This is a genomic window from Gordonia sp. NPDC003504 (assembly GCF_053587995.1).
Map to the genome: position 1 here is coordinate 54,464 of NZ_JBSFPC010000005.1, position 57,236 is coordinate 111,699.

54 protein-coding genes and 1 pseudogene (1 of these 55 cut by a window edge) are annotated in these 57,236 nt (G+C 67.5%); 18 read left to right on the plus strand and 37 right to left on the minus strand.

Going from position 1 to position 57,236, the window contains the following annotated elements; all coding sequences use genetic code 11:
* Positions 1 to 329: 329 nt before the first annotated feature.
* From ACWDPV_RS11340 to ctaD, 4 genes are all read right to left on the minus strand, one after another.
* Entirely contained in the window at positions 330 to 785 is a 456-nt protein-coding gene (locus tag ACWDPV_RS11340; protein WP_449743050.1) for a cupin domain-containing protein, read from the minus strand.
* Positions 782 to 1,531 (minus strand): aminoacyl-tRNA hydrolase, encoded by a 750-nt coding sequence (locus ACWDPV_RS11345; RefSeq protein WP_449743051.1) that lies wholly within the window; start codon positions 1,529 to 1,531, stop codon positions 782 to 784. Before ACWDPV_RS11345 ends, ACWDPV_RS11340 begins: the two co-directional genes overlap by 4 nt.
* Positions 1,528 to 2,745: a phosphoserine phosphatase SerB gene (gene serB, locus ACWDPV_RS11350; protein ID WP_449743052.1), complete on the minus strand. Its 1,218-nt coding sequence runs from the start codon at positions 2,743 to 2,745 to the stop codon at positions 1,528 to 1,530. Before serB ends, ACWDPV_RS11345 begins: the two co-directional genes overlap by 4 nt.
* A gap of 83 nt (positions 2,746 to 2,828) precedes the next feature.
* Entirely contained in the window at positions 2,829 to 4,592 is a 1,764-nt protein-coding gene (gene ctaD / locus ACWDPV_RS11355; RefSeq protein WP_449743053.1) for an aa3-type cytochrome oxidase subunit I, read from the minus strand.
* Positions 4,593 to 4,868: 276 nt separating this feature from the next.
* On the opposite strand from ctaD, the gene ACWDPV_RS11360 reads away from it, so the two are divergent.
* The 3 genes from ACWDPV_RS11360 to ACWDPV_RS11370 all read left to right on the plus strand — a co-directional run bounded on the left by ACWDPV_RS11360 (position 4,869) and on the right by ACWDPV_RS11370 (position 7,245).
* A complete protein-coding gene (locus ACWDPV_RS11360) occupies positions 4,869 to 5,897 on the plus strand; it encodes an ABC transporter substrate-binding protein (RefSeq protein ID WP_449743054.1) in 1,029 nt (342 codons plus the stop codon).
* The gene (locus tag ACWDPV_RS11365) at positions 5,884 to 6,642 is read left to right on the plus strand and encodes an isocitrate lyase/PEP mutase family protein (protein ID WP_449743055.1); all 759 of its coding nucleotides are present in this window, start codon (positions 5,884 to 5,886) and stop codon (positions 6,640 to 6,642) included. The genes ACWDPV_RS11360 and ACWDPV_RS11365 overlap by 14 nt, the downstream gene beginning before the upstream one ends.
* Before the next feature lie 111 nt (positions 6,643 to 6,753).
* On the plus strand, positions 6,754 to 7,245 hold the full coding sequence (locus ACWDPV_RS11370; RefSeq protein WP_348807541.1) for a beta-class carbonic anhydrase: 492 nt from the start codon (positions 6,754 to 6,756) through the stop codon (positions 7,243 to 7,245).
* 57 nt (positions 7,246 to 7,302) lie between these two features.
* Here ACWDPV_RS11370 and ACWDPV_RS11375 read toward each other — a convergent pair whose 3' ends face one another.
* Positions 7,303 to 8,703 carry a DUF2252 domain-containing protein gene (locus tag ACWDPV_RS11375; RefSeq protein WP_449743056.1) on the minus strand — a complete coding sequence of 467 codons (1,401 nt, stop codon included), beginning with the start codon at positions 8,701 to 8,703 and terminating at the stop codon, positions 7,303 to 7,305.
* 87 nt (positions 8,704 to 8,790) lie between these two features.
* Between ACWDPV_RS11375 and ACWDPV_RS11380 the strand changes: the two genes are divergently transcribed.
* From ACWDPV_RS11380 to ACWDPV_RS11390, 3 genes are read left to right on the plus strand one after another with little or no spacing between them, the layout of a single operon-like run.
* Positions 8,791 to 9,183 carry a PPOX class F420-dependent oxidoreductase gene (locus ACWDPV_RS11380; protein WP_348807543.1) on the plus strand — a complete coding sequence of 131 codons (393 nt, stop codon included), beginning with the start codon at positions 8,791 to 8,793 and terminating at the stop codon, positions 9,181 to 9,183.
* 37 nt (positions 9,184 to 9,220) lie between these two features.
* On the plus strand, positions 9,221 to 12,190 hold the full coding sequence (locus ACWDPV_RS11385) for a DEAD/DEAH box helicase (protein ID WP_348809092.1): 2,970 nt from the start codon (positions 9,221 to 9,223) through the stop codon (positions 12,188 to 12,190).
* Positions 12,187 to 12,984, plus strand: coding sequence for a hypothetical protein (locus ACWDPV_RS11390; protein ID WP_348807545.1), 798 nt, complete (start codon positions 12,187 to 12,189; stop codon positions 12,982 to 12,984). The genes ACWDPV_RS11385 and ACWDPV_RS11390 overlap by 4 nt, the downstream gene beginning before the upstream one ends.
* Before the next feature lie 28 nt (positions 12,985 to 13,012).
* On the opposite strand, the gene ACWDPV_RS11395 is transcribed toward ACWDPV_RS11390, so the two are convergent.
* The 9 genes and pseudogenes from ACWDPV_RS11395 to ACWDPV_RS11435 form a co-directional block, all read right to left on the minus strand.
* Positions 13,013 to 13,576, minus strand: coding sequence for a hypothetical protein (locus tag ACWDPV_RS11395; RefSeq protein ID WP_449743057.1), 564 nt, complete (start codon positions 13,574 to 13,576; stop codon positions 13,013 to 13,015).
* Positions 13,577 to 13,644: 68 nt separating this feature from the next.
* Positions 13,645 to 14,646 carry a class 1b ribonucleoside-diphosphate reductase subunit beta gene (nrdF, locus tag ACWDPV_RS11400; RefSeq protein ID WP_348807547.1) on the minus strand — a complete coding sequence of 334 codons (1,002 nt, stop codon included), beginning with the start codon at positions 14,644 to 14,646 and terminating at the stop codon, positions 13,645 to 13,647.
* A gap of 208 nt (positions 14,647 to 14,854) precedes the next feature.
* Positions 14,855 to 16,378 (minus strand): amidohydrolase, encoded by a 1,524-nt coding sequence (locus ACWDPV_RS11405; protein ID WP_449743058.1) that lies wholly within the window; start codon positions 16,376 to 16,378, stop codon positions 14,855 to 14,857.
* Positions 16,368 to 17,111 (minus strand): maleylpyruvate isomerase family mycothiol-dependent enzyme, encoded by a 744-nt coding sequence (locus ACWDPV_RS11410; protein WP_348807549.1) that lies wholly within the window; start codon positions 17,109 to 17,111, stop codon positions 16,368 to 16,370. The genes ACWDPV_RS11405 and ACWDPV_RS11410 overlap by 11 nt, the downstream gene beginning before the upstream one ends.
* A 16-nt stretch (positions 17,112 to 17,127) precedes the next feature.
* Positions 17,128 to 18,246, minus strand: coding sequence for a hypothetical protein (locus ACWDPV_RS11415; RefSeq protein WP_348809089.1), 1,119 nt, complete (start codon positions 18,244 to 18,246; stop codon positions 17,128 to 17,130).
* 38 nt (positions 18,247 to 18,284) lie between these two features.
* Positions 18,285 to 21,626: pseudogene (gene nrdE, locus ACWDPV_RS11420) on the minus strand (class 1b ribonucleoside-diphosphate reductase subunit alpha); the annotation flags it as partial.
* A 185-nt stretch (positions 21,627 to 21,811) separates the two neighbouring features.
* Positions 21,812 to 22,369 carry a class Ib ribonucleoside-diphosphate reductase assembly flavoprotein NrdI gene (nrdI, locus tag ACWDPV_RS11425; RefSeq protein WP_449743059.1) on the minus strand — a complete coding sequence of 186 codons (558 nt, stop codon included), beginning with the start codon at positions 22,367 to 22,369 and terminating at the stop codon, positions 21,812 to 21,814.
* 180 nt (positions 22,370 to 22,549) lie between these two features.
* Entirely contained in the window at positions 22,550 to 22,783 is a 234-nt protein-coding gene (gene nrdH, locus ACWDPV_RS11430) for a glutaredoxin-like protein NrdH (protein WP_348807553.1), read from the minus strand.
* Between the two features lie 410 nt (positions 22,784 to 23,193).
* Positions 23,194 to 23,745, minus strand: a complete 552-nt coding sequence (locus ACWDPV_RS11435; RefSeq protein ID WP_449743060.1) for an NADPH-dependent FMN reductase — start codon at positions 23,743 to 23,745, stop codon at positions 23,194 to 23,196.
* A gap of 91 nt (positions 23,746 to 23,836) precedes the next feature.
* On the opposite strand from ACWDPV_RS11435, the gene ACWDPV_RS11440 reads away from it, so the two are divergent.
* Positions 23,837 to 24,460: a TetR/AcrR family transcriptional regulator gene (locus ACWDPV_RS11440; RefSeq protein WP_449743061.1), complete on the plus strand. Its 624-nt coding sequence runs from the start codon at positions 23,837 to 23,839 to the stop codon at positions 24,458 to 24,460.
* 83 nt (positions 24,461 to 24,543) lie between these two features.
* The gene (hpxO, locus tag ACWDPV_RS11445; protein WP_449743062.1) at positions 24,544 to 25,707 is read left to right on the plus strand and encodes an FAD-dependent urate hydroxylase HpxO; all 1,164 of its coding nucleotides are present in this window, start codon (positions 24,544 to 24,546) and stop codon (positions 25,705 to 25,707) included.
* A gap of 49 nt (positions 25,708 to 25,756) precedes the next feature.
* Here the strand turns inward: hpxO and eccB are convergent, their stop codons facing one another.
* A complete protein-coding gene (gene eccB, locus ACWDPV_RS11450; protein ID WP_449743063.1) occupies positions 25,757 to 27,241 on the minus strand; it encodes a type VII secretion protein EccB in 1,485 nt (494 codons plus the stop codon).
* A 176-nt stretch (positions 27,242 to 27,417) separates the two neighbouring features.
* Between eccB and eccE the strand changes: the two genes are divergently transcribed.
* Positions 27,418 to 29,172, plus strand: a complete 1,755-nt coding sequence (gene eccE / locus ACWDPV_RS11455; protein ID WP_449743064.1) for a type VII secretion protein EccE — start codon at positions 27,418 to 27,420, stop codon at positions 29,170 to 29,172.
* On the opposite strand, the gene manA is transcribed toward eccE, so the two are convergent.
* The 3 genes from manA to ACWDPV_RS11470 are packed head-to-tail and all read right to left on the minus strand — an operon-like array spanning position 29,166 to position 32,061.
* The gene (manA, locus tag ACWDPV_RS11460) at positions 29,166 to 30,413 is read right to left on the minus strand and encodes a mannose-6-phosphate isomerase, class I (protein WP_449743065.1); all 1,248 of its coding nucleotides are present in this window, start codon (positions 30,411 to 30,413) and stop codon (positions 29,166 to 29,168) included. The two genes, eccE and manA, sit on opposite strands and share 7 nt — an antisense overlap.
* On the minus strand, positions 30,410 to 31,549 hold the full coding sequence (locus ACWDPV_RS11465; RefSeq protein ID WP_449743066.1) for a hypothetical protein: 1,140 nt from the start codon (positions 31,547 to 31,549) through the stop codon (positions 30,410 to 30,412). The genes manA and ACWDPV_RS11465 overlap by 4 nt, the downstream gene beginning before the upstream one ends.
* Before the next feature lie 44 nt (positions 31,550 to 31,593).
* A complete protein-coding gene (locus ACWDPV_RS11470; RefSeq protein ID WP_449743067.1) occupies positions 31,594 to 32,061 on the minus strand; it encodes a DUF3499 domain-containing protein in 468 nt (155 codons plus the stop codon).
* A gap of 104 nt (positions 32,062 to 32,165) precedes the next feature.
* Between ACWDPV_RS11470 and ACWDPV_RS11475 the strand changes: the two genes are divergently transcribed.
* The gene (locus ACWDPV_RS11475; RefSeq protein WP_449743068.1) at positions 32,166 to 32,681 is read left to right on the plus strand and encodes a metallopeptidase family protein; all 516 of its coding nucleotides are present in this window, start codon (positions 32,166 to 32,168) and stop codon (positions 32,679 to 32,681) included.
* Between the two features lie 225 nt (positions 32,682 to 32,906).
* On the opposite strand, the gene ACWDPV_RS11480 is transcribed toward ACWDPV_RS11475, so the two are convergent.
* Positions 32,907 to 33,164, minus strand: coding sequence for a WhiB family transcriptional regulator (locus tag ACWDPV_RS11480; protein ID WP_348807262.1), 258 nt, complete (start codon positions 33,162 to 33,164; stop codon positions 32,907 to 32,909).
* A gap of 678 nt (positions 33,165 to 33,842) precedes the next feature.
* On the opposite strand from ACWDPV_RS11480, the gene cofD reads away from it, so the two are divergent.
* The 3 genes from cofD to ACWDPV_RS11495 are packed head-to-tail and all read left to right on the plus strand — an operon-like array spanning position 33,843 to position 36,777.
* On the plus strand, positions 33,843 to 34,877 hold the full coding sequence (gene cofD / locus ACWDPV_RS11485) for a 2-phospho-L-lactate transferase (RefSeq protein ID WP_449743069.1): 1,035 nt from the start codon (positions 33,843 to 33,845) through the stop codon (positions 34,875 to 34,877).
* Complete coding sequence (locus ACWDPV_RS11490) at positions 34,874 to 36,217, plus strand: coenzyme F420-0:L-glutamate ligase (RefSeq protein WP_449743070.1); 1,344 nt, start codon at positions 34,874 to 34,876, stop codon at positions 36,215 to 36,217. The genes cofD and ACWDPV_RS11490 overlap by 4 nt, the downstream gene beginning before the upstream one ends.
* A complete protein-coding gene (locus ACWDPV_RS11495) occupies positions 36,214 to 36,777 on the plus strand; it encodes an NUDIX domain-containing protein (protein WP_449743071.1) in 564 nt (187 codons plus the stop codon). Before ACWDPV_RS11490 ends, ACWDPV_RS11495 begins: the two co-directional genes overlap by 4 nt.
* 68 nt (positions 36,778 to 36,845) lie before the next feature.
* Here the strand turns inward: ACWDPV_RS11495 and glgC are convergent, their stop codons facing one another.
* A complete protein-coding gene (gene glgC, locus ACWDPV_RS11500) occupies positions 36,846 to 38,060 on the minus strand; it encodes a glucose-1-phosphate adenylyltransferase (protein ID WP_348807245.1) in 1,215 nt (404 codons plus the stop codon).
* A 135-nt stretch (positions 38,061 to 38,195) separates the two neighbouring features.
* Here glgC and glgA point away from each other — a divergent pair, with 135 nt between their 5' ends.
* Entirely contained in the window at positions 38,196 to 39,362 is a 1,167-nt protein-coding gene (gene glgA / locus ACWDPV_RS11505) for a glycogen synthase (RefSeq protein ID WP_449743072.1), read from the plus strand.
* Positions 39,363 to 39,394: 32 nt separating this feature from the next.
* Here glgA and ACWDPV_RS11510 read toward each other — a convergent pair whose 3' ends face one another.
* The 10 genes from ACWDPV_RS11510 to ACWDPV_RS11555 form a co-directional block, all read right to left on the minus strand.
* A complete protein-coding gene (locus tag ACWDPV_RS11510) occupies positions 39,395 to 40,255 on the minus strand; it encodes a putative RNA methyltransferase (protein WP_449743073.1) in 861 nt (286 codons plus the stop codon).
* Between the two features lie 32 nt (positions 40,256 to 40,287).
* A complete protein-coding gene (locus ACWDPV_RS11515; RefSeq protein WP_004019232.1) occupies positions 40,288 to 40,455 on the minus strand; it encodes a DUF3117 domain-containing protein in 168 nt (55 codons plus the stop codon).
* 140 nt (positions 40,456 to 40,595) lie between these two features.
* Positions 40,596 to 41,057, minus strand: coding sequence for a DivIVA domain-containing protein (locus ACWDPV_RS11520; RefSeq protein ID WP_348807242.1), 462 nt, complete (start codon positions 41,055 to 41,057; stop codon positions 40,596 to 40,598).
* Positions 41,058 to 41,107: 50 nt separating this feature from the next.
* On the minus strand, positions 41,108 to 42,172 hold the full coding sequence (locus ACWDPV_RS11525) for a glucosyl-3-phosphoglycerate synthase (RefSeq protein WP_348807241.1): 1,065 nt from the start codon (positions 42,170 to 42,172) through the stop codon (positions 41,108 to 41,110).
* Positions 42,169 to 43,047, minus strand: coding sequence for a dihydropteroate synthase (gene folP / locus ACWDPV_RS11530; RefSeq protein WP_449743074.1), 879 nt, complete (start codon positions 43,045 to 43,047; stop codon positions 42,169 to 42,171). Before folP ends, ACWDPV_RS11525 begins: the two co-directional genes overlap by 4 nt.
* 61 nt (positions 43,048 to 43,108) lie before the next feature.
* Positions 43,109 to 44,887, minus strand: a complete 1,779-nt coding sequence (locus tag ACWDPV_RS11535) for a long-chain-acyl-CoA synthetase (RefSeq protein ID WP_449743075.1) — start codon at positions 44,885 to 44,887, stop codon at positions 43,109 to 43,111.
* Positions 44,888 to 44,944: 57 nt separating this feature from the next.
* Complete coding sequence (locus ACWDPV_RS11540; protein ID WP_348807238.1) at positions 44,945 to 45,484, minus strand: LOG family protein; 540 nt, start codon at positions 45,482 to 45,484, stop codon at positions 44,945 to 44,947.
* Positions 45,481 to 46,311 carry an LOG family protein gene (locus ACWDPV_RS11545; RefSeq protein ID WP_348807237.1) on the minus strand — a complete coding sequence of 277 codons (831 nt, stop codon included), beginning with the start codon at positions 46,309 to 46,311 and terminating at the stop codon, positions 45,481 to 45,483. The genes ACWDPV_RS11540 and ACWDPV_RS11545 overlap by 4 nt, the downstream gene beginning before the upstream one ends.
* A gap of 22 nt (positions 46,312 to 46,333) precedes the next feature.
* Positions 46,334 to 47,428 (minus strand): succinyl-diaminopimelate desuccinylase, encoded by a 1,095-nt coding sequence (gene dapE, locus ACWDPV_RS11550; protein ID WP_449743271.1) that lies wholly within the window; start codon positions 47,426 to 47,428, stop codon positions 46,334 to 46,336.
* 54 nt (positions 47,429 to 47,482) lie between these two features.
* Positions 47,483 to 47,989, minus strand: coding sequence for a DM13 domain-containing protein (locus ACWDPV_RS11555; protein WP_348809117.1), 507 nt, complete (start codon positions 47,987 to 47,989; stop codon positions 47,483 to 47,485).
* A 222-nt stretch (positions 47,990 to 48,211) separates the two neighbouring features.
* Here ACWDPV_RS11555 and ACWDPV_RS11560 point away from each other — a divergent pair, with 222 nt between their 5' ends.
* Together ACWDPV_RS11560 and dapD are read left to right on the plus strand one after the other, a co-directional pair.
* On the plus strand, positions 48,212 to 48,487 hold the full coding sequence (locus ACWDPV_RS11560; RefSeq protein ID WP_348807236.1) for a hypothetical protein: 276 nt from the start codon (positions 48,212 to 48,214) through the stop codon (positions 48,485 to 48,487).
* A gap of 73 nt (positions 48,488 to 48,560) precedes the next feature.
* A complete protein-coding gene (gene dapD, locus ACWDPV_RS11565; protein ID WP_449743076.1) occupies positions 48,561 to 49,526 on the plus strand; it encodes a 2,3,4,5-tetrahydropyridine-2,6-dicarboxylate N-succinyltransferase in 966 nt (321 codons plus the stop codon).
* Between the two features lie 19 nt (positions 49,527 to 49,545).
* Here the strand turns inward: dapD and dapC are convergent, their stop codons facing one another.
* Positions 49,546 to 50,649 carry a succinyldiaminopimelate transaminase gene (gene dapC / locus ACWDPV_RS11570; RefSeq protein ID WP_348807234.1) on the minus strand — a complete coding sequence of 368 codons (1,104 nt, stop codon included), beginning with the start codon at positions 50,647 to 50,649 and terminating at the stop codon, positions 49,546 to 49,548.
* 9 nt (positions 50,650 to 50,658) lie between these two features.
* Positions 50,659 to 50,991: a ferredoxin gene (fdxA, locus tag ACWDPV_RS11575; protein WP_348807259.1), complete on the minus strand. Its 333-nt coding sequence runs from the start codon at positions 50,989 to 50,991 to the stop codon at positions 50,659 to 50,661.
* Between the two features lie 359 nt (positions 50,992 to 51,350).
* On the opposite strand from fdxA, the gene ACWDPV_RS11580 reads away from it, so the two are divergent.
* Together ACWDPV_RS11580 and ACWDPV_RS11585 are read left to right on the plus strand one after the other, a co-directional pair.
* Positions 51,351 to 52,001, plus strand: coding sequence for a cupin domain-containing protein (locus ACWDPV_RS11580; protein ID WP_348807233.1), 651 nt, complete (start codon positions 51,351 to 51,353; stop codon positions 51,999 to 52,001).
* 11 nt (positions 52,002 to 52,012) lie between these two features.
* Entirely contained in the window at positions 52,013 to 52,381 is a 369-nt protein-coding gene (locus tag ACWDPV_RS11585) for a rhodanese-like domain-containing protein (protein WP_449743077.1), read from the plus strand.
* A gap of 27 nt (positions 52,382 to 52,408) precedes the next feature.
* Here ACWDPV_RS11585 and cofG read toward each other — a convergent pair whose 3' ends face one another.
* From cofG to mshB, 5 genes are all read right to left on the minus strand, one after another.
* Positions 52,409 to 53,653, minus strand: a complete 1,245-nt coding sequence (gene cofG / locus ACWDPV_RS11590; RefSeq protein WP_348807231.1) for a 7,8-didemethyl-8-hydroxy-5-deazariboflavin synthase CofG — start codon at positions 53,651 to 53,653, stop codon at positions 52,409 to 52,411.
* A 9-nt stretch (positions 53,654 to 53,662) separates the two neighbouring features.
* Positions 53,663 to 55,177, minus strand: a complete 1,515-nt coding sequence (locus ACWDPV_RS11595; protein WP_449743078.1) for a flavin-containing monooxygenase — start codon at positions 55,175 to 55,177, stop codon at positions 53,663 to 53,665.
* Entirely contained in the window at positions 55,174 to 56,298 is a 1,125-nt protein-coding gene (locus tag ACWDPV_RS11600; RefSeq protein ID WP_449743079.1) for an FO synthase, read from the minus strand. The genes ACWDPV_RS11595 and ACWDPV_RS11600 overlap by 4 nt, the downstream gene beginning before the upstream one ends.
* Positions 56,299 to 56,374: 76 nt before the next feature.
* A complete protein-coding gene (locus ACWDPV_RS11605) occupies positions 56,375 to 56,749 on the minus strand; it encodes a facilitated glucose transporter (RefSeq protein ID WP_449743080.1) in 375 nt (124 codons plus the stop codon).
* Positions 56,749 to 57,236, minus strand: the 3' portion of a protein-coding gene (gene mshB / locus ACWDPV_RS11610) for an N-acetyl-1-D-myo-inositol-2-amino-2-deoxy-alpha-D-glucopyranoside deacetylase (RefSeq protein ID WP_449743081.1). It continues 385 nt past the right edge of the window; only the last 488 of its 873 coding nucleotides appear in the window; its start codon lies beyond the right edge, outside the window; it ends in the stop codon at positions 56,749 to 56,751. Before mshB ends, ACWDPV_RS11605 begins: the two co-directional genes overlap by 1 nt.

Here is a 57,236-nt window from a genome sequence, read left to right on the forward strand (position 1 = left end):
GCAACCAGCAATTCCGCCGGTCGAACCGGGCGCGAGCGCCAGCGAGTGCCCGAGTCGAGACCACCGCACGACAAAGCCGGAACCCGAAACCAGCCCTGTCTCACCAGGTCTCGAGGCTCGTCGCTAGCGCTCCTCGCACCTCGACCAGCGGGACACGGACACCTCGACCAGCGGAACGACGGCAGGCGCAACCAGCAATTCCGCCGGTCGAACCGGGCGCGAGCGCCAGCGAGTGCCCGAGTCGAGACCACCGCACGACAAAGCCGGAACCCGAAACCAGCCATACCCCACCAGGTCTCGACGCTCGGCCGGCACGGTGACCCCGTGCCCTAGCCCTTGTCGACGAGCCGGAAATCGGCGAAGTCGAATCCGGGAACGACGATGCAGCTGACCAGTGACGCCTCATCGCCGGTGCATCGCGCTCGCTGCCAGTGTCGTGGCGGCACCAGTACCTGCGGCCGCTGACCGGCTGCGATGTCGGCACCGACGGCCGTGGTGGTGGGTTCGTCCGGTTCGTCGCCGTCGCCCCCCAGGTCGAGTTCGACCGGCGCGCCACGGTGATAAAGCCACATCTCGGCACCGCGCACCGTGTGCCAGTCGGATTGCTGACCGGGCATCAGCAGGAACAAGATCGCGGTTCCCGCCGCGCGGTCGGCGTCGTAGCCGGGCAGGACCGTGGCAGGCAACATCAGTTCGCTACGCCACGTCTCGGTGAACCAACCACCTTCGGGGTGTGGCGTCAGCCCCAATCCTTGTGCCCAGAGCGGCAATTCGTCGTTCGTCATGGCGTGCGCACCTCCGCGATCACCGTCACCGACCCGGGCGCGATCTCGGTGAAACCCGCATCGCGGACCGCGACCGCGGCGCCGGTCGCATCCACGGCCATCAGTGCCGCCCACCGCGAGGAGTCTGCGGCACACACCGACAGCGGGCAGCCGGCATCACGCCACACCCGGGCCGACGTCTCGTCCATCAACCGCACCGCGAGCATCGACGCATGGCCGACCTGCGCGGCGAGTTTGCCGACGGTCATCTCCAGGTCCGGGTTCACCCACAGGCACACGCCGCCGATGGGTGGTTCGGTCGGTAGCGAGCCCTCCACCTCGGTGCCGCCGATCTGCAGTCGCGAGATCCGCTTGTCGACGTCGCCGACGCGGCCGGGCACCAGCGCTCTGGCCTCGACGTCGCCGACGGTGGCCGTCACACCCCAGACCTCTTGCGCTGCAGCCCATTGCGCACCGCGCGCCCGTCGGGCGATCTTACGGATACGGGCGTCGCACCACGCGTCCATCGGCTCGGCCCACGGTCCGTCGCCACCGGCACGATCGTCCAGACACAGCAGGGCCACGGCTCGGGCAGCGGCCACCAGCAGGTCCGCCCGGTCCGGCGGTGCGGTCTTCTCGATCCGCACCACCATCTGCATCGCGAGGACGTCGGCCGGATTCTCCGGATCGCCCGCTCCGCCGACGTAGCGGGTCAGGCGCCGGTAGTCGTCGGCGAACGGATCCGACGGCAACCCCGGATCGGTCACTCGAGCGGAACCCGCCGCAGCACCCCGTCGGCGGCGTCGGCGGCCTCGATCTCGTCGCGGGTGACGCCGAGGATGAACAGCACCGCGTCGAGGAACGGATGATTCAGCGCGGCGTCGGCGACCTCACGTAGCGCCGGTTTGGCGTTGAACGCGATGCCGAGTCCGGCGACACTGAGCATGTCGATGTCGTTGGCGCCGTCGCCGACGGCAATCGTCTGCTCCATCGGCACGCCGACGTGGTCGGCGAACGACCGCAACGCCCGGGCCTTGCCGGGGCGGTCGACGATCTCGCCGATGACGCGCCCGGTCAGCTTGCCGTCGATCACCTCGAGGGTGTTGGCGCGGACGAAGTCGAGCTCCAGTTCGTGTGCGAGCGCGTCGATGACCTGACGGAATCCGCCGGATACCACACCACAGTGATAGCCGAGCCGGTGCAGGGTCCGGATGGTGGTGCGGGCACCCGGCGTCAGTTGCAGCGACGCGGCCACCTCGTCGAGCACGGAGGCGTCGAGTCCGGCCAGCGCGGCCACCCGCTGATGCAGCGACTGCGCGAAATCCAACTCGCCGCGCATCGCGGCCTCGGTCACCGCGGCCACCTCGGCCTCACGGCCGGCGTGGGCGGCGAGCATCTCGATGACCTCACCCTGGATGAGGGTGGAGTCGACGTCGAAGACGATGAGACGCTTCGCGCGGCGCGCCAGCCCCCCGCGCTCGACGGCGATGTCGACCGAATGCTTCGTCGCGACGCGGGCCAAACCCTTGCGCAGCGCGGTGTCGGCGGCGACGTCATCGCGCCCGCCGACGCTGATCATCAGTTCCAGCCCGGTCAGCGGATAGTCCGCGACTCCGCGGATGGAGTCGATGTTGCCGCCCTGTCCGGCGAGTTCGGCGGCCACCGCGCTGAATGCGCGTGCGGTGACCGGACTGCCCAGCAACACGACCGCGTGCGTGGACGGCGCGTGTCCGTCCGACGGTGCGTTGATCTCGGCGCTGACGTCCATCCCGATCGATGACATCGCCTGTTCGACGACGTCCTGGACGGCTTCGGGATCGCCGTCGACGGCCACCAGCACACCGAGGGTGAGGCGATCGTGGATCACCACCTGCTCGACGTCGAGCAGCGAGACCTGCTGCCCGGCCAGTGCTCCCATGAGCACCGAGGTGACGCCCGGCTTGTCGGGGCCGGTGACGGTGACCAGAAGGGTCGTCTTCACGACCGCACCCGGACCGGGCGATGCCGATCCGGGTGCGGTTGTGGTGTGTGATTCTTTCGAGTCGACCACCGAGTGATTCCTGGTCAGTCGGCCGAGGACTCGTGGTCGCCGACGGTCAGTGGATCACGCCGCGTGTGCTCGGCGGATTCACTGCTGTGACCCGGTCCGACGTGGGCCTCGGCATGCATTCGCTCGATCATGTGCGGATAATGCAGTTCGAAGGCCGGACGCTCGGAACGGATACGAGGCAGCTCGGTGAAGTTGTGGCGCGGCGGCGGGCAGCTGGTGGCCCACTCCAGGGAGTTGCCGAAGCCCCACGGATCGTCGACGGTCACGACCTCGCCGTAGCGGTAGCTCTTGAAGACGTTCCACAGGAACGGAAGCGTCGAGAGTCCGAGGATGAACGCGCCGGTGGTCGAGATCATGTTCAGCGTGGTGAACCCGTCCGACGGCAGGTAGTCGGCGTAGCGACGCGGCATGCCCTCGTTACCCAGCCAGTGCTGCACCAGGAAGGTGGTGTGGAAACCGATGAAGGTCAGCCAGAAGTGCCACTTGCCCAGGCGCTCGTCGAGCATGCGACCGGTCATCTTGGGGAACCAGAAGTAGACGCCGGCGTAGGTTGCGAACACGATGGTGCCGAAGAGCACGTAGTGGAAGTGGGCGACGACGAAGTAGCTGTCGGACAGGTGGAAGTCCAGCGGCGGGCTGGCGAGCAGAACACCGGTCAGACCACCGAAGAGGAACGTCACGATGAAGCCGACGGAGAACAACATCGGCGTCTCGAACGTCATGTTGCCTTTCCACATCGTGCCTATCCAGTTGAAGAATTTCACACCGGTGGGCACCGCGATCAGGAAGGTCATGAAGGAGAAGAACGGCAGCAGGACGGCGCCGGTGACGTACATGTGGTGAGCCCACACCGCGACCGACAGGGCCGCGATGGCCAGGGTCGCGTAGATCAGGCCGGAGTAGCCAAAGATCGGCTTGCGGGCGAAGACCGGGTAGATCTCGGACACGATGCCGAAGAATGGCAGCGCGATGACGTACACCTCCGGGTGACCGAAGAACCAGAACAGGTGCTGCCAGAGGATCACACCACCGTTGGCCGGGTCGTAGAGATGGGCACCGAACTGACGGTCGACCTCGAGACCGAGCAGGGCCGCGGTCAGCAGCGGGAAGATCAGCAGGATCAGGACCGTGGTCACCAGGATGTTCCAGGTGAAGATCGGCATCCGGAACATCGTCATACCGGGAGCGCGCAGGCAGACCACGGTGGTGACCATGTTGACGCCACCGAGAATGGTTCCCAGACCCGAGACACCGAGACCCATGATCCACAGGTCGGCACCGACGCCCGGCGAGTGGATCGCGTCGGTCAGCGGGGTGTAGGCGGTCCAACCGAAGTCAGCGGCACCACCGGGGGTGATGAATCCGCCGATCGCGACGGTCGAACCGAAGACGAACAGCCAGAAGCCGAAGGCATTGAGTCGCGGGAAGGCGACGTCGGGTGCGCCGATCTGCAGCGGCAGCACGAAGTTCGCGAAGCCGATGACGATCGGGGTCGCATACATCAGCAGCATCACGGTGCCGTGCATTGTGAACAGCTGGTTGAACTGCTCGGTGGAGAGGAACTGCATTCCCGGATGAGCGAGCTCGGCGCGCATCAGCAACGCCATCAGGCCGCCGATCAGGAAGAACGCGAAGCACGCGACGATGTACATCATGCCGATCAACTTGTGATCGGTCGTGGTAATCAGCTTGTAGATGAACGAACCCTTGGGCTGATAGCGCTCCGGGTACGGACGTACTGGGGCCACTTGCGTGGTGGGCTGGTCTACCGCGGTCACAGATCCTCCTCTTGCCCGACCGGTCGGGATGCGATTTCCGCCGGTCGGCACATGAACAAACCGAGCGCTGGTTACCGATCCTAAACCCTTGCACCCACCCCGGCCGAGTGGGTCCTACGATCCGTCGTACTTGATTTTCCAGCGGCACCATCGGGGCAGGTCAACCGGCATGCGACGGACGACGCGCCGCCCCACCGGAGACCATTTCGGATCGCGGCCCACCGCCACGGTTGCGACGTCGACGGAACCGCATGGCTGCCCTGCTAGGTTGAGCGGGTGCAGCGTGGCGGTGACTACCGGAGCGGATGGCGTGCGGGTACCTCCCGACGCCGCGGTTTGACGGCGATATCGGCGATCGCCGTGACGGCCATCCTGGCCCTCGGTGGATGCTCCGAGGACCAGTCGACGCTGATGACGCCGGACGGCAAGACCATCTCCACCTCGACGACCCGCATCGCCGAGGTCAACGTGGTCTCCGCCGACCGCGACTACGCCCGGACATGCCTGGCCCCGACGGTCGCCGACAACCCGCAGGCCGACGTCTCGCGCATCGTGGTCACCGATCCGGCCCTGCTCGACGACATCTGCGCCCTCGGGCTCGGCCCGAAGGTGACCGCAGTAACCGCGGCGCCGGGCAGCGTGCCCGAGTATCTCGGCCCCCAACTGACGTCGGTGCCCACCATCGGTGCCGAACCCGATGCGGCGGCGGTGCAGACCGCGGCACCCGACATCGTCCTGACCACGCCTGCGACCGCGACGTCCGCCGGCGCCTTCGGCACGGCGAAAACGGTCACGATCGACACCGACGACGACTGGCAGCAACGCTTCACCGCGGTCGCCGCCGCGCTGGGCCGCTCCGGCGAGGGCACTCGCCTGCAGCAGGAGTTCGACACCGAGGCACAGAAGACCGGCCGTCGGATGGATGCCGCCCACAATCAGGTGTCCCTGGTGCGGTTCACCAAGGATGCGGAGATCCTGGCCGGCACCGACAGCTTCGCGGGACAGATCCTGACCCAGATCGGCGTCCAGCGCCCCGCCGCGCAACGCGGGCCGGAGAACGTCACCGTCACCGATCAGAACTTCACCGACGCCGACGCCGACCTCATCTACGTGTCCTTCGAGGGTGAGGACGGGCAGGCGCACGGCGAGGAGGTCCTGCTCTCGGATCGCTGGCTCGACATGGGGGCACCGACGTGGAAGCGGGTGCTGTCGGTGAACGACGAGATCTGGTACGGCGGTGGCGGATTGGCCTCAGCGTGGTTAGTGCTCAACGACGTCAAGGAATCTCTCAATGCCAACTCCTGATCTCAGCGTGGCGGCCCGGACCCTGGCCGCCCTGCACCGGCCCGGCGATCCCGTCGTGCTGCCGACGGTCTGGGATGCGTGGTCGGCGCGCCTGGCCGTCGACGCCGGGTTCGCCGCACTCACGTTGGGCAGTCACCCGGTGGCCGACTCCATCGGCCGCTCCGACAACGAGGGCATGACCTTTGCCGAGTTGTGCACCCGGGTCGCCCAGGTCGCCGAGGCCGTCGACGTACCTCTGTCGGTCGACATCGAGTCCGGATACGGCGAGTCGGCGGCCACCCTCATCGGCGGTCTCCTCGACGCCGGAGCGGTCGGTCTCAACATCGAGGACACCGTGCACTCCGAGGGCGGGAGGCTCCGCGAACCCGCCGAACACGCCGAGGTCGTCGCCGCACTGCGCGAGGCGGCCGACGCCGCGGGCGTGCCCATCGTGATCAATGCGCGGACCGACGTGCTGCTGCGTCGGATCGGCGACGACGCCGACCGCGTCGACCGCGCGATCGACCGGCTGCGCCGCTGCGCCGACGCGGGTGCGACGTGCCTCTACCCGGTCGGCCGGCATGCCGACGACGTGCACCGCCGGCTGACCTCGGAGTTGCCGCTCCCGGTCAACGCCATCGGGTTGCCCGCCGAGGACTCCCTGACCCATTTCGCGGACCTCGGTGTCGGCCGGATCAGCTTCGGCCCCTTCTGGCAGGCCGACCTCGCGGCCCGCTCGACGGCACTGCTGGCCCGCTGGCACTGAACGCGGGCTCTCCCGACCGCGAGCTCACCACACATGCGCATCCGGCCATGGTTTGACCCCGACCGGGTGAAACCGTCGACGTCGGCAGAGGTCGACGAGCATCGTGGACAGATGACTGTCACCGATGAATACCTGGCGAACAACGCCGCCTACGCCGCCACCTTCTCCGGCCCGCTGCCGCTGCCGCCGAGTCGTCACGTCGCGGTGGTCGCCTGCATGGATGCGCGCCTGGACGTCTACCGCATCCTCGGCCTCAAAGACGGTGAGGCACACGTCATCCGCAATGCGGGCGGTGTCGTCACCGACGACGAGATCCGATCACTGGCCATCAGCCAGCGACTGCTCGGCACCACCGAGATCATCCTCATCCACCACACCGACTGCGGCATGCTGACCTTCACCGACGACGATTTCAAACGCGAGATCCAGAACGAGATCGGGCAGAAGCCGCAGTGGGCCGCCGAGGCATTCGGCGACGTCGACGAGGACGTGCGTCAGTCACTCACCCGGATCCGCAACAGCCCGTTCATCACCAAGACCAGCTCACTGCGCGGCTTCGTCTTCGACGTGGCCACCGGAAAACTCAACGAGGTCACCGATTGATCGTCTCTGACTGATCGTCTCCGCCTGATCATCTCCGACTGATCGTCACCACCGGGCTCACGGCCAGCCGGGCGCCGACGGAATCGACCCGTCGGCGACCGCGGTGGCCAACTGCGCGTGGTCGCGTTCGGTCTGATCGGCGTAGGCGTTGGCGAACCGCACCACCGATTCCTCGGCCTTGCGTGATGTCCCCAGATAGTCGGCGATCGCGCGGGCATCCCCGCTGCGCGCGTGCGCACGGGCCAGCACGTGTCCGCAGGCCGTCGCGAACTGCTCGATGACGCCGGCCACTCGCGGTCCGTCGGGGATGACCTTGCCGTCGCGGAACTGGCGCACGTAGAAGTCCCAGTCGGCGATCCGGGTCCAGCCCAGGAACATGTCGGAGGCACTCTGGATCAGTCGCTGGCCGTTGACGACTCGTTGACCGTGGTTGTCGTAACTGCTCGGCGACAGGAACGGTTCGTACACCGAGGCGGCGGCCTGTTTGATCTGGAAGAACATCGGGTCGCCGGTCTCGTGTTCCTCGGCCAGATTGAGGAACACCCGCATCCCGACGCTGCCGACGCCGACGACCTGCTGCACCGCGTCGACCAGATCGAAGCGACGCAGCAGCGCGGCGATGTTCTCCGGGACCGTCGCATAGTAGGCGCGGATCACGTCGTTGAGCACGTCGCGGTAACCACTGAGTGCGTGAATCCGGTACGGCGGGTCCTCCACGATCTGCCGACGGCCATCCACCTGATGGGTCAGCTTCTTGCTCGCTCCCCGCGCCGTGCGTTTCTGCGCCCGCTTCTCCAGATACGAATCGAGCCGGGCTCCGTTGGCCGGTGACGCCACATACCCGACGAGGTCGTCGACGGAGATCTTCTCCGCCCACACGTCCAGGATCGGCCACCCGGCGTACGTCCGAATCCATTTGCGGTAGCCCTGGAATCCGGCGCGGACCGCGCCGGTGGCGGTGACGGCGTCGACGTTGTTCTCGCGGGCGAGGACCACCAGGCTCGCCAGGAATCGCAGGAGGTCCCATTCGAACGGTCCGGGAAGCGTCTCGTCGAAGTCACGCAGGTCGAAGGCCAGGGTCCGCTCGGGGGTGTTCCACAGCCCGAAATTCAGGACGTGGGCGTCACCGCAGAGTTGCACCGTGATCCCCGTGTTCGGACGCGACGCCAGGTCCGCGGCCATCACCGCGGCGGCCCCGCGATAGTAGGTCCACGGCGATGCCGACATGCGTTCGTGGCGGATCGGCAACAGCACCTGATCCCGAATGGTGTTCTGCGCCAAGATGGTGGCGAGCGCATCGTGTCCACGCCGATCCGGATCCCAGTCACCCAACGCACTGCGTGGCACGACCTTGCGGGCGGCCTTACCGATCGACCGGTCGGCGGTCGAGTAGATCGTGGGGCCGGTCGCGAGCATCTCGCTCTGCGTCGGCGGCTGCGGCAGTGACGGGGTGGCCATGACTGACCAGTCTGCTCCAAGATGAACCATCAGGTCACCCGATCGTGCCGGTGAGTCGTGTCGGTGGCGCCCACTACCCTGGACGGCATGGCAACCACGATCCCCGAGGGCTACGACGACCTGCTCGACCGTCCGATTGTCGGTGTGCTCGCCACCGTCGGACCCGATGGCGTACCCAATGCGACCCCGATGTGGTTCGCCTGGCAGGACGGGCAGCTGCGGTTCACCCACACCAAGGCCCGCAAGAAGATCGCCAACCTGCAGCAGAATCCGAACTATTCGTTCGTCATCACCGATCCCGACAATCCGTATCGGTACCTCGAGGTGCGGGGCACCCTCGAATCGGTCACCGACGATCCGACCGGATCGTTCTACGTCGTGCTCGGCAAGCGCTACGGCAACGCCGATCAGGCTCCGCCCCCGGACGCCGCCGATCGCGTCATCCTCGCGTTGAACGCCACCTATTTCGGAAAGAAGTAGCGCCGCGGCCACCTCATCGACCGACACCGCACCCACCGTGGTCGCCGCACCGGCCCCCAAACCGGCCGCCGCGCTGCATGTCCTGTGGCGTCCCGGCGTCGGCCTCTCGGTCTGGGACGAGACCGACGGGAACGACACCGAAGCCGCCGGGTCACCGTATCCGGAACCGTTGCGATCATTGCTGTCCGGCAAACGATTTCGCCGGCAGGTCGGAGTGATTGACGAGTCGGGCAGGCGTCGCTTCGTCGCGACGATGACGCTCGGGGTGGCGTCGGCGGTGTCGTTCCTGGACGCGACGCGCTCGGTGGCGGTCGCCGGCGACATCGCGTGGTACCGCCACCTTCTCGACGGGGTGAGACGCTTCGTCGATGCCCGCGTCGTGGCACCCACCGTCGCCGAGGTGGCGGGCGAGTCGGTGTTCGTCTGGCGCCCGGTGGCCACACCGCAGTGGCGTGCGTGGTCGGCGGTGATCACCGGCGGCGCACCGGCGGCGCTGCTGGACAACGGCGGCACCGAGGCGCTGATGGACTTTGCGGCCGAACTCGTCGATCACGAGTGCCGTGCCCGGATCACCGCGTCGGCGACCCGCCTCGGCGCGGCCGATCCGGCCACCCCGCTGATCGCGGCCCTCGTCGACTCCGCGGTTCCGGCGTCGGCCACCCGCCCGACCGCTATGTCGGCGTGGACGCAGTGGACGGCGAGCGCTCCCGCCGGCGATTCGACGGTGCTCTTCCGTCTGCACGAACCCGACGATCCGGATCATCCGCAGGACCTCGACGACGAACTGTTCACCGCCGGTTCGGTTCCCGGCGACCCGCACCGGCTCCGGTGGCGTCTGCAGGTCTGCCGACGCTCCGACGACGGTCACATCGATCCGGTGGTCCCGCATCGCCTGGACGCAACCGAACTCGACGAGATCACCACCGAACTCGCCACCGCGGTGCGCGCATTCCCGGATCTGGGTCGCGCCGACCCCGACCGCACCTCGCTGGACTTCCTGCTCACCGGCGATCTCGCGGAAGCGCTGTTCACCAGCGGCGCACAGGCATTGGCTGAGGCAGGCCTCCCGGTCCTGCTCCCCCGCACCATCGCCGAGGTGCGGCCCACCCTCGGGGTGCGGGCGGCCCCGGTGACCGGCGGTGGCGCCCCGGCCCGCATGGTGGGCCTGCGCGAGATCCGTGAGTTCGAGTGGCGACTCGCCCTGGGTGACGGCCCGGACGCCATCACGCTCAGCGACGCCGATCTCGACGAATTGTCGCGTCAGAAGGGCGATCTGGTGCGCATCCGCGGGGTGTGGGTACGCGCCGAGGGCGCCGCGCTGACCCGCGCGGCCGCCTTCATCGCGGCGCAACGCGCGCTGCGGACGTCCGGGCACACACCCGACATGGGTGAGCTGCTCGACATGGTCGCGCACGACACCGACCGCGTGCCGGTACCGGTGACCTCGGTGCAGGGACTGGCCTGGCTCGATGCCATCGCCGAGACGGGCACGATGGCCCCGGTCCCGGTGGCGGCCCCGGCGTCGCTGCACGCGGTGTTGCGGCCCTATCAGCACCGCGGCCTGGAGTGGCTGGCGTACCTGTCCGGCCAGGGCATCGGTGGCGTCCTCGCCGACGACATGGGCCTGGGCAAGACGCTGCAGATCATCGCGCTGCTGTGTCACGAGTACGACGCACGCGACGATGGTGGAGACGAAAGCGACAGCGCGCCCTCGCTGATCGTGTGTCCGATGTCGGTGGTCGGCAACTGGGTCCACGAGTTGGAACGGTTCGCACCGGATCTGCGGGTGACCGTCCATCACGGCGCCGGACGATCCAAGGGTGCCGCGTTCACCGCGGTCCATTCCGGCATCGACGTGGTGCTGACGACGTTCGCCCTCGCCGCCCGCGATCGCGATCTACTGTCCGCGCATCGGTGGCGGCACGTCATCGTCGACGAGGCGCAACACGTGAAGAACGTCCGGACGGCCGCAGCCCGCGCACTGCGCGCCATCCCCGCCGCTCACCGCATCGCCCTGACCGGAACCCCGGTGGAGAACCGCCTCGAGGACCTGCGTGCGGTGATCGACCTGGTCAATCCCGGGCTGCTGGGCTCGGCCTCGGCGTTTCGCAACCGCTTCGCCGAACCCATTGAGCGGGATCGGGATCCGGCCGCCGTCCGTCGGCTGGCCACCCTCACCCGCCCGTTCATCCTGCGGCGGGAGAAGACCGATCCGGCCGTCGTCTCCGATCTGCCGGAGAAGAACGAGCTCACCGTGCGGGCCAACCTCACCGTCGAGCAGGCCGCCCTCTACCGCGCGGTGATCGACGATCTGATGGCCGCCCTGGCCGACAAGCAGCAGCGCGCGCTGCGGCGCCGCACGGTCCTCGCCGCACTGACCCGGCTCAAACAGATCTGCAATCATCCGGCGCATTACCTCGGTGACGGATCGGCGATACTGCGCCGCGGCCACCATCGGTCGGGCAAGCTCGAACTCCTCTCCGACATCGTCACCACCCTGGTCGCCGAAGGTGATCAGGGGTTGCTGTTCACCCAGTTCGCCGTGTTCGGCGAACTGGTCTCGTCGTGGCTGACCGAGGTGCTGGGCACCGAGATCCCGTTGCTGCACGGTGGTCTGCCACGCGGCGAGCGTGACCTGCTGGTCGAGCGGTTCCAGCGCGGTGACGGCTCCGCGCGGCCGCCGATTCTGGTGGCCACGCTCAAGGCCGGCGGCACCGGACTCAACCTGACCGCCGCCAATCACGTTGTGCACGTGGATCGGTGGTGGAATCCGGCCGTGGAGGACCAGGCCACCGATCGTGCCTACCGGATCGGTCAGACCCAGCGGGTGCACGTGCGGCGCTTCGTCTGCGTGGGCACCCTCGAGGAACGCGTCGACGACCTCATCGCCAAGAAGCGCGAGTTGTCCCGGCTGACGGTGTCGACGGGCGAGAACTGGATGGGTGACCTCGGCGACGACGAACTGTTCGAACTGTTCCGGCTCCGCGACGAGGCGGTGAGCGAATGAGTGCGCGGCGTGGCACCACCCCGGTCCGCGGTTATGCGTTGACGCCGTGGTCCCGGGCCCTGGTCGACGTCGTCGAGGGCCGACCGGGTGGGCAGGTCACCTCCGAGATCGTCGAGAACCGCAAGATCACGAAGGCGCGCAGCTACTTTCGCGATCGGAATGCGCATCGGGTGTCCATCGGTGATGGAATGGTGACCGCGGTCGTCGAGGGCAGTCAACTCGACCCCTTCGAGGTGTTCCTCGAGGTTCGCACCGTCGACGCCACCACGGTGGTCTCGCTGCTGGCCGCGGCCGGCGGCATCACCGACGTGATGTATCTGGCCCGTGGCGAGCAACCCGACACGCTCGGAGAGTTGTTGCTGCCCACCGAAAGTGCCGACATCGTCGGTGACTGCACGTGCCCGGACTCCTCGGGTCGCTGCATCCACGTACTGACGGTGACCTATGAGATCGCGGCCGAGATCGACCGCACCCCGCTGACACTGCTCACGCTGATGGGAACATCGTTACCCGAACTGCTCGCGGCCATCGAGGACGTGTCCGGAGAACCGTCCGGGCTCCCCGACAATCCGCTCGTGTGGACCGAATCGCGTTCTGCACCACCGACCGTCGACTTCTACGGCACCGGCGCGACCGCTCCCCCGCTGCCGTCACCGCCGCGGATGAATCCGATGACCGACCTCGACACCGCGGCGTTGCGGGCGGCCCTGCGGGCATCCGGGGTGGCGCCGGGTGACATCGCCGAGGCGGTCGATGAGCTCGGTGACCTGTACGACCGGCTCGTCGAGGAGTGAAGGACCGTCAAGGGGCCGCTACCCTCGCTCATTCATTGCGCTCGTGCAGAACAACCTCCACCCGGCTGGGCTCGAAGGCGGCGACAATTCGCCGGCGTCGTCGCCCGTAGCCACCCGATGAACCCATGTGGACGACGTACTGGCGAGCGCGATCCGGTAGGTCGGGAAACCACCGCGGGTCGGCGGCAGGGTGCGCATGCCACGTCGGTACCCACGCCTGGGTCTCGAGGCCGAGGAGTTGGCGCTTCTTCTGGGTGCGAGCATCTCCCGACCCGACCCACTTCGTATGCATGGCCACATGCGCACGCGTGATGTCGGACAACGGGATTCGCCACCCCGCGTCCGTGCCGCGTGCAGGCTTCTCGACATATCCGGCTCGCGTGGTGGCGTCGACGGCGATCACCATCAGCGTTCGGCGACGCAGTATCCACCACACGAGCAGTGCGATGACCACGAACATCACGATCACGACCACCACACCCGTCGTACTGCCGCCTGACGCGAGAGTCCCGGCCAGGGTGGTCACCACGATGACAAGGGCCGTGCCGATGAAGATGACCTGCATGATCATCGAGGTCCGGAACCGGGTCACGGTCAACCCCGGCTTCGGCGCTGCTGACCGCCCGGGAGCCGCCATCGACGTCCTTCGGTTGTGCCCCGCTAGAAGTCCCAGTCCTCGTCTTCGGTGTTGACGGCCTTGCCGATGACGTAACTCGAACCGGACCCGGAGAAGAAGTCGTGATTCTCGTCGGCGTTGGGTGACAGGGCCGACAGGATCGCCGGGTTCACGTCGGTCTCGTCCTTCGGGAACATCGCCTCGTAGCCGAGGTTCATCAGCGCCTTGTTCGCGTTGTAGCGCAGGAACTTCTTGACGTCCTCGGTGAGACCGACCTCGTCGTAGAGCGCCTCGGTGTAATCGGATTCGTTGTCGTAGAGCTCGAAGAGCAACTCGAAGGTGTAGTCCTTGAGTTCCTGGCGACGCTGCGCGCTCTGCGTCTCCAGACCACGCTGATACTTGTAGCCGATGTAGTAGCCGTGCACCGCCTCGTCGCGGATGATCAGCCGGATCAGGTCAGCGGTGTTGGTGAGCTTGGCGCGCGACGACCAGTACATCGGCAGATAGAAACCGGAGTAGAAGAGGAACGACTCCAGCAGCGTCGAGGCCACCTTGCGCTTGAGCGGATCCTCGCCGCGGTAGTAGTCCATGACGATCTGCGCCTTGCGCTGCAGCTGGTCATTCTCCTCCGACCAGCGGAAGGCCTCGTCGATCTCCTTGGTCGAGCACAGGGTGGAGAAGATCGAACTGTAGCTCTTGGCGTGCACCGACTCCATGAACGCGATGTTGGTGAGCACCGCCTCTTCATGCGGCGTCGTCGCATCCGGGATGAGCGAGACCGCACCGACGGTGCCCTGGATGGTGTCGAGCAGCGTCAGACCGGTGAACACCCGCATGGTGAGCTGCTTTTCGTACTCCGTCAGCGTGTTCCACGACGGGATGTCGTTGGACACCGGAACCTTCTCCGGCAGCCAGAAGTTTCCGGTCAGGCGATCCCAGACCTCGGCGTCCTTCTCATCGGGGACGCGGTTCCAGTTGATCGCCGAGACCCGGCTGACCAGCTTGATGGGGGCGCCGTCGGCGGGGCTGTGAGAGGTGGCCGTCATCTGTTCCTCGGGGTCGATGGGTGGATTCGGGTCGGTGTCCGCAGTTCGCCGCAGCGCGGCTGGTGCGATGAGCGATAGGACCAATCTAGGCCGTCGCGCCCGGCCATCGTGGACCGACACTCGATCCGACGCCAAGATCGTGAAAAACCACAACATCTGGGGATGGTGTGACGCACGAGGCCCCAAATCATGGGTGGCTGGTCGCCACTCATCCCAGGGCAGACCACACCGGATCACCACCGATGACGGTCGCCGCCACCCGCACGTCGCGGGGCCGCACACCGAACGGATCGTCGTCGAGCAGCACGACGTCGCCGAGCGACCCCACGGCGAGCGGCGGCGCCCCGTTGGTCGAGGAGAACAACGCCTGTCCGACGGTCAGTCGTTCGGCGGCATTCCACGCCGGCTCACCGGGTTCGGCGCGCCACACCGCGGCGTCGATGGCCAGCCACGGATCCAGGGGCGCGATCGGCGCGTCCGATCCGAGCGCGAGGGCCACCCCGGCCCGATGCATGCTCTGCAGCAGAAAGCACCGATCGGCCCGATCCGCCCAGACACGTTCGGTGACAGCGCGGTCGTCGAGGAGATGCGCGGGTTGCACGCTCGCCACCACCCCGAGGCCGGCCATCCGGACGAGGTCGTCGCGGCGCATCAACTGGGCGTGTTCGATGCTGCCATGGGCGCCGGTCACCCCGAAGGCATCGAGCGCCTCGGTGACCGCGGCGTCGCCGATGGCGTGCACCGCGACGTCGAGGCCACCCGCGGTGGCGCGCGAGAGCAATTCCCGGATCTGGGCACCGGAGAAGTTCTGCTTGCCGAATGGATGGGGTTCGGGTGCGTAGCGGTCGCAGCAGTGCGCCGTCAACGATCCCAGCGAACCGTCGGTGATCATCTTCAGCGGACCGAGAAGAACGTTGTGCGCCAACGGGTCACCGGTGCGCAGACCAGAACCGGGCAGACCGGACCCGAGGACCTCGTCGAGGGCGTCGGGGTAGAACCCGGCGCGGATGCGGGGCGCAATCATGCCGGCGGCGATCCGCTCCGGCCAGACGCGATGTGCGCCGGCGAATTCGAGGTCGGTGATCCCGACGATGCCGCGGGTCAGGGCCGCGGTCATCGCCCGCTGCACCTGATCGAACTCCGGGGTCTGCGTCGGTGCGATCTCGTCGAGGCGCGCGAACACCGCGAACCACTCGTTCTCGTCGACGAGGCCCGTGCGGTGCTCGAGGCCGCAGACCTGCAGTGCTCGGCTGTTGAGCCAGCCGCTGTGGGCATCACCGGAGATCAGGATCACCGGATGCCGTCCGGACACCGCGTCGAGTGCGGTCACCGACGCCGGCTCCGACCACTGCGACGGTCGGTGTCCGACACCGAGGATCACGCGCGAATCCTGTTGCCCGGACGACGAATCCACCTCCTCGATGTGGTGGTGCACCCGATCGATCACCGCCTGCGGTGCAGTGCAGCCGGAGACGTCGAGCCGCTCACCCCACCGCGCCCACTGGGTGACGTGCACGTGGTGATCCCAGAGTCCGGGGATCACCCACCGCCCGCCGGCATCGAGTTCGCGGGCCGACTGCCCGTGCGCGGTGACCCCGCCGATGTCGGCGACCCGGCCACCGGCGATCCTGATGTCGACGGGTTCGGTGACCGTGCCATCCTCGGACATGATCCGCGCCGAACGGATGATGAGGTCGGCGCCGGTGGGCTCGGATGACGCCTCAGGTGACATGGACGAGTTCGAGTGCGGCACCGGCGAGGTCACGGTCACCGACGACGTCCGCGTCGTCCAGGGCGCGTCGATGCCAGACGGTGAGCAGCAGATCATCGGCGGTCGCGCGGATGGCGACGTCTGCCTCCGCGGGCTCGTCGGACACATCGAATCGCTCGGCGGTCGGGCGCAGCACCCAGTGACGGTCGGTGTGGTCGTGGGCGTGCAGGTGGATCGTGCGGCCCAGCACCTCGTCGGGCACGGGGTCGCCGGCGGCGATGAAACGCGGAACGAACACCTCCAGCCACTCGTCGATGCCGTCGGCGGCGAGGTCGGCCTCGATCGGTGCCTGGGCTGCCGGCGCGGTGGCCGATTCCAGATCCCAGCGATGCACCGCCAATTCGTGGGCTTGGCGCCGATACCAGAAGGCCACGGTCCGCTCGCCGACGAAGGTCTTCGCCGGGGAGTCCGGGTCGCGTGAGATCAACGCGTCGACGAGAAGGTCGCGTCCGGCCGCGTACCAGTCGATCACCGCGGCGCCCTCGGGGACCGGGATTCCGTCGTATCCGCGGTACAGTCGCGTCTCCATCAGGCGGTCGGCGGCCCAGCGATGGACGGCGCCGACGTGTCCGAGGAGGTCGTGAACGGTCCAGCCGGGACATGTCGGCACCGGCAGGGTGAGCGATGCGGGGGTGGTGGCGGCGAGCCGATCACTCTCCAGCCGGATGGCGTCGAGCCAGCGTTCGGGTGTCATCCGTCGCAGGCTACCCTCAGCGCTGGTCGGCCACCTGGATGTGCGGCGCCAACTGACGCAGCACCGGCAGGAGATACTCGATGGGTGGCTGGAACGATTCGTCGTAGGAGTGCCGGAACCGGCGTTCTTGGCCGTTGGGATTCGTTTGATTGGTCAGGAGCACCAGTGTCTGCGTCCGGGTGGTGGTGGAGATTCCCCCGGTCCGGTCGGTGTGGAGGTCGATGACCGCCACCGCAGCGGTGATCTCCGGCCACGGCGCGAAGTTGCGTCCGAGGGTGGCGCCGTTTCGGTCGAAGGACATCTTCTCCTTGCCACGTTTGGTGGTGACCACCAGGCGACCGGTCGACGCCAGCTGCTGCTGCACCGCCTGCTGGACCGCCGGGTCGAGAACGGTGTCCTCGACACTCACGTCCGTCCGGAACTCGACGTGCGGGGCGAGTCTTCGGACCGCCTGACGGAACTCCTCGTAATTGTGGGAGTGGTTGAAGCACAGGGTCGTTCCGTACTGCACGGGTCGACCGTTGGCGCCGCGCTCACGCGAGGTGACCACCAGCGAGGTCATCTGTCGTTTCGCCACACTGGTCTTGTGGGGATCGATCTTCGAGTACTCGCGGCCGTTGGAGACGAAATCCAGGGCCCTGACCTGATCCCAGCGCAATTGGAATCGCGGAGCCCAGATTCCGGCAGCACCGGCGGTCACCTGGGGTTTACCGATCACCGACCGGGCTCCCCAGAGCGACAGCAGGTACAGCAAGCCCAGGATGCCCCCCACGAAACCGAAGAAGAACACGCCGACCGCCGAACCCGTGGCCACGAAGATCAGTGCCAGCAGGAGCAGCACGCCGACGACCGACCCGAACACCCAGAAGGTGGTCCAACTCGGGGGCGCGGCGCCGACGACGCCCACCTCGGTCGGCACCGGCCGCGGTGCGGTTACCGGCGGGGCCGGTTGCGCGGCCTGCCCCGGCCACCCGGGTTGAGCGGGTGGGGCCGGCGCGACGGGCGGCGCGGGCCACCCCGACGCGGCCGCCGGAGCGTGCTGCGCGGGCGGCACCGGCCACCCGGACTGGACCGGCGGTACCGGCGTACTCCCCGGTGCCGGCCGCTTCCGGTAGTCGATCTTCTTCTCGGCCATCCGCACCCCCGATGTCGCGGCCTGTTACAGGGTGCCCATCACAGCATGCACGACACGCAGTTCTCAACCTCGGTGCCCTCGAGAGCCATCTGACGCAGTCGGATGTAGTACAGCGTCTTGATTCCCTTGCGCCACGCGTAGATCTGTGCCTTGTTGACGTCACGAGTGGTGGCGGTGTCCTTGAAGAACAGGGTCAGGCTCAGGCCTTGATCGACGTGCTGGGTCGCCGCGGCATAGGTGTCGATGATCTTCTCGTAGCCGATCTCATAGGCATCCTGGTAGTACTCCAGGTTGTCGTTGTCCATGAACGGCGCCGGGTAGTAGACGCGACCGATCTTGCCTTCCTTGCGGATCTCGACCTTGGCGGCGACCGGGTGGATCGAGCTGGTCGAATGGTTGATGTAGCTGATCGATCCGGTCGGCGGCACCGCCTGCAGGTTCTGGTTGTAGATCCCGTATTCGGCGACCGATGCCTTCAGCACCCGCCAGTCATCCTGGGTCGGGATGTGGATGTCGGCCTCGGCGAACAGCTCTCGCACACGCTGCGTCGTCGGCTCCCACACCTGCTCGGTGTACTTGTCGAAGAACTCGCCTGTTGCGTACGTCGACTTCTCGAAGCCGGCGAACGCCTTGCCGCGCTCGCGGGCGATGGTGTTCGACGCCTGCAGGGCGTGGAACAGCACCGTGTAGAAGTAGATGTTCGTGAAGTCCACACCCTCCTCGGAACCGTAGAAGATCCGCTCCCGGGCGAGATAGCCGTGCAGATTCATCTGGCCGAGGCCGATCGCGTGAGAGTCGTTGTTGCCCTTCTCGATCGAGGGCACCGAGGTGATCGCCGTCTGGTCACTGACGGCGGTCAGGCCACGGATCGCGGTTTCGATGGTCGCGCCGATGTCGGGTGAATCCATCGTCTTGGCGATGTTCAGCGACCCGAGGTTGCACGAGATGTCCTTGCCCACATGGGAATAGGACAGATCGTCGTTGAACGTCGAGGGCGTGGACACCTGCAGGATCTCCGAGCACAGATTGGAGTGGGTGATCTTGCCGTCGATCGGGTTGGCCCGGTTCACCGTGTCCTCGAACATGATGTAGGGGTAGCCCGATTCGAACTGCAGCTCGGCGAGGGTCTGGAAGAATTCGCGCGCCTTGATCTTCGTCTTGCGAATCCGCTTGTCCTCCACCATCTCGTGGTAGGTGTCGGTCACGTTGACGTCGGCGAACGGCTTGCCGTAGACACGTTCGACGTCGTACGGGCTGAACAGGTACATGTCGTCGTTGTTCTTGGCGAGCTCGAAGGTGATGTCGGGGATCACCACGCCCAGGCTCAGGGTCTTGATGCGGATCTTCTCATCCGCGTTCTCCCGCTTGGTGTCGAGAAAGCGGTAGATATCGGGGTGATGCGCATGCAGGTAGACCGCACCGGCACCCTGACGCGCGCCGAGCTGATTGGCATAGGAAAAAGAATCCTCGAGCAATTTCATGATCGGAATAACGCCCGACGATTGATTCTCGATTTTCTTGATGGGCGCACCGTGCTCGCGGATATTCGACAACAAAAGGGCGACGCCACCACCGCGTTTGGACAGCTGCAATGCCGAATTGATCGACCGCCCAATGGATTCCATGTTGTCTTCGATTCGCAACAAGAAACAATTATGGACCACGGTCCCATGAATCGAATACGTGTGGGTCCCCTCGACGTGGAGGTTGTACACCTTCTCGGGAGTCTGATCGGTGTGCTTCAGCTCACGAATGCCATAGACATGGCGGCCGTGGACCACCTGATAGGTCGTCCGTAGGGCGCCCTTGCGACCGACATAGTTGTGCAGGTTCTTCCCGACGTCGAAAATGAAATCCTCGTTGGTACCCGGAGTACCGGGAACGAATGCCTGACCCGTGATGTTGCCCGCCTGGTTGACGTAGCGCCGGACGGTGGACATGATGCCGAGTCGTCGCAGAATCAACTGAACCTGGTCGACCAGTTCAGGATTCACCAGATCCACCATCATTCCACCGGTGGTTGAGCAGCCGTCGCCCCGGAAGAGCCCGATGAGCAGTCCACGTTGGAACTCCTCATCTGCGGTGAGCACATCCGCCGAAAGCCGCTTGTCACCGAAGCCGGTCCCAGCAAGGGAGAGCAGCAGCTCCGCGATCACCTTGCTGTTGCACACCATTCGGACCGAATGGTCGCTGACGCTCTCATGGACCCGCAAGTCGGTCGCGAAGACTCGCTTGAAGGCGTCCGCGAGATCGTTCTGATAGAAGAGTTCATGTGCACCCAAGGTGAAGTGCACACCGTTGGGCACGGATCTGTTCGTTGAGCGCTTGGAAACATGCCCCTCGGCCACATACCAACCGAGGATCAATCCGAGGTCATAGGACTCTTCGACATACCGATTGACCGAGTTGAACGTCTGGCTGTGACGCTGCTTGTTTCGGTGCTTCTTGTCGGAGTTGACCTTCTGGATCAGCCCATCGACTTCCTCGTATGTCCCCTCCCCCACGTACGCCATCAGGTCGTGGCGTCGCACTGGCCGCCCCTGAGAGGGTGCCGTGGTGACGATGAAGTCCGACGGATCGATGTCCTTGGCCGCGAGCCACACAAAGCCGTTGAAGATGTCGGCGCCATCGCCGCCGATGATGGTGTCTACTTCCCGCGTTGTCCAGACCAGGATCGGATGCTCCGGCGTGCAGAGGATCGGCTCCTTGTGTCCGAAGTGCGAAATCGACACCAGCGCTTGATCATTGGGGTTCTCGATCAGCTTCTCCACGGCGGCATACGTGCCGTCGTGGGAGAGCACCCGATCGCCGGGCTTGAGTGTTTCGATGGCCTGGGGGCCGTGCTCGGTATCGACCGGAGTCCCGGCCGGAAAACAACTTACGGGCTCACCGCGCTGCTTTTTTCCCGAATTCAGAAATGTCGGAGTCGCCGGCTGAAAACGGCCTTCCATGATTTCGTCGACGAGATTGCGTGCCAGCGTTGTGTCACCGTCGGCCAGGGTCAACGCCACCATGCAGACGCGATCCTCGAACCTCTCGAGGTAGCGCTTGCCATCGAAGGTCTTCAGCGTGTAGCTGGTGTAGTACTTGAATGCGCCGAGGAAGGTCGGGAATCGGAACTTCTTGGCGTACGCGTGCCCGAAGAGAAGCTTGACGAATTCACGGTCGTAGCGTTCGAGAACCTCGGGCTCGTAATAATTCTCCTCGATGAGGTAATCGAGTTTCTCGTCGAGGTCGTGGAAGAACACCGTGTTCTGGTTGACGTGCTGCAGGAAGTACTGATGCGCCGCCTCGCGGTCCTTCTCGAACTGGATACGACCGTCGGCGTCGTACAGGTTCAGCATCGCGTTGAGCGCGTGGTAATCGAGTTCGCCCGGATCGTGTCCGGCCGGTCCCGCGTGCACGCCGGACTTGCTCGCCGAGGTGGTGGTGTCGGTGGTCACGTCGGAGACAGAAGTGGTGGGCGACACGGAGACTCTCCTGTTGGTGGGTGTCGAACGGGTGATGGGCGTGCTGGTTGGTGGACGTGCTGGCTGATGGGACCGTGGGGTGGGGTGCGAACCCCTCACCCGCACACGATAGGCGTGGGGTCTGACATTTCCGGTTCACGCAGTTCGGCGACCATGGTGGCGCCGAACTCCGCCAGTCCCTCACGGACCCGGGTGACGTCGTGCTCGGTCCCCATCAATTCGAATCGATAGAGGTAGGGCACCGAGCACTTGCGCGCGATGATGTCGCCGGCAAGGCAGTACTCCTCGCCGAAGTTGGTGTTGCCGGCCGCGATCACCGCACGGATGCGCGAGCGGTTGCGGGGGTTGTTGAGGAAGCGGATGACCTGCTTGGGGACGAAGCCACCGCCGACCATCGAGGAGGACTTACCGCCCCCATAGGTGGGACAGATCAACACGTACGGCTGGTCGACCTCGAAGGAACCGATCCTGCCTGCGGCGTTCCCGGCCTCTGCGCTCCCGGCCTCTGCGTTCCCCGCGTTTGGGCCGCCCCGGTCGATCAGCGGGATGCGCACCGCGGGCAGCCGCAGCTTCTCGACGAAACGATGGGTGTTCTCCGACACCGAGGAGAAATACACGATGAGCGGCGGTGTGCCGGTCGGCCGTTCCACCATCTCTCCCACCGCCCTGCCGGATCGTGAACGGCCATCTGCGGCCGCTGAGGTCTTCTTCTCGAAAGTTGTGGTCCGGTTGCCTGCCCCGGAATCACTCACAGGGCAGGCAACCGCGTCCACGTGCTGCGCGCGAGCCCGGCCGATCCCGACTTCCCCTCCGGATCGGCATTGGCGATCGCGTCAGGCAGCGGCGGCGGCGAGGGCCTTGATGCGGTCCGGGCGGAAGCCCGACCAGTGGTCGTCGCCGACGACGACAACCGGTGCCTGCAGGTACCCGAGTGCCATGACGTAGTCGCGCGCCTCGTCGTCCTGACTGATGTCGACGACCTCGTACTCCAGGCCATGCTTGTCCAGGGCCTTGTAGGTCGCATTGCACTGCACGCACGCCGGCTTGGTGTAGACGGTGATCGCCATTCGCAGAACGCTCCTCGTGTCACGTGATGATCAGCAGATGCTCGTCGGTCGGGTATGGTCACGGACCCCTCAGAGCCCGATTTCCCAGCGTGAAGATCGTGACGCAGGTCACTGCGTGTATCGAACTTCTCCTACCGCTACGGCACTCTCGCGTCTCGGTCCGGCTGGTGTTGAGAACACTACACCTAGTGTCTGACATTTCCGAGCACCACTAGAAGTTGTGAATCACATTCATGAAACTCGCTGGTCGCGGCAGGTACGCAATCTCAAATCCCGGCGTGTCCAGGACGCGTTGGGCGTGTCGCACCCGGTGGTGATACCGACGACCGGACGCCGGCCACCGGAGACGCCGCGAGGCGCGCCCGGAGCAGATCCGGGACACGCCTCGTGGATGCCTACGAGCGACGACGTCAGACGCGTGCGGGCACCTGATCGGCCAGCACCCGCACCGCGCCGACCACATCGTCGATCACCTCGGCCGGCAGCGCACCGTCGGCGAGGCCGGCGGTCGCCAACCCGAAGTCGATGTCCTCGACGACGCGTCCGCCGGCGATGCCGACGGCCTTGCGGGTGTCCTCACGCGACCAGGTTCCGGCATAGCGACCCAGCGCGGCCCCGATGACGCCGACCGGCTTCTCGGTCATCGCGCCCTGACCGTAGGGACGCGACAGCCAGTCGATGGCGTTCTTCAGGACCGCCGGGATGGTGCCGTTGTACTCGGGCGTCGCGATGAGGACCGCATCGGCCGCGGCGACGTCCTCGCGCAGCGCCACCACGGCAGCGTCGAGGTCACCGGCATCGATGTCCTCGTTGTAGAACGGCAGGCGGTCCAGGCCCTCGACGACGGTCACCGTCACACCGGCCGGCGGGTTGTCGGCGGCCGCCTGGGCCAGGCGACGGTTGATCGAGTCGCGGCGCAGGCTGCCCACCAGGGCGACGACGGTAACGATCGAATCGGTCATGTTGCTCCTCCTATGGTCAAAACAAGTTGATAGAATCAACCGGACCACGGTCCGAATATTTCGCCACGGCGTCAAGAGTTAGGTTCATCACGTGTCCGACGAGCAGAACGCGATTCCTCTGCATCTCACCGCACCGGGTGAGACCGAACGCGCCGATGCAGCCCGCAACCGCCGGCTGTTGCTGGCCGCGGCCAAGAACCTCATCGACACCCGCGGCGCGGCCGCGGTGACCATGGATGCCGTCGCCGCGGAGGCCGGTGTCGGCAAGGGCACCGTGTTCCGTCGGTTCGGTAGCCGGACCGGACTCATGCATGCCCTCCTCGATCACTCCGAATCCGAATTGCAGCAGGCGTACCTGTCCGGTCCGTCCCCGCTCGGCCCGGGCGCGCCGCCCCTCGACCGGCTGCTCGCCTACGGCCGGGCCCGGCTGAAGATGACCACCGATCACCTCGACATCCTGCTCGAGGCCGGCGCCGACAACGGCGAGTTCATGAAGCACCCGGTCTGGCGCTCGTCGACGCAACACATTCAGATCCTGTTGCGCCAGATGGGATTCGGTGATCAGGTCGACGCGCTCGCGATCGCGATCCAGGCTCCCCTCGGAGCGTCTGCGGTCGCCCACCTCACCGAGGTCGTCGGCCTCGATCTCGCGACCATCGCCGACCAATGGGAACACTTCATCCGCACCCTCGCCGCCGGCATCGGCCCGCGCTGAGACCGCGTGCGCGAGTTCTGCTCGGCGCGCACGAAACCCGTCACCGAATTAGCCTGGGAGGGGTCAGGTGAAAGGAAGTCAGCGTGAAGGCGATCATCATCGGTGCCGGTATGGGTGGGCTCAGTGCAGCCATCGCCCTGAAGAAGCTCGGCGTGGATATCGAGGTCTACGAACAGGTCACGGAGAACAAGCCGGTCGGTGCCGCGATCTCGGTGTGGTCCAACGGTGTCCTGTGCCTCAATCACCTCGGCCTCGAGAACGAGGTCGCCGAACTCGGCGGCATCGTCGAGACGATGAGCTACGTCGACGCCCACACCGGTGAGACCATGTGTCGTTTCTCGATGCAGCCTCTCATCGACGAGGTCGGCCAGCGCCCGTATCCGGTGGCGCGGGCCGAACTGCAGCTGATGCTGATGAAGGCCTACGGCATCGACGACATCCACTTCGGCAAGAAGATGGTGTCGGTCAGCGACGGACCCGATGCCGCCACCGTCGAATTCGCCGACGGCAGCACCGATTCGGCCGACCTGGTCATCGGGGCCGATGGTGCGAAATCACTGACACGCGAGTACGTGCTCGGCGGCCCGGTCACCCGCCGCTACGCCGGCTACGTCAACTTCAACGGTCTCGTCGCCGTCGACGACGAGATCGGCCCGGCGACGGAGTGGACCACCTACGTCGGTGACAGTCGGCGCGTTTCGGTGATGCCCATCGCCGGTGACCGCTTCTACTTCTTCTTCGACGTCCCGATGCCCGAAGGTGTTCCCTTCGAACGGGGAACGGCGCGGGAGGTCCTTGCCGAGGAGTTCGCCGACTGGGCCCCCGGGGTCCAGAAACTGATCGAGACACTCGATCCGGCGACGACCAACCGGGTCGAGATCCTCGACCTCGACCCGTTTCACACGTGGGTCAAGGGACGTGTCGCCGTGCTCGGCGATGCCGCCCACAACACGACACCCGACATCGGTCAGGGCGGCTGCTCGGCGATGGAGGATGCCGTGGCACTGCAATTCGCCTTCGCCGACCATCCCGACGACGTTCATGCCGCGCTCGCCGAGTACGAGAAGACCCGCGCCGAGCGGGCGGGAGATCTCGTCCTGCGCGCACGGAAACGATGCGATGTCACTCACGGCAAGGATCCGGAGAAGACCTCGCAGTGGTACGCCGAACTGCGAGACGAGGACGGTACCAACATCATTCGCGGTATCGTCGGCAACATCATGGGTGGTCCGGTCACGCCGGTGTGACGTGCCGGCCGGGCCGATCGGTGCTCTGACCCGCCCGACCTCCGCCGGCTCAGTTCTCCGGTTCCGGCACGGCCCGACCCGACGGATCCGCCGCGATACCGTCATGGGCCACCAACGCATCGTGACGCGACAGTGTCGGGCCCGCGACGAGCAGCGACGCGACGGCCCAGGGTACCGGCGCCGGGGTCGTACCGAGTCCGAGCACCTGCGCCGTGGCCATGTCCGCGACGCCGAACCGGACACCCGAATCATTCAGGTAGAACAACGATTCCGTGCGGGTGCTGTCGTCTTCATTGCCGGTCGTCTGGATGAACTCACCCGAGCCCGCGGGCAGGTACACCTCGTCGATCAGCGGCCCGGGACCGTCGGCGCCGGCCGGTGTCACCACTTCGACTCCCGCGGACAGCGGAAGTCCACGCCCGAGGAGCAGGGAAGTCCGCGCCGTCGGGTCCGCGGAGCCGCGTGACCATACCGAACACATCATCGGAGCCGTTGCCGATGACACCAGATGTGGTGCGTGCGAGGGAAATTCGGTTACCGGCAGCGAATCGCTGCGGGGTGCGGCGTTAACCGAGGCCGGCGACCGGGTCGGCACCTCGGCCGGGCTGCCGGGATCGGCCAGCCGCAGCATCTCCGCGGTGGCCTCGCCGATCGGCTGGACGGACTCGGTGAGCACGACGTAGTAGTCGAGATGACCGTTCACCCCGACGGTGCGGATCACCGAGCCCACCGACACGTCGGGAATTGGCAGGTCCGAGGGCGTTCCGGCGCCACCGATCCGCGGCACGGCCAACGGGGCCACCTCGGGCAGGGTGTTGAGGACACCGACGCCGACCGGGCGGGGCGTCTCATCGGCGAGACCGAACGCCCGCGTCACGGCGGCGTCGTACATGTCGACCTCGGCGCGTACCGGTACCGAATGCTCACCGCGGACCACCTGGTAGACCAGAAACGTTGCCCGACCATCGGTCACCAACACCGCGTCCTGCGGTCCGGCCGGTGCGATCTGTGCACCGGTGGCCGGCCGGTCGACGATGACCGCCAGCCGACGCGTGGTGTCCTCACCGGATCCGGGGCGGTCGCACACACTCCACACCGACGTGTCGCGGTGCGCGCTGGCGGGCAGGGCGGCCGGCGCCCCCGGGATCCCGAGCAGCGGACCCCGCGGATACGCCGACAACGCCGAGTCGGCAACCGACTTCGGTGCGCTGTCACTGCCTGTGATCAGTCGGGCCGAGGCCAGATTCAGTACCGGATGCACCTTCTCGTCGACGACGACGTACATCCCACCGCTCTGTTTGCCGACCAGGATCGATGCCTGTCCCACCGTCCCCTGTGGACGGATCAGGCCCCAGATGCCGAATCCGGCCAGTGCCAACACCGTCAGGACGGTGCCGAGCGCAAGTGCCCGCACGGAAGAGCGCATGGGGTCGTGCAGCATCCGGGCGTCGCGCCGGACCAGGGCGTGCTCCAGTCGGCTGAGCAGGAAACGATAGCCGTTGACCTGCGCCTTGGTCGTCAATTGCCGCGCCATCGACCCCCACCCCCCGATCCACACACCGCGCCGATACCTGATCAGACGCATCCCGAGCCCGATCGGTTCCCGTCGGCGGGCTCGAATGTCGAACTGCGCCAACACCGGTTCACCCGGTCGGTGAGGTAGTAGCCTAGCCGATACATCAGCGCCGTGAGGCGGGGAGCAGGGGGACCATGATGACACTCGTTGACGCGCCGTCGGCTCCGGACGCCGATGTGCGCACCGATCCGCCCATCGCACATCGCCGTGATCGCATTCGCAGGCCACCGATCCCGACCACCGTGGTCGTCGGCGAGGTCCTGCTGTTCGTCGGGCTGGCGGTCTGGGCGGCGTCGGGCTCACGGTGGGGATGGGTCGCCCTGGCGATCCTCGCGGTGGTGTGCCTGACCCTTGTGCCGTGCCGTGGTGGGATCTCCCCGATGTCCCGGCTGGGACGCCGGATCTCGTTCACCTGGACGCGGGCCCGACGACGCTCGACCGATCTGATCCCGGCACCGTTCGACATCCCACCGGCCCGGCAGACCCCCGCCGGCGCGGGATGCGCACCCGACGCCGAGACCCCCATCGGCGCACGCTGGGTCGGCCACACCCTGATCACCGCGATCCGCGTTCATCCGTGCGGGCCCGATACCACGTTCCTCACCCCGGACTCCGCGACGCCGCGCGACCCATGGGGACAACAGATCCCACTCGAGGTGCTGGCCGAGTGCATCGATCCCTACGACATTCCGCTGGCATCGATCGACATCGTCGGGCACGGTGGCCGCGCCTGGGGCCGGGACCGCGCCGCGGCGGCTTATCGCGCCACGCTGGGTCCGCTGCCGGCCACCGCCCTGCGTACCACCGTGGTGATCTTGCGACTGGATCCCCGGGACTGTCCGGACGCCATCGCCCGACGCGGCGGCGGTGCGGTGGGTGCGTTGCGTGCGGCGACGATCACCACCCGTCGGGTCATCGCGCGCCTCGCCGAGCAGGGACTGACCGTTTCGGCGTTGTCGGCCGCCGAGATCTCCTCGGTCACCGATCAACTCACCGGCGGTTGTTCCCCCGACGAGGTGACCGAGGCCTGGAATGAGGTGAGCTCGATGCGCCTGCACATGTGTGTGGCCGCGGTCGAGCCGACGACGCTGGTCGAGGTCGCCACGCGTGTGTGGGCGATGCCGGCTGCGGCCACCACCCTGACCATCCGGCTGTCCCGAAACGCCGCCGGCGGACTCCGGGTCGCCGGGCTGGTGCGCCTCGATGACCATCGCGGCGGCCCCGATCTGCCGCGTGGGCACCGGCATCGGGGCCTTGCGCCGTTGCCCGGCAACCAGTTCGACGCCTTCACCGCGGGTGTGCCGATGGCCTCGTCGTCGCGGTTGCACCGGTTGCTGCCCGCACTCGAGGGTGCCGACGCGCAGGCCGCCCTGTGCCGGATGCAGATCCCGGCAGCGGGTTGCGGGCAACTCGTCGGCGCGGACCGGTCCGGCCGCGCGGTCGCGGTGCCGCTCGCCGGACCGGGAATCGGCACCGTCATGCTGTCCGGTGACCAGACGTTGTTGGCGCAGACGGTCCTTAGGACCGTCGCCACCAACATCCCGGTGATCGTCCGTGCGGCCGACCCGCTGCGATGGCGCGGGCTCGTCGAGGCCGTTGGCGCACCCCATCTCCTGACGTTCGCCGATCACCGGAGACCGGTGGGGGCGGGACTGCGGGTGGAGGTCTTCGACGGCGTGAACGCCCCCGCGGGCGCACCCGACCCGGGGTGCACCCGCTTCGTCGTGATCGCCCACTCCGACGTGGCCGCCGCAGCCCGGGCGGACGTCGCGCTGATTCAGAATCCCACTGCGCCGCAGCGGGTCTCAGTGCTCACCGGCCGACATCGCACCGAGGTGACGATGGTCGCCACCGCCGCGGAACAGGCGTTGTACGCCGGAAGTCACTGAGCGCGGATCGGCACCAGCGCCCGGAAGAACACCGCGCGCGCGGAATCGGCGCGTACCACCACATCCGGGTCGGAGTCGGCCAGCCATGCCGCCCGTCCCGCGGGCACGGTGATCGGCGCCCCGCCCTGCGGCCGGACCTCGATCTGCCCGGAGAGCACCGCGAGGATCTGCGGCCCGGGCATGTCGAAGCTGATGGACGCCGGCTGGGTCATGCCGGTCCCGTCGAGTTCGATTCGGGAGAGCCGGAATTCGGGTGCGGGTGTCAGATAGATGCGTTCGGCACCGACCGTTCGGATCGCCGGGATCAGGTCGTCGACGTCGACCGGGGTGAAGTCGAGAACCCGTAGCAATTCCGGCACGTCGATGTGTTTGGGCGTCAATCCGCCGCGCAGCACGTTGTCGGAGTTGGCCATGATCTCCACCCCGGTGCCCTCGAGGTAGGCGTGCAGGTTCCCGGAGGGTAGGTAGATCCCCTGTCCCGGTGTCAGGTGGACCCGGTTGAGCAGCAGCGACGCCAATACCCCGGGGTCGTTCGGGTACATCTCACCCAGTTGCAGGGCGGTGCGCAGTTCGGCGCCGAATGCGCTGCGTCCCGATTCCAGCAGGGTGACCGCCGCCGACAGCACCGGCGGCATCAACGCGCCGATGGTCTGTTCCGGTAACGTCAGCCAGGTGGTGAACAGCGCTCGCAGCCCGCTCGAATCGGGTTGACCGGCAAGCATTCCCAGATAGGGGTCCAGCTCGCTCACCTGAAGTTCGCGCAGTAGTGCGATGGTGGCGGCGGTCGCGCGGAAACCGGCCAGCGCATCGAACTCGCTCAACGCGACGACGAGTTCGGGTTTGTGCCATGGATCGCGGTAGTTGCGGTCGCGGGCGTCGATCGGCAACCCGATCGCGTTCTCCCGTTCGAATCCCTCGCGGGCCTGCTCCGAGGACGGATGCGCTTGCAGCGACAGCGGTTCCTCGGCGGCGAGAACCTTCAGCAGGAACGGCAGTCGGCCTCCGAAGGCGGTGGCGGTGGGGCCCCCCAGGGCCGCCGGCCGGTCGGCATCGATGGCGGTCAGCAGGTCGGTCTCCGAGACGCCGTCGGCGGTCAGTACCGATGCGGGTCCGGCACTGTGAGCGCCGAACCACAATTCGGCCTCGGGGTGAGGGGACGGTACCGGCCGACCCCGGAGCGATGCGATGGCGGTCCGCGAACCCCACGCGTACGTCCTGAGATTACCCTCGAGGACCCTCATCGGCGCCCGGCCTCGGTCAGACGCAGATACACCGCGGCCATCTCGATACGCAGCATGAGCACCAGCAAAGACGTGAGATCTGCCGGCACGTCGGCGCGGTCGGCGGGGGTACCCGGCCACAATGGTGCAGCGGATGCCGTTGCGCCGGAGTCGATGTCGTCACCATCACCGACCACCACCTCTGCGGTGGGGATGCCTTCGATGCGGCGACGGGTGTGCCATTCGCGGGAGGCGGATGTGGTCACCACCACCCGCGGCGGTGCATCCGGCCGCGGTCCGTCGATTTGCGGATCGTAGAAGATGTCATCGGCCGGTGACGACGATCCGGCGTCGGCCCACTGATCGCGGGCCACCCGTCCGATGTCGGCCAGATCGAGTGCCGCACCGGCGATTCCCGTCACTGCAAACATCACCCCCGAAGCTCGCCCGGCCAGCGCCGTCGTCGCCGGGGAATCCCCCGACCACACCATCGGCCCGTCACCGAGTCGCGCTGCCAGCATTTTCGCATGATTGTGGAATGTTTCCCGGCCCGGATGGTCGGCGGCCGCCTCGTCGTCGAGCGCGTCGGCGATGTCGGCGACCTCCGGTGCCGTCCCGGTGAACCGCACCTGCCCCATGGAGGTCAGGACGGCGAGCAGGATCGCGACGAATCCGGCGAATCGAAACCGTGGGTCGACGTCGATCCGCGGCGAGAGGTTGATTCCGTTGCCGCCCAGAGCATCCCGCAGGGGTCCCTCCACCGGTGCCGCGATCACGACTTCAGCACGTCGCCGCAGGGCGCGCGCGGCGGCGTCGGCGAGGATCATGTCGCCGCCGTCGTCGCCGGCCAGCACGACCACGTCGAGCGGTCCGATCCATCCGGGGAGTCCGGGCGCGGAGACGATCGGTACGTCGATGCGGGTGGCCATCACCGCGGTGATCATCGCGGTGGCCGCGGCCGCGGCGCCGCCTCCCGGACTGACCACCACGACACTGCGCGGGCGGAGTTCGGCGAGTGACTCGGTGACGCCTTCGCGGATCGCCTCGGCCACTGACCGCACCTGGGCACCGGCAAGGGCGGCCGCATGCAGCAGGCCTTCGGAATCCGCCGCGATCAGTTCCTCGACGTCGTCGAGATCGGTGGCACCGGTTCGCATGATCACCACAGTAGTCAGCCGGTCACGCCTTCGACCACCAATGGTCAGTCGACGGGGTCCGGCAGCACCCGGAGGTGTCCGCGTCGACCGGGCCGCGGCGTGGTCGGGGCGCGACGACGCTCGGTGTCGTTGGGGACCTCGGGGCGGCCGGTGGCCCGGTGTCGTCCGTGCCGGGGATCGTCGAATCCGTCGAGCGCATCGGGATGGGCCACATCGGCGGCGATCCGGCCGGCCCGTCCGCCGGTGCTGGCCTCACGGACGGCCTCGGCCAGGGCGGTCAGTTCGTAGTCCTCGGCGAGGGGCGTGGAGAATCCGCGCTCGCTGCGCAGCATCTCCCAGCCTCGCGGCACGGTGATCCGTCGGGCGTGCTCGTCGCAAAGGTCCCAGGAGTGCGGTTCGGCCGAGCCGGCCAAGGGGCCGATCACCGCGGTCGACTCCGCGTAGACGAACGTCAGCGTAGCCACCGCGGAGCGGGTGCAGCCGGGCCTGCAGCACTGTCGGGGAAGCTTCACGTCCATGAGGTTAGCCCTGCGCGGATCGAACGTGGACCCCGACACGCGCGCAGAGGGTCAGACCGCCACGAGACATCGGGCACGCACGCTCCTACACTCACGCCATGCGTATCGATGGATTCCGTCCGGATCGGGCCGAACGGGGCGGCCCGGCGAGCGGCGGTGGCCGCCGACCACCGCGGCGGGAGCGGCGTGGGCGGGGTCTGCGCACCCCGTTGTTGCCGACCACGGTCCCCGCGTGGCGCAGCAAGTCCGACGAATTCGACGCCGTCGCACTCGAGGCGTTTGCCGAGATCGACCGACGCTGGCACGACGAGCTGATCGGTCTCGACATTTCGGTCGACGACATCCCGCGCATGTTGCCGCGCGATCCCGAGACGGTGGCGTGGCCCGATGAGGTCACCGCCGACGGCGCGGTTCCACTCGCACGACTCATCCCGGCAGGGGTGGACGTCCACGGACAACCGACTCGCGCACAGATCATCCTGTTCCGTCGACCACTGGAAAGTCGCGCCCGCCGGGACACGGAGTTGATCGATCTGGTTCACGAGGTGCTCGTCCAGCAGGTGGCCACTCACCTCGGCGTCGACGAGGACACCATCGACCGAGGGCTCGATTGATCGGCGCGACCCCGTAGTCGGCGAGGACTCGTAATCGGCGCGGACTCCGTCCGCGCGTACTCACCGGAGCGGGTTGGGTAGTTCACCACCACCGCGTCGGACGCGCCTCGTCTGCACGACGAGGAGCGAGCTTGCGAGCGATGTGACGAGAGGAAGACGTGGTGTGCTCAGCCCGGTGAGCATGCGACGGCGGAGCCGGCGCCAACAAGCACCGAGCCGTCGCAATCAAACAATTCCGCGCTTGAGGCGTCGTCGTTCGCGTTCGGAGAGGCCGCCCCAGATCCCGAAACGTTCGTCGTTGCCGAGGGCATATTCCAGGCATTCCGCTTTGACCTCGCATCCGGAGCAGATGCGTTTGGCCTCGCGGGTGGAGCCGCCCTTCTCCGGGAAGAAGGCTTCGGGGTCGGTCTGGGCACAGAGTGCGCGTTCCTGCCACTGTTCCTCGACGTTGTCGAAGAGATCGTCAAAGTCGTTGGGCACCAACGAGAGATGACGACGCGGCCCGGATTCATCGGCCGGGGCGACGTCACGCACGGGGCTCAGGTACGACTCGTCCACCGGACCGAGCGAGCGATACAACCCGTCGTCGTCGGTCTCACTGGCGGGTCGCGAAAGGTCTTGTGGTTCAAGGGGATTGCCGATCGGATTGTCGAATACCATCGCCGGCGCCTCCTGCCTGGGAAGTTGTTCTTCTTCTGCTTGTTCGCGCCACGGCGTCACTGCCGCGTCACCCCATCCACCGAATTCATCATCTGTCGTTCGTCACCACGTGCCAGGCGTTCGGCCTGGGACCCCCATTTCGCGAGTGCCGCCAGAGCGATCATCGGATCGAACACCCGATCGAAACTGCCTCTCGTTCAGCAATTCTCGATCTCGAACCGAAAATGACACTGATGTGATTACACACGCTGGCGACCACTCCGGTCAAGCCGAGTGGAAAATCTTCTTCATACCACCGGTTCTCCGAAACGCGAGTTACGACACGTTCGGCATGGGTTTCGTCACCAATCTCACACATCGTGGCGACCCCACCACACGATCCCGTTGGGGTCGTGAGCCTGCACCCGCGGATCACCACGGGCCGTATAGGTCTACCCGAACGTATACGCCCACCCGATGGCGGGGTACGGGTCGCCGACGCGATCACTACAGTGGATCGCTGTGAAGGTGACCGTTCTCGTCGGTGGCGTCGGTGGCGCACGTTTCCTGCTCGGCGTCCGCGAGCTTCTCGGGCCGACGCCGTTCCCCCCGGCAGCCGACCCGGGCGAGGCCGCTGCGGAGGCCGCCACCCATGAGATCACCGCGATCGTCAACGTCGGCGATGACGCATGGATGCACGGGGTGCGCATCTGCCCCGATCTGGACACGTGCATGTACACCCTGGGCGGCGGTATCGACACCGAGCGCGGATGGGGACGCCGCGACGAGACGTGGCATGCCAAGGACGAGCTCGCGGCCTACGGTGCGGACCCGGATTGGTTCGGTCTCGGCGACCGTGACCTGGCGACGCATCTGATCCGGACGCAGATGTTGGCGGCCGGTTACCCGCTCTCCGATGTCACTGCGGCCCTGTGCAAACGGTGGCAACCCGGGGTGCGTCTGTTGCCGGCGACCGATGACCGGCACGAGACCCATGTCCGGGTGGCCGCACCGGGTGGCACCGGACCCGACGATCAGATCGCCATCCATTTCGAGGAGTGGTGGGTTCGCTATCGGGCGAAGATCCCGACCTTCGGGTTCGCGACCCTCGGGCACGACGACACCACGGCCGCCCCGGGCGTACTGGATGCGATCACCGATGCCGACGTCGTGATCCTGGCACCGAGCAACCCCGTCGTCAGCATCGGGATGATCTTGACGGTCCCGGGGGTGCGCAGCGCCCTGCGCACCACCTCGGCACCGGTGGTCGGGGTGTCTCCGGTGATCGACAACCGGCCGCTGCGGGGCATGGCCGATGAGTGCCTGTCGGTGATCGGGGTCGAGACCTCGGCGGAGGCCATCGCTGCGCACTACGGGCCGCGCAGCGGCAACGGTCTACTCGACGGCTGGTTGATCGCCGACGGCGACGACGCGGCCGTCGAGGGGATCTCGATCGGGTCGGCGCCGCTACTGATGACCGATCCGGTCACGACCGCACACATGGTGCGGGCGGCGTGCGCGCTGGTCGGCGTCGACACCCCGGCGGTGCGCGGATGACCACACGCGACCACCGGGCGAGCGGGGCCATCTCGATCCAGCCGGTCACCGGTCTGCGCGAGTTCGGCCCGCATTCCGACCTCGCCGCCGAGATCCTGACTGCCGCACCATGGTTGACCAACGGTGATGTCGTCGTGGTGACGAGCAAGGTGTTCTCCAAGATCGAGGGACGGATGGTGGTGGCACCCACCGACCCCGAGGAGCGGGATGCGTTGCGGCGCCGTCTCGTCGAACAGGAATCGGTCCGGGTGATCGCGCGCAAGAACCGCACCCTGATCACCGAGAACCGACTCGGCCTGGTTCAGGCGGCCTCGGGCATCGACGGGTCGAACGTGCCGACCGATTCCTTGGCGCTGCTGCCGGAGGATCCGGATGCCAGTGCCCGGCGATTGCGGGAGGCGTTGGGCGCCCGCGGGTTCGACGTCGCGGTGATCGTCACCGACACCATGGGGCGGGCGTGGCGGACCGGGCAGACCGACGTCGCGATCGGGTCGTCGGGCATCGCGGTCAGCCATCCGTATGAGGGCGGCGTCGACTCCTACGGCAACCCCCTCCTGGTGACCGACATCGCGGTCGCCGACGAGATCGCCGCGGCCGCCGATCTGGTCAAGGGCAAACTGGCGGGTGTTCCGGTGGCGGTGGTGCGCGGCCTGAGCGTCACCGACGACGGGTCGGCCGCCACCGACCTGATCCGGCCGATCGCCGAGGATCTCTTCCACCTCGGCACCGCCGAGGCCATCGAGCAGGGGCGCCGTGAGGCACTGCTGACCCGACGGTCGGTGCGGTCGTTCGACACGCGCGCGGTGTCCCCCGAGGGCATCCGCGCCGCCTGTGCCGACGCGCTGACCGCGCCGGCGCCTCACCACACCCATCCGGTGCGGTTCGTGTGGCTGCGCGATCCGGCACGGCGAACCGCCCTGCTGGAGGCGATGACGCAGCGGTGGCGGTCGGATCTGACCGCCGATGACAAGACCCCCGATTCCATCGAGACCCGACTCCGGCGCGGCCGGATCCTCTACGACGCCCCCGAACTGGTGATCCCGTTCCTCGTCGCCGACGGCGCACACGAGTATCCCGACCCGCGTCGTAACGAGTGCGAGCACACCATGTTCACCGTCGCCGCCGGAGGTGCGGTCAACGCCTTGCTGGTGGCGTTGTCGGTGCGCGGTCTGGGCAGTTGCTGGGTCGGTTCGACCATCTTCGCCGCCGACGTCGTGCGCGATGCCCTCGATCTCGGGTCGTCGTGGGAACCGTTGGGTGCCATCGCGATCGGCCATCCCACCGAGGAACTGTCAGTGCGCTCACCCGCGCCGGTCGACGAGTGGCTGGTGGAACTGTGAGTGCCGCGACGCTGCATGCCTCGGCGGTGGAATTGCTGAGCGGATGGTCGGCCCCCGACGCCCCGCAGGATGCCCTCCGGCACACCTATCTGGCATTCCTGGCGGCCACCGACGATGCCTGCCTGCGGGCCTGCGCGGCCGGTCATCTGACGGCGTCGGCGATCGTGTTCGACGCCGCGCGTGAGCACGTGCTGCTGACACTGCATCCGCGCGTGGGGAAATGGGTTCAGCTCGGCGGTCATTGCGAACCCGACGACGAGTCCGTCACCGCGGCGGCCCGACGCGAGGCGCGCGAGGAGTCCGGGATCGGCGACCTGGAGATCACCGGTGGGCTCGTCGCGCTGCACACTCACCCGATCACCTGCTCGCTCGGCGTGCCGACCCGCCACCTCGACATGCAGTTCGCGGTAGTCACCGCACCGACCGCGACGGGCGCCCCGCCGCCGATCGAGTGCAGTTCCGAATCGGTCGACCTGCGCTGGTGGCCGGTCGACGCACTACCCGACGCCGTCGACGACGTGACCGTGCCGGCATTGATCGGCGCTGCGCTGAGGCACTGAACCACTGAGGCACTGAACCACTGAGGCACTGAACCACTGAGGCACTGAACCACAGCGCCCGGACGCGCCTAGACGCGGATGTTCTTGCCGACGGTGACGACGCCGCCGGCGCTGACCGCATACTTCGCGCGATCGGCCTCGAGGTCGACGCCGAGTTGTTCACCCTCACCCACGACGACGTTCTTGTCGAGGATCGCGTGACGCACGACTGCGCCCTTGCCGATCCGCACGCCCGGCATCAGCACGCTGCCCTCCACCACCGCGCCGTCCTCGATCATGACGTTGGCCGAGAGCACCGATGTGGACACCGACGCGGCCGAGACGATACAACCGGCCCCGACCACCGAGTCCTGGGCGTGGCCGCCCTGAACGAACTTGGCGGGCGGCAGATGCAGCGTCTCGCCGCGAATCGGCCATCGCCGGTTGTAGAGGTTGAACACGGGGTGGACCGACACCAGATCCATGTGGGCGTCGTAGAAGGCGTCGAGGGTACCGACGTCGCGCCAGTACCCCTTGTCGCGTTCGGTGGCTCCGGGGACCTCGTTGTCGGCGAAGTCGTACACGTAGGCGCTGCCCTGCGAGACGAAGGCGGGGATGATGTCGCCGCCCATGTCGTGATCGGAGTCGGAGTCGGCGGCATCGGCACGGATGGCCTCGACGAGCGCCTCGGTGGTGAACACGTAGTTGCCCATCGACGCGAAAGTGACCTCCGGATCGTCGGGCGTCCCGGGAGGATCCGACGGCTTCTCGAGGAACCGGGTGATCAACCCCGAATCGTCGGAATCGATGCAGCCGAAGGCGGTCGCCTCCGCGCGCGGAACGCGGATGCCCGCAACGGTCACGTCGGCACCGGAATCGATGTGGGCCTCGACCATCTGCGACGGATCCATCCGGTACACGTGGTCGGCGCCAAAGACCACGATGTACTCGGGCTGCTCGTCGTGGATGAGGTTCATCGACTGGAAGATCGCATCGGCACTGCCGGTGTACCAGCGCGGCCCGAGCCGCTGCTGGGCGGGAACCGGCGTGATGTATTCGCCGTGAAATCCCGATGACCACCAGGTCTGGCTGATGTGGCGGTCGAGCGAATGCGACTTGTATTGCGTCAGAACGCAAATGCGTTCGTAACCGGCGTTGACCAGGTTGGACAGGACGAAGTCGATCAACCGGTACGCGCCGCCGAACGGAACCGCCGGTTTCGCACGGTCCATCGTCAGGGGGTACAGGCGTTTTCCCTCACCGCCGGCGAGGACGATTCCGAGCACATGCGGCTGTGATCTCACACTCACAAACTTAACCGTCAACACCCGCCCCGGCCAGATGAACACACCACCTCGTCGGTGTGAGCTTGCGGGCGCACCGACGACTTGGCGCACTTCGATGGCGAAGAGCCGTCGCGGGCACTAGCGTCTCTAGCCATGCGGGTGGCGATGATGACACGGGAGTATCCGCCCGAGGTCTACGGTGGGGCCGGTGTCCATGTGACCGAGTTGGTCAGGCATCTTCGAGATCTCGTCGACGTGGACGTGCACTGCATGGGCGCCCCCCGCGACACCGCCGAGGTCTACTCCCCCGACCCCGGACTGGCCGGCGCGAACGCCGCGATCACCACGTTGTCGGCGGATCTGCGGATGACCGTCGGGGCCGCCGGAGCCGACCTGGTGCACTCCCACACCTGGTACACCGGGCTCGCCGGGCACCTGGCCGGTGCGCTCTACGACGTGCCACATGTGCTGACCGCACACTCACTGGAGCCGATGCGGCCGTGGAAGGCCGAACAACTCGGCGGCGGGTACCGGGTGTCGAGTTGGGTCGAACGCAACGCCGTCGAATATGCCGATGCGGTGATCGCCGTCAGCACCGGAATGGCGGGCGATGTCTGCGCCACCTATCCGCGCCTCGATCCGGAGCGAGTTCACGTGGTGCGCAACGGAATCGACACGACGCAGTGGTATCCGGTGGACGACCCCTTCGGTCCAGAATCCACCCTGACCGCACTCGGTGTCGACCCAAACCGTCCGATCGTGGCCTTCGTCGGGCGCATCACCCGGCAGAAGGGTGTCGCCCACCTCGTCGCCGCCGCCCATCATTTTGATCCCGAGATCCAGCTGATCCTGTGTGCCGGCGCCCCGGACACCCCGGAGATCGGCGCCGAGGTCGAGGCCGCGGTGTCGGCGTTGTCGGAGTCACGCGACGGCGTGTACTGGATCCGGGAGATGCTTCCCCATCCACGCATCCGCGAAATACTCACCGCAGCAACGGTTTTCGTATGCCCATCGGTCTATGAACCGCTGGGAATCGTCAATCTCGAGGCAATGGCGTGCTCGACGGCGGTGGTGGCGTCGGCGGTCGGCGGCATCCCCGAGGTGGTCGTCGACGCCGTGACCGGTGTGCTGGTCCCCTACGACCCGGCGGATCCGGTCGCCTTCGAGCGCGGACTGGCCGACGGCGTCAACACCGTGAGCGCAGATCCGGCGTCGGCGGCGGCCATGGGTCGTGCCGGGCGGGAGCGTGCGGCCACCGAGTTCTCCTGGGCCACGATCGCCGAGCAGACGCTGGGGGTCTATCGGGCCGCCGCGCGGTAGCCGTCGAATTCTCCGGACCACCATCGCCGTCATCACCGGCCGGCGGTCCGCGGTCGGCACACGGTGATCGTGACCGCGCACGTCACCTCGATCGGCCCACCGGCCTGCGCCACCCACTGTGCCGCGAGGTCGTCGATGTGCGCGCGTGAGTGATGAAACGCCGACGGCCCCATCGCCACCAGATCGGCGATGATGGGTGCGTCGACGACGACGGCCGATCGCACCGACCGACGCCCGCGGATCTCGAAATCCGGTTCCATCGCCGCCTCGATCCGGGCGTCCTTGTCCGGCGCGACATTCAGCATGCCCATCGGCGCGATGAGTTCGTGCAGGTGGTCGGCCTGTGGGGAGACGATCACCAGGTGACCGTCGGGTGTGAGCACCCGTGCGGTCTCCGTCGCGTTGCGGGGTGCGAACACCGACAGGGCCAGTGTCGCGGTGGCATCGCCCATCGGGATCGACCGCCACACGTCGGCGACGACGGCGACTGCGGCGGGGCGCTCCCGCATGACCGCGCGGGCACAGTATTTCGACAGATCGAACACCACTCCGCGCGCGTCCGGGAGCCTGCGCAGACACGCCCGCAGATACACCCCCGGCCCGCCTCCGAGATCGACGAGGACCGGCGAGGGTTCCGGCCCGACGAGGTCAGCGACCACGTCGGCGGTGGCCGCGACGACGGCGTCGAGGACACCGGCCTCATGCACGCGCAGTCGTGCGGCGACCATGTCGGCGGTGTCGGCACGGAGAGCGCCGGATTTCCCATCCAGCAGAGAGACGTAACCCTGACGGGCGATGTCGAAAGAATGACGCCGATCGCAGCGCAGTGCGCTGCGATCGGCCATCAGTTCCAGCGGCCCGGTACACACCGGGCATCGGAAGGACGCAACCATCTCGGCCAGGGCCGAGATGCGGTCGGGCCCGGTCAGCCGGTGACCCCGCGCAACTCCTCACCGAGTGCGGCGGCCTCGTCGGCGGTCAGTTCGACCACCAGACGTCCACCACCCTCGATCGGAATGCGAACGACGATCCCACGTCCTTCCTTGGCCGCCTCGAGGGGCCCATCCCCAGTCCGTGGCTTCATCGCCGCCATTCTCAAACTCCCTTCAGAGTTCTGTGTCGCCGAGTGCATCCGGCAACCACGACGATCGACTCTCGGCCGGTCATGGTGGCTGCCGCCACAGTCATGATACGTGGCCGCGTGGGCCGGACCGCGCGGAGGCGGCCCGTGTGTCAGGGTTCGGGCACGTCATCGGCGTCGGGGGTGATCGTGTCGGCGTCGGTCGGCGCCGCGGCGGGGCCGGTGACCGGCTGCACCGGAGCGCTGTCGGTGGCGGCAGGTGCGGCGTCATCGGCCTCGTGCCGCCCGAGAATCCCCGCCGAGGGGTACCCGACCGAGACCGTGTCACGCGCATCCTGCAGCTGTTGAACCAACGCACGCAGATCGTCGATCTCGTCGGCCAGCCGCGCCAGCGCCCAGTCGACCTCACTCTGCTTGTAGCCACGCACGGTGAGCGCGAAGGTGAGCGCACGAACGTCGTATCCGTGGATCCCGTTGCGTGGCAGACGCGTCAGCGTGGCCGAGTCGTCGATCGGCGGCAGATCTTCGCCGCGGCCGAAGACGAACCAGACCACGGCGAAGATGACGGCCACCACGACAGCCATGATCAGCAGGTACAGCAAGAGGGTCTGCATCAGACCATCGTGTCAGACCGGCGGGTGGGAGCCGCCCCGCGACCGGCGGATCAGGAGGCGATCTCCTCGCCGTCGGAGTCGATGTCGACCGCGCGCAGCGTCTTCATCGGCGGACGGTCCTCGAGGTACACCTCGGTGGTGTGCGGGGTGAAGGTGCCGTCGGGTTCGGCGGTGAACTGTGTGAGTCCGACCCCGGAGTCCTCGATGCCGCATCGTCGCATCAGCGTGCCGACGATCTGCCGGCTCATCACGCCGAGTTCGATGAGCGGACGATTCCGGTGTGTGCGGACCCCGAGATTGACCTGACCGATCCCGTTGAGTCCGTATCGATCGTAGGTGTCGATCAGCAGGCCGATCTCCACGCCGTAGCCCGGTGCGAACGGTACCGACGACAGCATTTCGCGGGTGCCGGCGTACTCGCCGCCCAGCGGCTGCAGAACGGCGGTCAGCTCGGGCTTCTGCGAGGCCAGCAGCGGACGGGCGACGAGTTCGGTGACGCGGCCGCCACCGTTGGCGTCTTGGGTTCCACCGGTTCGCAGCGGGCGCCGGTAGTACCCCTTGACCAGCTGGATGTCGGGGTTGACCAGCAGCGGTCCGAGCATCTTCGGCACGAACATCGGGTCCGGGTCGATGAGGTCGGAATCGACGAAGGCGATGATGTCGCCGGTGGCCACGGCGATCGAGCGCCACAGCACCTCACCCTTGCCCCGGACGGGTTCGAGTTCGGGCACCGCCTCCTCGCGGCTGATCACCTGCGCGCCGGCCATCGTGGCGCGTTCGGCGGTGGCATCGGTGGACCCGGAGTCCAGCACGATCAGTTCGTCGACCAGCGTGCCCACCAGCGGGCGGATGGTCGCGATGACGTCGGCGACCGTCTCCTCCTCGTTCAGTGCGGGCAGCACCACCGACACGGTGCGACCGTCCTTGGCCTCGACGAGTTCCTCGACGGTCCAGTCCGGTTTCTCCCACGTGTGCGTGGTCGACCACCCGCTCCGGGCGTCGGAGGTGTCGGCGGACGCGGGCCACATCGCCGCCTTGTCGCGGCCGGTGGAACCGGACGTGGTGCGTCCGGCGATCGTTCGACGATTCTGGGTTCGACGTACCTTCTTGGTCATGCGAGTCCCCTGACTGCTCTGGCTGGAGGCCGTGTGCCCGCTATCGCGGCGACCATGTCGACCACACGTCGGGTGGCGGCGACCTCGTGGACGCGGAAGATCCGTGCGCCGTGTTCGGCGCTCAGAGCCGTGGCCGCGAGTGTGCCCTCCACCCGATGTGCGAGATCCACACCCAGAGTCTCCCCCACGAAATCCTTGTTGCTCAGTGCCATCAGCACTGGCCAGCCGCTCTTAACAAGATCTTTTACGTGGCGTAACAAGGCCAGACCGTGGTGAGTGTTTTTGCCAAAATCGTGTGTCGGGTCGATCACGATCGAGTCTCGGGCCACCCCGGCGGCCTCGGCGCGGCGTGCCGCGGAGGTCACCGCGTCGAGCACGTCGGCCACCACCGCGTCCACCGAATCGCCGTATCCGACCCGGTGCGGGCGGGTACGGACCACCGCGCCACCGGTGTGCGAGCAGACGATGCCCGCGCCGCGGGCCGCGGCGACCGACACCAGATCGGGATCGGCTCCGGCCCACGTGTCGTTGATGAGGTCGGCTCCCACCGCGCATGCGGCGTCGGCGACCTCCGAACGCCAGGTGTCGACGCTGATCAGCAGATCCGGATACCGGCCGCGGATCCAGTCGATCATCGGCACCACGCGCGCCGCTTCGGTGGCGGCATCGACCTCCTCGCCCGGTCCGGCCTTCACCCCGCCGATGTCGACGATGTCGGCGCCCTCGGCGACCACCTGGTCGATCCGCGCCTGCGCCGCCGCGTCGGAGAAGCTCGCGCCGCGGTCGTAGAAGGAGTCCGGTGTGCGGTTGACGATGGCCATCACCAGCGCACGGTCAACGGCGACCGGGCGCCCGCACAAGGTCTGTCCATACATGCCGACAGCCTACGGAGAGTGCAGTTGCACGCGGTCGCCGCGTCGTCCCGGTGAGGTCGCGTCAGCCCTTGGGTGCCTTGGCCGCGGCGACATCGTCCGGGTAGGACTCGTAGAACTCGACGTAGCCCTTGTCCCGGCCGGCGAGCACGTAGAGCGGGTCATCGCCCGGCTTGGAGTACCCCTCCTCACGCAGCTCCACCTTCCGGTTCTTGAAGGTGGAGGTCGCCTCCAGCGCGCCGACGATCCGGACGAACAGCGGCATCGCGTAGCTCGGCAGGGCGTCGTAGAGATGTTTGGCCAACTGTGCGCCGTCGAAGCTCTCGCCCTCGCGGATCGTGATCGCCGCCATCCCCGCCTTGCCGTCGGCACCCGGGACCTCGACCCCGAAGACCACCGACTGGGCCACCATCGGACTTCCGTCGAGGCCCGCCTCGACCTCGGTGGTGGCGACATTCTCGCCCTTCCAGCGGAAGGTGTCGCCGAGACGATCGACGAAGGCGATGTGACTGAAGCCCTGATCGCGGACGAGATCGCCGGAGTTGAACCACGCATCGCCGTCCTTGAAGGCGTCGCGGACGATCTTCTTCTCGGTCTCGGCCGGATCGGTGTAGCCGTCGATCGGGACCCGGTCGTTGATGCCGGACAGCAGCAGGCCGGTACCGCCGCGCCCGACCTTGGTCAACCGTCCCTTGTCGTTGCGTTTGGGCTTGCCGTCCTCGTCGTATTCGACGATCGCGTAGGGCAGCGGGCAGAAGCCGGCCGTGCGGCTCGCGCTGAAGGCGTTGACGAAGACCAGGTTGAGTTCGCTGGCGCCGTAGAACTCGACGATCCGGTCGATGCCGAAACGGTCGCGGAACTCGTCCCAGATGTCCGGTCGCATGCCGTTGCCGACGACCAGCCGAACGCCGTGGGTCCGGTCGGTGGGCTTCTCCGGTTGCGCCAGCAGATAGCGGCACAGTTCGCCGATGTAGCAGAACGCGGTGGCACGATTGAGGATGACGTCGTCCCAGAACTTCGACGCCGAGAACTGCTTGCCGATGGCAATGCAGGCCCCCGCCGCGAGGACCGAGGACAGCGACACCGACAGGGCGTTGTTGTGATAGAGCGGCAGCGGCACATACATGGTGTCGCTGGCGCGCAGTCGGACCGCGAGTCCGCCGATTCCCGACAGGCTCGCCAACCAGCGGTTGTGGCTCATCACGCTGGCCTTGGGCATCCCGGTGGTGCCGGAGGTGAAGATGTAGAATGCCTCGGTGGAGGCGGGCAGCGTGGCGGTGACCTCGGGATCGGTCTCCGGCTTGCCCGTCGCCTCCTCGTCGAGGTCGGCGAAGGTCAGGACGTGGTCGGGCAGCGCCGAGTCCGCGATCGATTCGAAGGCCTCGGCGCAGTCGGGATCGTGGATGAGCACCCGCGCCCCGAGCAGGTTCATGCTGTGTTCGAGGACCGAGCCGCGCTGGTTGTAGTTCAGCATCCCGGCGACGGCGCCGAGTTTGACGGTGGCGAGCATGATCAGCAGGTCGGTGGCCGAGTTCTTGGCCAGGATGGCGACCACGTCACCGGTCTTCACACCCTTGTCGGCGAGGACCGCCGCGTACCGATTGACCGTGCGGTTGGCCTCACCGTAGGTGGTGGTCTTGCCGCCGAAGCGGACGAACGGCCGGTCGGGGTGGCTGCTCGCATGATTCTGGAAGATCGACCCGATCGTACGTTTGGCATCCGGGGGCCGCCGGATCAGTCCGGGCGCATGCTTGATCATCTGATGGGCCCGCGGCGCCATCTTCAGGACGCCTTTGACCAGATCTGAGACTCCGACGACCGATGGGGTGTCGTGGGACGACATTCGAGGTTCTCGCTCTCCGTGGACGACGACGGTGTTTCGCGGGTGCGTGCGGCTATCTTACCGGGCAGTAGCAAGTGCCAGGGCGTCGTCCACCGAATCGGTCACCCGCAGGCGATCCAGCGAACTCTGTGCGACGAACCCCTGACCCACCAGATCACCGAGCCACGACAGCAGGGGCGCGTAGAAGTCGACCGGATCGAGCATCACGACGGGTTTGTCGTGCATCCCGAGGAATCCCGCGGTCCATGTCTCGAACAGTTCCTCGAGGGTGCCGACGCCGCCGGGCAGGGTGATGAATCCGTCGGCGCGGTCGTCCATCATCTTCTTGCGCTCGCGCATGGTCTCGGTGATGACCAACTCGTCGGCGTCGAGATCGGCGACCTCTCGTGCCATCAGCGCCCGCGGGATGATGCCGACGGTGTGACCGCCCGCGGCGCGGGTCGCGGTGGCCACCGCACCCATCATCGACACGTTGCCACCGCCGGACACCAGGGTGTGTCCGGCCGCGCCGATCGCGGTTCCCAGATCGGCGGCGAGGTCCAGAAACGGTTGCGCCACATGCCGGCCCGACGCGCAATACACACAGATCACACTCATTGCCCACCCCCTGTCTCACGTGCGGCATCGCGCTGCGCGGCCGCCGCGGCGATGATCGCGACCACCTCCGCCGGCTCGTCGACCACATGCAGCAGGTCGAGGTCGTCGGCGGAGACCATCTTCTTGGCCACCAGCACCTCACGCATCCACTGCAGCAGTCCGGACCAGTGCTCGCGGCCGACGAGCACGATCGGAAACCGGACGACCTTCTTGGTCTGCACGAGGGTCAGCGCCTCGAAGAGTTCATCGAGCGTGCCGAATCCGCCGGGCAGACACACGAATGCCTGCGCGTACTTCACGAACATCGTCTTGCGGACGAAAAAGTAACGGAAGTTCATGCCCACGTCGACCCAGGGATTGAGGTGCTGCTCGAAGGGCAGTTCGATGTTGAGCCCGATGGACTTCGCCGACGCCTCACACGCACCCCGGTTGGCGGCCTCCATCGCGCCCGGACCGCCGCCGGTGATGACGGCATACCCGGCCTCGCCGAGCGCCCGGCCGACCTCAACCGCGAGCGCGTATTCCGCGGAGTCGGGCGCCGAGCGGGCCGAACCGAATACGGTGACCGCCTCGGCCACCTCACTGAGCGCGTCGAAACCGGCCACGAATTCCGATTGGATGCGCAGCACCCGCCAGGAGTCGCGCATCGTGCGATCCGCGCGCAGGGCGGCATCGCGCGGATCGACCCACTCGAGGAACCGGCGGTCGGTGGTCTTCTCCGGGGCCTCGCCCTGACGGATCCGCATCGGACCCACGTAGCGGGTGCCCTCCTGGTCGTCGTCGACGCGGAGTTCTCGTGTGGTCTCGTCGTCACCTGGGTTCGTCATGACCGCAACGGTATCCGCCCGATCAGGACAGATAGGCCCGCAACAGATCGGTGACCTCCCGGATCTGGGCCACCGGCACCCGTTCGTCGACGCGGTGCGCGAGGCTCGGGTCCCCCGGGCCGAGGTTGACCGCCGGGATGCCGAGGGCAGAGAACCGTGACACGTCGGTCCAGCCGTACTTCGCGCGGAAGCGGCCCGACGCCGCCGCGACCAGTGCCGCGGCGGCCGGATGGGACAGCCCCGGAAGGGCCCCGGAGGCGGAGTCGGTCAGTTCCATGGTGACCGCACCGGTCGAGAGCGGACCGGCGAACACCGCACGCACATGTTCCAGCGCGGTCTCGATGCTGCGATCGGGGGCGAAGCGGAAGTTGACGTCAACGAAGGCCGCATCGGGGACCACGTTGCCGGCCACGCCACCGCCGATCCCGACCGCCGAGAGCCCCTCCCGATACTCGCAGCCGTCGATGTCGACCCACCGGGGCCGGTAGTCGGCGAGCGTCGTCAACACATCGCCCAGCTTGTGAATCGCGTTGTCGCCCATCCATGCTCGCGCCGAGTGCGCACGGGTGCCGGTGGCGCTCAATCGCACCCGCAGGGTGCCCTGGCAGCCCGCCTCGATCTGACCGGCGGTGGGCTCGCCGAGGATCGCGACGTCACCGGCGAGCCACTGCGGCAACTCGCGCTCGATGGTCCCGAGACCGTTGAACTCCGCGGCGATCTCCTCGCAGTCGTAGAAGATCAGCGTCAGATCGTGGGCCGGGTTCTCCAGCGTCGCGGCCAGATGCAGGAAGACCGCGTCACCGGATTTCATGTCGACGGTGCCGCAGCCGTGCAGCACATCGCCCTCGGCGTCGTCGACGGTGCGCCGGTGCGGCAGGTTCCCGGCGACCGGGACGGTGTCGAGGTGCCCGGCGAGGATCACCCGGCTGTCCAGGCCGCGGTCGGTCCGGGCCAGCACCTGGTTGCCACGTCGGACGATCTCGAATCCCGTTGTCTGGGTGCGCAGGGCGGCTTCCACGGCGTCGGCGATGAGCGACTCGTCGCGCGATTCGCTCGGGATGTCGACGAGGGCGGCGGTCAGTTCGACGGGATCGGCATGCAGGTCCAGCTCGGGGATGTCGGTCACCGGTCCACGGTAGCCCGGCCGGATCGGCCGTCGGCGACGACCGGCTCAGACCGTGTGCAACTCCGCGGCGCCGAAGGACACGCTGAACTGCACGCACCACAACACCACCGCCGGGTAGGTGGCCAGATCGGTCCCCGCCGGGATCTCGTACACCTGATCGCCGCGATTGCCCTTGATCGGCCCCAGATCGACGTACGCCGCGTCGCCCGCGGTGCGCCACCCGGAGAACCCCGGGATCACCTCGCCGGCCGACAACCAGACGTGCACATCCGGACCGGTGGTGGTGTCCAGGTTCTCGATCGCGAGAACCCTTGAGCCATCCGGTTTCTCGATGACCGACACCGATCCGGTGGTATCGTGTTCGTGGCTGATGAACTCTCCCCCGGAGAGAACAACCGGCGAACCGGTCGGCGCGTCCCCGCCCGGCGCGGCGCTGACCGCAACCGGGATCTCGTCGGCGACCTCGGTGTTGACGAAGATCAGCCAGGGTTTGAAGATCACCGCGCCGATGACCATTCCGACGATGACGACGATCCCCACTCCCCCGAGGATCCACGGCCATCGACGACGCCGTCGGGCCGGTGCGGTACCGGCCTGTGTCACACGCGATTCGGGGGGCCTCATGCCCGTCGACCCTACGGCCGCGGTCCGCCGCCGACCAGGAACTTCCACCGTTCGGATGATCTGATCAATCCGGACCAATCGGCCACGGGTCGGCGCCGAAGTCGTAGACTGGAAGTGAAGCGGGTGATCCACTACAAGGAGATGATCATCATGTCCGCTCATCATGACACCCATGGCCAACATCCGGCCGGAGTCGGTGCCTTCGTCCTGATGCTCGTCGCGTTCGCGGCACTGGCGATCACGCTGGTGGCGTTCGCCGGTGGGCACACCGTGCTCGGAATCATTGCCGCCGTGGTGACGGTGGTGGGCTTCGGCGTCACCGCCGTGATGATGACGACGATGGGACGCAAGCTCCATCACAGCGCGCTGGTCCCGGATTACACCGACACCGAGAAGCGGCACTATCAGCGGGACTACCGCAGCTAGAGCCGACCGGAGGATCGCGACCGCTCCCGGCACCGTCAAGCCCGGGCGCGGCTGACCGGTAAGCTCGATCCCCGTGACGAACAATGGTGCACACGCAGTAGGAATCGCCACCGTGACCAACGGGGGCTCCGGTGATCCCGGCCTCGTTCTCGACGTCTGGTTCCCCGAGCCGGCACTGGGAGCCGAGGGTCAGAGCGGTACCGAGATCCTCTCCGAGTCCGCGATCCCGGCCACCCTCGCCCCGCTCGTCGGCGAGGACGCCGTCCGCCGCGTGAAGACCGTTGCCGTTTCGACCGTCATCGCCGATCTCGACGCCGAGCCGATCGACACCTACGACGTCTACCTACGCCTGCATCTGCTGTCGCATCGGCTCGTCGCACCACACGGCGCGAACATCGACGGGATCTTCGGCAAACTCGCCAACGTCGTCTGGACCAATCACGGTCCGTGCGCGGTCGACGGTTTCGAAACCGTGCGTGCCGGCCTGAAGGCACGCGGCGCGGTCACCGTGTACAGCATCGACAAGTTCCCCCGCATGGTCGACTACGTCGCACCCGGCGGCGTGCGGATCGGCGACGCCGACCGGGTCCGTCTCGGCGCCCACCTGGCACCCGGTACCACGGTCATGCACGAGGGCTTCGTCAACTTCAACGCCGGCACCCTCGGCGAATCGATGGTCGAGGGCCGCATCTCGGCGGGCGTGGTGGTCGGCGACGGCTCCGACATCGGCGGCGGCGCGTCGACGATGGGCACCCTGTCCGGCGGCGGCAAGGAACGCATCGTCCTGGGCAAGCGCTGCCTGCTCGGCGCGAACTCCGGCTGCGGCATCCCGCTCGGCGACGACTGCGTCATCGAGGCCGGCCTGTACGTCACCGCCGGCACCAAGGTCACCGGCCCGGACGGCACCACCGTGAAGGCACGTGACCTCGCCGGCCAGTCGAACCTGCTGTTCCGTCGCAACAGCCTCACCGGTGCGGTCGAGGTGGTGGCGTGGAAGGGCGACGGCATCGCCCTCAACGCGGCACTGCACAAGAACTGACAGAACTACCGGTGGCGGGTCACTCCGCCAGCCGCGCCACCGCGGCCGCGATCCGTTCGTCGGTCGCGGTGAGCGCGATCCGCACATGGTCGACACCGGCGGGCCCGTAGAAGTCGCCGGGCGCCGCGAGAATCCCGCGTTCTGCCAGCCACCGCACGGTGTCACGACCGTTGCGACCACGCGTTGCCCAGAGATACAGCCCGGCCTCGGAGTGATCGATGGTGAAGCCCGCGGCACGCACTGCCGCCGCGAGTTCCGCACGTCGCGTCTCGTACCGCTTGCGCTGTGCGTCGACGTGCCCGTCGTCGGTCAGCGCCGCGGTCATCGCAACCTGGATCGGATAGGGCACCATCAGTCCGGCGTGTTTGCGCACCGCCAGCAACTCGGCGACGAGGTCGCGGTCACCCGCGAAAAAGCCCGCGCGGTAGGACGCGAGGTTGGAGATCTTCGACAGGGAGTGCACCGCGAGCAATCCGCGGTGATCACCGTCACTGACCCGCGGATCGAGGATGGAGACCGCCTCGGCATCCCACGACAGCCCGAGGTAGCACTCGTCGGAGATGACGACGGTGTCACGTTCGCGCGCCCACTCGACCACCTTGCGCAGGTGATCGACGCCGAGCACCTTGCCGGTCGGGTTCGACGGCGAGTTGAGGAACAGCACGGCCGGACGAATCGGGCCGAGCGCCACGGTCGAATCGGCGCGCACCGGCGTGGCGCCGGCCAGCAGCGCACCCACCTCGTAGGTGGGATAGGCCACCTCGGGGATCACCACGGTGTCACCGGCGGTGACCCCGAGCAGCGAGACGACCCCGGCGATGGCCTCCTTGGTACCGATGACGGGCAGGATCGACGACTCGTCGAGCCCGGTGGCGCCGTAACGGCGGGTCAGGGCCGCGGCGGCGGCCTCCCGCAGGGCGGGCGTCCCGACGGTCGTCGGATACCCGGGAAACTCCGAGGCACCGGACAGCGCCTCCCGGATCAGCGGATCGACCGGATCCACCGGGGTACCCACGGACAGATCGACGATCCCGTCTGGATGCGAGTTCGCCAACGCCTTCGCGTCGGCGAGGGTGTCCCACGGGAAGTCGGGCAGCGCGGCGCTGACGCGGCGACGGCTCACTGTGCGAACTCAGTCCTCGTCGGTGTTCATCGGGGGCAGTTCCTTGATGAACGGCGGATCGTAATCGGTCTTGCCGACCTTGCTGGCACCGCCGGGCGATCCCAGGTCGTCGAAGAAGTCGGCATTGGCGCTCAGATACGGCTCCCACTCATCCGGGATGTCGTCCTCGTAGAAGATCGCCTCCACCGGACACACCGGCTCGCAGGCACCACAGTCCACACACTCATCCGGCTGGATGTAGAGACTGCGACCACCTTCGTAGATGCAATCGACCGGGCATTCCTCCACACATGCCTTGTCCATCACGTCCACGCAGGGCTCCGCGATGATGTAGGTCACCAGACACTCCTTCGCTGCAAACGCTCTCGGGTCGGCACGTCACCTCGTCAACGGCCGATCGACGGTGCGAGGGCTGGTCGCACCCGACGCGGGTGGTGGCACGGCAGCTCACGCCACGCACACGTGTCGTCCTACAGTATCGCCCCCGGCACCGTCGCTTTCGACACCCGCCCCTGGTCACCGCCCGCACCTGAGGTGTAAATCACACCACCTGCCCGTTGCGCTCACCATGACGACAACCCTCGCGCAAACATCTGCGTGCATTCACCCTGGTCGACGTGAGCACTCCATCGCTTTGGTGTCGCCGGCGCTGTCGAATGTCCCGCCCTGCGACCACCAACCCGTAGAACCCAGGAGACCTCATGACCGCAACCCTGCCCTCCCGCCGAGCCATCGCCAGCCGAGACCACGGCACCAGCACCGGCACCGGCACCCATGCCGGCGCCGGACGCTCCCGCCCGACGGCGAACCTCCCGACACGCCTGCGCCCCGCCGACCTGCTCCGCATCACCGATCAGGGCGTCGCCGACGTCATCGACGGCCGATACGACCACCTGCTCCCCGAGTCCTGGGACCCGGTGGAACGCTGGTCGACGCGCCTGGAGTCCGACGACGACCTGGACCTGTGGCTGATCAGCTGGACCCCGGACCGCTCCACCGATCTGCACGACCACGCCGGTTCCCTGGGTGCGTTGACGGTTCTGTCCGGCGACCTGCGGGAGTACCGCTGGACCGGACACGACCTGGCCCTGCGCATCCTGACCGCCGGTGACCAGGCGGCCTTCCCGCTGGGCTGGGTGCACGACGTGCAGCATCACGACAGCACACCACCACGTCGGGACCTGCTCGACGCCGACAGCCGCGGCGACGACACCGCGATCGACGTGCATCCCGGTCCCACCCTGAGCGTGCACGCATATGCGCCGCCGTTGACGGCGATGTCGTTCTACGAGGTCACCGAGAGCGGCTCGCTGCGCCGCACCAGGACCGAACTGACCAATGAACCGGAGTAGCGTCGGCGGGCATGGCGATGACGATCGATGACATGCTGCTGCGGGCCCGTGACGGTCTGGTCCGGCTGCCCGCCGAGGACCTCGCCGCCGAACTCGAGGCGGGCGCCGTCCTCGTCGACATCCGTCCGGCGGCCCAACGTGCCGCCGAGGGCGAGGTACCCGCAGCGCTCGTCATCGAACGCAATGTCCTGGAATGGCGGTGCGATCCGGCCAGCGACGCCCGCATCCCACAGGCGGTCGACCATGACGTGCGCTGGATCATCCTGTGCTCGGCAGGCTACACCTCGAGCCTGGCGGCCGCGTCGCTGCAGCAGCTCGGGCTTCATCGGGCCACCGATGTGATCGGCGGATTCCGGGCAGTCGCGCAGATCGCGGACTGACGCCCCGACTCGACGCTCCCGGCCCGCTCAGGCGACCGCCGGCCACGGAAGCGGCACCGGGCACACGTCCGCCGCCAGACCACTGTTCGGATCACTCAGTGCCGCAACGTGTTCGGCCAGTGAGGCATCGATCCAGGTGGCGCCGTCACGGATATAGCGCGGTTGTGCGGTGAGTCGTTCGGTGAGCCGGAACCCGCATGCCGCGGTGATCTCGGCGAGAGCGTCCAGATTCGGCCACGGCCGTTCGGGATTCACGTGATCGGGGGTCAGCGGTGACACCCCGCCCCAGTCGTCGACGCCGGAGGCGATCAGCGCCTCGCATTCGGCGGCCGACACCAGATTCGGTGGTGCCTGGATGCGCATGTGCGGTCCGAGGACCACTCGCGCGGTGGCGACCGCGGCGAGGAATTCGGTCATCTCGGCGTCCGGTGTGCCGCGCATGGCGGTATCGGGTTTCGCCCGGAAGTTCTGCACGATGACCTCCTGGATGTGGCCGCCCGCCCGGTGGATGTCGGCCATCTCCAGGAGGGATCGCGCACGCTCGATGAGGCTTTCGCCGATGCCCACCAGGATGCCGGTGGTGAACGGAATCCGCACCGCACCGGCGTCGCGCAACACCTGCAGGCGGACCAGCGGGTCCTTGTCCGGACTGCCGTGATGCGGTTGCCCCTTCTCGGTGAACAGTCGGCGATCGGTGGTCTCGAGCATCATCCCCATCGACGGGGCCACCGGACGCAGCGCCTGCATTTCCTCGGCACTCATCACGCCGGGATTCAGGTGCGGCAGCAGGCCGGTCTCGGTCAGCACCGCGACCGCGGCGGCGGCGACATAGTCCAGCGTGGAGGCATACCCCCGCTCGGCAAGCCATTCCGCGGCCTGCGGCCACCGGTCCTCGGGACGGTCACCGAGGGTGAACAATGCTTCCTTGCAACCGAGTTCGGCACCCTTGCGGGCGATGTCGACGACCTCGTCGAGGTCGAGGTACATGCCCTGACCGGCGCGGGTGAGCTTGCCGGGGATCGTCACGAAGGTGCAGTAATGGCAGCGGTCCCGGCACAGTCGGGTCAGCGGGATGAACACCTTGCGTGAGTAGGTGACCTGGGCGCCGCGGCCGTCGGCGGCCAGACCCTCGTCGCGGAGCCGGCCGGCGATCCGCTGCAGGGACTGCAGATCGTCACCGGCACAGGACAAGAGCGCGGCGACGGCGTCGACGTCGAGGTCGGTCCGGGTGCGCGCCTGCTCGAGTGCGGCGGCGATGTCGGGTGCGGGCATGCTCAGGTGTCACTCCTCTGCGTCGGTGGACGACGATTCCGGGTGGCCGGGGTGGCGGAAGGGCGACGGGTCGAAAGTGCCGTTGCGTTCCCGGAAGGACGCCGCGGTTCCCGGCCACAGCAGCGTCAGGCGACCACTGTCGGGGTCGACATACCAACTGTCACAACCGGTCAGCCAGACGGTGTCGGCGGCGCGCGCGTCGATCTCGCGGGTGTAGGACCGCTCGGCGGCGGCGGTCACCTCCAGCGGCGTGGGGTCGGCGGCCAGGTGATCGAGCGCCCCGAGGAGGTAATCGAGTTGCGTTTCGATCATGTAGATCGCCGAGTTGTGGCCGAGTGCGGCGTTCGGGCCGTCGAGGACGAACATGTTGGGGAACCCACTGACGACCGTCGACGCGTAGGACACCATCCCGTGGGCCCAGTGGTCGGCGAGCAGATGCCCGCCGCGGCCGGTGATCCGGGTGGCGACCGGCGGTCGGGCCGCCTCGAAACCCGTTGCCATGACCAGGATGTCGAGGTCGTGACTGCGTCCGCTGGCGGCCCTCGCCTTCGATTCCGACACCGATTCGAGGGCGCTGGCCTCGAAGACGACGTGCTCGCGCAACAGTGTCGGATAGAAGTCGTCGCTCAACAGGATGCGCTTGCAGCCGATCTCGTAGTCGGGGGTGAGATCGGCCTGCAGCACCGGATCGGTGATCTGCGATGCCAGGTGATCCAGTGCGCGGGAGCGGATCTCGTCGATGTCCGGATGCAGTCGCAGGCGTTGGGCGAACGCCGCGTCGGCGGTGGCCAACAATTCGTCGCGATATTGTGCGGCGGCCCGCGGATCCCGCAGCCGGGCACGCTCGTCGGCGTCGAGTTCCCGGTCGTCACGGGGCACCACATAGGGTGGCGTCCGGCTGAAGACCACCAGCTCGTCGGCGACGTCGGCCAGGTGCGGAATGACCTGCACCGCCGACGCCCCGGTCCCCACGACGCCGATCCGCATGCCGGACAGGTCGAGGGCGTGATCCCATGCGGCGGTGTGCATCACCGGTCCGTCGAAGGTGGCCAACCCGTCGATGTCAGGGATGACGGGCTCGGACAATCTACCGACCGCCAACGTCAGCACACGGGCGTGCAACCGGCCCGCACCGCTGGGACCCGCCGTCGTCAACCGCCACAGACGTTCTACGGAATCCCAACGCGCCGAGGTCAATTCGGTGTTCAGACGAATACTCGCCGAGAGCCCCTCGTCGCCGACGGTCCGTTCGAGATACGCGCGGACCTCGGCGCCGCTGGGATAGACCGACGTCCAGTCGACGGGCGGGAGAAACGAGAAGGAGTACAGATGCGCCGGGATGTCGCAGGCGATTCCCGGGTAGACGTTGTCGCGCCACGTTCCGCCGACTGCGTCGGCGCGTTCGAGGACGACGAAGGATTCGGTGCCGCGCCGGGCCAGGTGGGTCGCCAGCCCGATCCCGGCGAAGCCGGCTCCGACGATGGCGACGTCGACGGTGGTGACGTCGACGGCGGTGTCGGTCACCGAACGGCCCCGTCGAGTCGCAGCAGGCGATCGGGCGCGGGGTCGGTGTAGGCGGTGGTCCGCTGCCGCAGAATCCGCCCGCCGCGGTCCGCGAACCCGGTGAGGGCCTCGACGTCGAGGACGCGGCCTGCCTCGGCACCGGCCTGCGGCAAGAGGACGCCGTCGAGCAGCACTCCCCCGATGTCGTCGACGCCGCCGGCGAGCACCGCATCGACGGTGTCGGCGTCGAGTTTGGTCCAGGCGACCTGCAGGTGATCGAAACACCCGAGGGTCATCAACCTGGCGACGGCGTGCAGCGCACGGGTCTCCCGTGTCGACGCCGTCGCCACCGCCTCGGCACGCAGATGCGCCGGGGTGTTCTGCGCCACCATCGGCATCAGGATCAACTCGCTGAATCCCTTTGTCCGCGTGGCGATGTCGCAGAGCAGTCGAAGGTGGTCCACCTGGTGGGCGGGCGTCTCGAGATGCCCGTAGAGCAGTGTCGCGGTGGAGAACAGCCCCACCCGATGCGCCGCTTCGATGACCTCGGTCCACTCGGTGACCGCGCTGGGGACCCCGGGCGGCGCCAGCGCGGCGCGCACCTCGTCGTCGAGGACCTGCGCGGCGGTGCCCGGCACCGATCCGAGCCCGGCATCACGGGCTTTGCGCAGGAAGTCGTCGATGCCGATACCCATCCGGCGGGCACCGTCGCGGATTTCCGGCGGCCGCAACGCGTGCAGATGCACCGGCGCCGCCGCGGTGATCCGCTCGATCAAACGGAGATATCCATCGGCCGGGGCATCTTCCGGCAAGACGCCCTGCATGCAGATCTCGGTTGCGCCGCCGTCCACCGCCTCGAGCACGAGGTCCCCCAGCGACGGCCCCCGCGTCGGAAGCGTCGCGGCCACGGCGGTATCGAGATTCCGATTGACGACGAAGGTCAGTGAGTCGGGATCGGTGACCCGGCGGCGGGCGGTATCGGCGAGTGCACACAGGTGCTCCAGCGCCGTGCCGTCGGCACCGAGCAGCGCGACCCAGTGTTCGTCCGATACGTCGACCGGGTCGGCGGTCACCGCGGCCAACGCCGCCGTCACCTGCTCGACGGGGGCGAGACGATCGGTCGCCCACGCGCGCAAAACCATGTCCACACTGTAACCGTCGTCCGATCACCGACTGTTGACGCCGGTCCCATCCCGGTGGCGTCACCCGGCGTCCGCCCTATTCGATGTCCGGTTCCGGCAAACGCCCCGACCAGATGAGCACCACCGGCAGACCCAGACCGAACACCACCAGCATGAGCGTGGCGGCCACGGTGGTCCCGCCGAGGTAGAGCGCGGCGTCGCCGCCCGGCCCGCCGAACGCGGCGACGAGCACCACGATCAGCCACGCCACCAGCGGGCCGAACCGCAGCGGCCCGTCGGTGTGACGAGCGGCCAGCCAGAGCAGCACAACGTTGACCATCCCGGCCGCGACGGCCACCACGGGAATCGGCTGACCCCAGAACCGCAGGTAGCAGAATCCGACCGAGAGGAGACCGACGACCAGACCGTCGAGGATCAGCAGCCCCAGCAGGATCCGGTCGACCGGACGCATCAGCGCGCCACCCCGGCGAACAGGTCGGTGGCACGTGTCCCCGCGGCCTGCGCCGCGTCCCGCCGGATGAAATGTTCGTGGGTGAACACGGGCTGCAGAATGTTGTTGGACAGCGCGTACTCGGTGCCCGACGCCGAGACCGTCACCTGGGTGGCGTGCGCCGCGAGCGCTGCCGCCTTGCGGTCGAGCACGGAGGTGACGTCGATCTCGGTGGTGATCTGATCATCGGGGTAATCGGGCAACTCCCCGTCGGCGGGCATCCGCCAGCCGTGCGGAACGCGGTCGGCGGCGGCGGCCAGACCCACCGACAGGGCCGTTCGCTCCGTCACCGACTCATACACCGCGGGTTGTCGTCCGGTGCGGGCGGCGGCGATCGGCAAAGCCGCCACCGAGGCCTCGTGCACGGTCTTGTGGTCCGGGTGCCCGTAGGTGCCCGCGGCGTCATAGGTCACCACGACCTGAGGGTCGAATTCGACGATCTCGTCGA

What these genes read in the sequence shown, in the direction of transcription:
- ACWDPV_RS11340 (WP_449743050.1), bottom strand. Translation starts at nt 785, where the DNA reads ATGACGAACGACGAATTGCCGCTCTGGGCACAAGGATTGGGGCTGACG.
- ACWDPV_RS11365 (WP_449743055.1), top strand. Translation starts at nt 5,884, where the DNA reads ATGCCAACTCCTGATCTCAGCGTGGCGGCCCGGACCCTGGCCGCCCTG.
- ACWDPV_RS11370 (WP_348807541.1), top strand. Translation starts at nt 6,754, where the DNA reads ATGACTGTCACCGATGAATACCTGGCGAACAACGCCGCCTACGCCGCC.
- ACWDPV_RS11375 (WP_449743056.1), bottom strand. Translation starts at nt 8,703, where the DNA reads ATGGCCACCCCGTCACTGCCGCAGCCGCCGACGCAGAGCGAGATGCTC.
- ACWDPV_RS11380 (WP_348807543.1), top strand. Translation starts at nt 8,791, where the DNA reads ATGGCAACCACGATCCCCGAGGGCTACGACGACCTGCTCGACCGTCCG.
- ACWDPV_RS11390 (WP_348807545.1), top strand. Translation starts at nt 12,187, where the DNA reads ATGAGTGCGCGGCGTGGCACCACCCCGGTCCGCGGTTATGCGTTGACG.
- nrdF (WP_348807547.1), bottom strand. Translation starts at nt 14,646, where the DNA reads ATGACGGCCACCTCTCACAGCCCCGCCGACGGCGCCCCCATCAAGCTG.
- ACWDPV_RS11405 (WP_449743058.1), bottom strand. Translation starts at nt 16,378, where the DNA reads ATGTCACCTGAGGCGTCATCCGAGCCCACCGGCGCCGACCTCATCATC.
- ACWDPV_RS11410 (WP_348807549.1), bottom strand. Translation starts at nt 17,111, where the DNA reads ATGACACCCGAACGCTGGCTCGACGCCATCCGGCTGGAGAGTGATCGG.
- ACWDPV_RS11415 (WP_348809089.1), bottom strand. Translation starts at nt 18,246, where the DNA reads ATGGCCGAGAAGAAGATCGACTACCGGAAGCGGCCGGCACCGGGGAGT.
- nrdI (WP_449743059.1), bottom strand. Translation starts at nt 22,369, where the DNA reads ATGGTGGAACGGCCGACCGGCACACCGCCGCTCATCGTGTATTTCTCC.
- nrdH (WP_348807553.1), bottom strand. Translation starts at nt 22,783, where the DNA reads ATGGCGATCACCGTCTACACCAAGCCGGCGTGCGTGCAGTGCAATGCG.
- ACWDPV_RS11435 (WP_449743060.1), bottom strand. Translation starts at nt 23,745, where the DNA reads ATGACCGATTCGATCGTTACCGTCGTCGCCCTGGTGGGCAGCCTGCGC.
- eccB (WP_449743063.1), bottom strand. Translation starts at nt 27,241, where the DNA reads ATGGCGCGGCAATTGACGACCAAGGCGCAGGTCAACGGCTATCGTTTC.
- eccE (WP_449743064.1), top strand. Translation starts at nt 27,418, where the DNA reads ATGATGACACTCGTTGACGCGCCGTCGGCTCCGGACGCCGATGTGCGC.
- manA (WP_449743065.1), bottom strand. Translation starts at nt 30,413, where the DNA reads ATGAGGGTCCTCGAGGGTAATCTCAGGACGTACGCGTGGGGTTCGCGG.
- ACWDPV_RS11465 (WP_449743066.1), bottom strand. Translation starts at nt 31,549, where the DNA reads ATGCGAACCGGTGCCACCGATCTCGACGACGTCGAGGAACTGATCGCG.
- ACWDPV_RS11475 (WP_449743068.1), top strand. Translation starts at nt 32,166, where the DNA reads ATGCGTATCGATGGATTCCGTCCGGATCGGGCCGAACGGGGCGGCCCG.
- ACWDPV_RS11490 (WP_449743070.1), top strand. Translation starts at nt 34,874, where the DNA reads ATGACCACACGCGACCACCGGGCGAGCGGGGCCATCTCGATCCAGCCG.
- glgA (WP_449743072.1), top strand. Translation starts at nt 38,196, where the DNA reads ATGCGGGTGGCGATGATGACACGGGAGTATCCGCCCGAGGTCTACGGT.
- ACWDPV_RS11510 (WP_449743073.1), bottom strand. Translation starts at nt 40,255, where the DNA reads ATGGTTGCGTCCTTCCGATGCCCGGTGTGTACCGGGCCGCTGGAACTG.
- ACWDPV_RS11515 (WP_004019232.1), bottom strand. Translation starts at nt 40,455, where the DNA reads ATGGCGGCGATGAAGCCACGGACTGGGGATGGGCCCCTCGAGGCGGCC.
- ACWDPV_RS11520 (WP_348807242.1), bottom strand. Translation starts at nt 41,057, where the DNA reads ATGCAGACCCTCTTGCTGTACCTGCTGATCATGGCTGTCGTGGTGGCC.
- ACWDPV_RS11525 (WP_348807241.1), bottom strand. Translation starts at nt 42,172, where the DNA reads ATGACCAAGAAGGTACGTCGAACCCAGAATCGTCGAACGATCGCCGGA.
- folP (WP_449743074.1), bottom strand. Translation starts at nt 43,047, where the DNA reads ATGTATGGACAGACCTTGTGCGGGCGCCCGGTCGCCGTTGACCGTGCG.
- ACWDPV_RS11535 (WP_449743075.1), bottom strand. Translation starts at nt 44,887, where the DNA reads ATGTCGTCCCACGACACCCCATCGGTCGTCGGAGTCTCAGATCTGGTC.
- ACWDPV_RS11540 (WP_348807238.1), bottom strand. Translation starts at nt 45,484, where the DNA reads ATGAGTGTGATCTGTGTGTATTGCGCGTCGGGCCGGCATGTGGCGCAA.
- ACWDPV_RS11545 (WP_348807237.1), bottom strand. Translation starts at nt 46,311, where the DNA reads ATGACGAACCCAGGTGACGACGAGACCACACGAGAACTCCGCGTCGAC.
- ACWDPV_RS11560 (WP_348807236.1), top strand. Translation starts at nt 48,212, where the DNA reads ATGTCCGCTCATCATGACACCCATGGCCAACATCCGGCCGGAGTCGGT.
- ACWDPV_RS11580 (WP_348807233.1), top strand. Translation starts at nt 51,351, where the DNA reads ATGACCGCAACCCTGCCCTCCCGCCGAGCCATCGCCAGCCGAGACCAC.
- ACWDPV_RS11585 (WP_449743077.1), top strand. Translation starts at nt 52,013, where the DNA reads ATGGCGATGACGATCGATGACATGCTGCTGCGGGCCCGTGACGGTCTG.
- cofG (WP_348807231.1), bottom strand. Translation starts at nt 53,653, where the DNA reads ATGCCCGCACCCGACATCGCCGCCGCACTCGAGCAGGCGCGCACCCGG.
- ACWDPV_RS11600 (WP_449743079.1), bottom strand. Translation starts at nt 56,298, where the DNA reads ATGGTTTTGCGCGCGTGGGCGACCGATCGTCTCGCCCCCGTCGAGCAG.
- ACWDPV_RS11605 (WP_449743080.1), bottom strand. Translation starts at nt 56,749, where the DNA reads ATGCGTCCGGTCGACCGGATCCTGCTGGGGCTGCTGATCCTCGACGGT.